Below are 57,671 nucleotides of genomic sequence, written 5' to 3'. Positions count from 1 at the left end.
GATGGCCGAGAGGAAGCCGATCGTGCTCGCCGAGGCGTCGGCAATGGCCGAGCGGATGATCTGCTGGTCGCGGTCATTGGCGAGCCGCATCGCAAAGATGGTCGAGCATTGCGACAGGATCGTGGGATCGAGCTCGCCCGGGCGCTGGGTCACGACGCCGAGATAGGCGCCGTATTTGCGGCCTTCCTTGGCGATGCGGGCGATGGCTTGCCGGGTCGGCGTGAAGCCGAGCGACTGGTCCGCCGGCACATAGCGATGGGCTTCCTCGCAGAGCAGCAGCACCTCGTAGCCGCCATGGCTGAACATGGCGAGGTCGAAGGCGATGCGCGCCAGCACGGATGCGACGGCGTTGACGACATCGGCCGGCAGCCCGGCGAGCTGGAACACGCAGATCGGCCGGCCATGCTGCGGAATCCGGAAGATCTGGCCGATCACCTGGCCCATGCCTTCGACCATGTTCGCGCGTGCGAACATGAACTGGTAGCTCGGGTCGCCATAGAGGGCTTCGAGACGGACCTTCAGCGATCGCAGCGCGGCACGCGGATAACGGATCTCATGGAGCCCCATCAACTCGTCCAGGACGGCGAGCGCGTCGACCATCCTGTAGGGCAGGGGGGCGTCGCCGCTGGAGGCAGCGCCACCGGCCGCCGACCGCCGCGCCGTCGGATCGAGCGGCCGCTTCAGCAGCGAGGCGCCGAGGTCGCGGGCGAAGTCCTGAGCTGCGGGCTTGCGATAGCGGGTGCGGGCCGCGGCGATGACCTCGCGCAGGATGTCGATCTCGTCGAGATCGGGACGGCCGCGAAAGACGACATCGGCAAATTCTTCGAGGCGGAACATCCAGAAGGGCAGGTCGAGGCTCTGCGCATCGGTGACCACGGCCTTGTCGGGAAAGGCGTGGGCGTATTCGTTGTGCGGATCGAGGATCAGCACCCGCAGATGCGGCTTGGCGGCAATCGCCTTGCGCAGCAGCAGCGAGACGGCGCTGGACTTGCCGACGCCGGTCGTGCCGACCAGCGCGAAATGGCGCGACAGCAGATCGTCGATGCAGACCGTCGCCGGAATGGCGGCATCCTGCGTCAGGTGTCCGATGGCGACGCCGGCCCTGGCGCCGAGGTMATGCACCAGAGCAAGATCATGGGCCCGGATACGGTGCGCGATCGCGCCGACTGGCGGATAGGTKGTGATGCCGGTCTGGAAATAAGTGCGTCCGCCCTCGGCTTCCAGCACCTCGCCGAGCAGTTCCACTTCGATATGGACGGGATTGTCGGCCAGTTCGTCCCAGAATTCCCTGACGGCCTTGATCTCATAGACCATGCCGACGATCCGGCTGCGGCCGAGATTGATCGAGATCATCCGCCCGATCGTCCAGGCCTCGGGCGTTGCCGTGCCGGCGCGTGGGATGATGGTGCCGATCGTCGCACGCGCGCCATTGCATGACAGAACGCGGCCGATCGACCGGTCGGCCACCTGGCCGGCGGTGCGACGGTCCGGAATGATATCGTTTTCGAACTGGCCCTGATTGACGGAAATCTGCACGGCCCTGGGTCTCTCGATCTGATCTGGGTCAGGCATGAAAGGAGCGTGCGCGCTTAAGATTGGTTTCCAAGCCGCGGCAGCTTGGCGGCGCGGTTAGCAAATCGCGAAGAAGCCCGGGAAAGCTCTCGCGATATCCATCAGCGAACGTGGTCTTGCCGATCAATTTCCGTGCCTTGAGCCGGACCGGGCCAGGCGGTATGCACGCTGGCAACGGGCGAGGGGACTTGTGATGACAAATGGCCGGTTGCGACTGGGCGTGAACATCGATCACGTTGCTACGGTGCGCAATGCGCGTGGCGGAGCCCTGCCCGATCCGATCCGCGCCGCGCATCTTGCTGTCGAGGCCGGAGCCGACGGCATCACGGCGCATCTGCGCGAAGACCGGCGCCACATCCGCGATGCCGACATCGAGCGGCTGATGGCCGAACTCACCGTGCCCCTGAATTTCGAGATGGCAGCCACGGCGGAGATGATCGCGCTGGCTGAGCGCCTGAAGCCGCATGCGGCCTGCCTCGTGCCCGAGAAACGCGAGGAGCGCACGACCGAAGGCGGGCTCGATGTCGTCGGGCAGGAGCGTGCTTTGGCGMCAGCGATCGCGCAGCTCAACGAGGCGGGCTCCAGGGTGTCGCTCTTCATCGAGCCGGATGCTGCTCCGATCAGGATGGCGGCCAAGCTCGGCGCTCCGGTGGTCGAGCTGCATACCGGAACCTGGTGCCATGCCGTCATCGACGGCAAGCGGGACAAGGCCGATGCCGAGTTCCGCCGTCTTGCCGAAGGGGCTGCGCTTGCGGCCTCGCTTGGACTCGAAGTTCATGCCGGCCATGGGCTCGATTACGACACCGCGCGCGAATTGGCGGTCGTTCCCGATTTCGTCGAGTTCAATATTGGCCACTTCCTGGTCGGCGAGGCGCTCTTCATCGGCTTGGAGCAGGCGATCGTGCAGATGCGTGCAGCCATGGACGAAGGGCGCGCGGCCAAGTAGACCGGCTGCATGATCCTCGGCATCGGCTCCGACCTCTGCGATATCCGCCGCATCGAGCAATCGCTGGAGCGGTTCGGCGAGCGCTTCACCCATCGCATCTTTACCGAGGGCGAGCGGGCCAAGTCGGACCGCCGCGCCACCCGGGCGGCCTCCTATGCCCGCCGCTTCGCCGCCAAGGAGGCCTGCTCCAAGGCGCTTGGCACCGGTCTGAGTCGCGGCGTGTTCTGGCGCGATATGGAGGTGGTGAACCTGCCCGGCGGCCAGCCGACGATGCGGTTGACCGGCGGCGCCGCCGAGCGCCTCGCAGCGATGCTGCCGCCAGGGCATGAAGCCTTCGTCCATGTCTCGCTGACCGATGATCCGCCAATGGCGCAGGCTTTCGTCGTGATCGAGGCGCGACCGCTTCTTCCCTGACAGGGAGTACGGGCATGTCTGGTGGTGTCGGCGACGCGGAACGCGAGGAGCGTGCCCGCGCGAGCTTCAGAGGGCAGGTTGAGGCCTGTCGCAGGCTTGGATCCCCCTTCACGGCCCTGTTCTGCGAGGTGATGGCGGAGCGGCTCGATCAAACCAGTGGTTTTGGCCGGCGCGCGCTTGGCTGGCCGGGCGACCCCGTTGCCGATGCGCTGCCCTTGCGGGCAGCCGGTGCCTTCAACGCCTTGGCGCGCTCCGGAACGATGCCGTCACTGCAGGCGCTCTACCCGCCGGCTGTTGCCCGCGCGGACGCATTGTGGAGCGGCCTTGCCGCAGCCATCGACGCCCATGATGCGGATCTTGCCGCCTATCTCGACAGCGCCCCGCAGACCAATGAGGTGAAGCGCTGCGCCGTGCTGCTCGGGGGCGCCTTGATCGTTGCCCGCGATACCGGCTTGCCGCTTGATCTGATCGAGATCGGCGCGAGCGCCGGGCTCAATCTCGGTTTCGAGCGTTATCGCTACGCATTTGGTGCCGCCAGTTGGGGGCGCGACGATGCGCCGGCCACGATTCGCAGCGAATGGCGCGGCAGGCTGCCTCCGCTCGATGCCGCGCTTCGCGTGGCGGCGCGGCGTGCCTGCGACCTCAATCCGCTCGACCCATCGCAACCGGCCGATCGCGCCCGCGTCCTCTCCTATATCTGGCCGGATCAGGCCGACCGCCTGCACACGACCGAAGCAGCCTTCGATGCGGCGTCTGCTGCCTCGTGGCGCGTTGAGCGAGCCGATGCTGCCGCCTGGGTCGAGGCGCGGCTGGCCGAGGCGGCCGCGCCGGGCAGCGCCCGCATGCTGATGCACACGATCATGTGGCAATATCTGCCCGAGCCGACCAAGCAGCGCATCGTTGCGGCCATGGCTGCGGCGGGCGCTGCCGCGACCGCCGAGCGCCCGCTGGCCTGGCTGCGCATGGAGCCGGACGGCAAGCCTGGCCATGCCGCGGTCGCCCTGACGCAATGGCCGGGGGCAGTGGAGCGTGAACTCGGGCGCGCCGATTATCACGGCCGCTGGGTCGAGTGGCACTGAGGCGGGTTAGGGCATCGGCCCGAAAAGTGGATTGCGGTTTTCGGGACAAAGCCGATGCAAACACAAAGGGTTAGATCATCGGACCGGACGCGGTTTCCTGTCCGATGATCTAGGCCGATAACGCAAAACGGGCCGGAGCTGCGCGCACCCGACCCGTTCGAACCACAGGAAACGAGGCGCCGGACCGAGCCGGCGCCATCTTGACGGCTATTCGGCCGTGTCGGACTTCAGCCAGCGATAGAGCACGCCACCAAGAGCGCCGCCGATCAGCGGAGCGACCCAGAACAGCCAGAGCTGCTGCAGCGCCCAGCCGCCGACGAACAGGGCAGGGCCGGTGCTGCGCGCCGGATTGACCGAAGTATTCGTCACGGGAATGCTGACCAGGTGGATGAGAGCGAGGCCGAGGCCGATGGCGAGCGGTGCGAAGCCTGCCGGCGCCTTGCCATGGGTCGCGCCCATGATGATGAAGATGAACATCATCGTCATGACGACTTCCATCAGGAAGCCTGAGAACAGGCTGTACTGGCCCGGCGAATGTTCGCCATAGCCGTTCGAGGCAAAGCCCTTGGCGAGATCGAAGCCAGGCGCGCCCTTGGCGATCATGTAGAGAATGAAGGCGCCGGCGATCGCACCGATCACCTGYGCGACGATATAGGGGAGGACCTGTCCGGTGGGGAAACGCCCGCCGGCCGCGAGCCCGACGGTGACCGCCGGATTGAGATGGCAACCCGAAATATGGCCGATGGCATAGGCCATGGTGACGACCGTCAGGCCGAACGCAAGTGAGACGCCGAGCAGCCCGATACCGACCTGCGGGAAGCCTGCGGCGATGACCGCACTGCCGCAGCCGGCGAAGGTTAGCCAGAATGTGCCGATGGCTTCAGCCGCATATTTCTTCGAGCTCATACTGATTCCCCCAGAGGTTGTGACCAGCTATCAGTGAACCTGGGCTCGGAATGCGTCAATTACGCTACTGCGGGGCCGCCCTTCACCTGCGGCAGGGGTCGATCTTCGCCGGCTGCTGCTTGGCCTGGGGCAATGTCGGGGCGGCGCGATTGCGTCGCCTCAATTGCGGCAGGTCCGGACCTGCGGGCAGCCGGGTAAATTCGCGATGACAGAACCAATGTTGCGTTGCGATGCCGGGCGGCCCTGTTCGCGCCATCTTGTGCGAGGATATCGCGTTGTCCCCGGCCGTACATTCCGCTATGCCGCGCCTCGGAACTGATGAAGGAGCGCCCCGGGTGGCCAACGACGCCGAAATCAAGAGCAAGACGGCCAAGGACGAGGGCGGCATCCTTGAGACGATCAAGGTCGTCGTCCAGGCGCTTCTCATCGCGCTTGTCATCCGCACGCTGTTGTTCCAGCCCTTCAACATTCCGTCGGGCTCGCTGATCCCGACATTGCTGATCGGCGACTATCTCTTCGTCTCCAAATACACCTACGGCTATTCCAAGCACTCGATCCCGTTCAGCCCGCCGCTGTTCAAGGGCCGGGTCTGGGCTGCCGAGCCGAAGCGTGGCGACATCGCCGTCTTCAAGCTGCCGAGCGACAATTCCACCGATTACATCAAGCGCGTCATCGGCCTGCCGGGCGACCGCATCCAGATGATCGACGGCATCCTCCACATCAACAACCAGCCGGTGAAGCGCGAGCGCATCGCCGACTTCGAAACCACCGACAACTGGGGCCGCAGCACCAAGGTCATCCAGTATCGCGAGACGCTGCCCGAGGGCGTCAGCCACAACATCATCGAGCGCGAGGGCGACACCGGCACCTTCGACAACACGCCGGTCTTCCGCGTGCCCGAAGGCCATTTCTTCATGATGGGCGACAACCGCGACAACTCGCTGGATTCGCGCGACCGGAGCGTCGGCTACGTGCCTTTCGAGAACTTCGTCGGCCGCGCCGAGATCATCTTCTTCTCCATCGACGACGGCGCCTCCGCCTGGCGTGTCTGGGAATGGCCCTGGACCGTGCGCTGGAACCGCCTGTTCAGTACGATCAAGTGACGAAGCCGCAAGTGACGAAGCCGGGGGACAGCGGGCGTAAGACGCCCGACCTCGCTCGGCTCGAGGCGAAGCTTGGCCATGTCTTCGCCAATCGCGCCCTGCTTGAAACCGCCCTGACCCATATGAGCGCCGAGAGCTCGCGGCTCGGCAGCTATCAGCGGCTCGAGTTCCTGGGCGATCGCGTCCTGGGATTGAGCGTCGCCGACATGCTCTTCGAGCGCTATCCGCAGGCCGAGGAGGGCGACATGTCGCGCCGCCTGGCCGATCTCGTGCGCAAGGAGACCTGCGCCGAAGTCGCGCTGGGCTGGGATCTCGGCAGCTACCTGAAGCTCGGCGACGGCGAGATCCTGGGCGGCGCCCGCAAGAACAAGGCGATCCTGGCCGATGCCTGCGAGTCGATCATCGGTGCGGTCTTCATCGATGGCGGTTATGCTGCAGCAAGAGGACTGGTCGAGCGCGCTTTTGGCGAGCGCCTGCTGAAGCCGGTGCGCCCGTTGCGCGATGCGAAGACCGCCTTGCAGGAATGGGCGCAGGGCAAGGGCTACCAGACGCCGACCTATACCGAGCGCKGCCGCTYGGGCCCGGACCATGCCCCGCTCTTCCGGGTTGCGGCCCGGATCGCGGGATTGATCGACGCCGAAGCCGAAGGGCGCTCCAAGCGCCTCGCCGAACAAGCTGCTGCCGAGGCGTTCCTGCGCCGCGAGGGGCTCTGGAACGAAACCATGGGAGATGACAATGGCTGAGGCCGACAAGCCCACACGCTGCGGCTTCGTTGCGCTGATCGGCGCGCCCAATGCCGGCAAGTCGACGCTGCTGAACAAGCTCGTCGGCGCCAAGATCTCGATCGTCTCGCGCAAGGTGCAGACGACGCGGACCCAGGTGCGCGGCATCGCGCTCGCCGGCGCGGCGCAGGTCATCTTCGTCGACACGCCCGGCATCTTCGCACCCAAGCGCCGGCTCGACCGCGCCATGGTGACGAGCGCCTGGGGCGGCGCGACCGATGCCGACCTGATCGGCGTGCTGATCGATGTCGAGCGCTTCGACAATGAGGAGAACACGAGGCTGCTCGAAAAGCTCGCCGAGCTGAAGCAGCCCAAGTTCCTGGTCCTCAACAAGATCGACACGATCGAGAAGGAGAAGCTGCTCGCCATCACGACGCAGCTGAACGAGCGAGGCAAGTTCGAGACCACCTTCATGGTCGCGGCGCTGACCGGCTATGGCGTCAAGGACATTCTCGACTGGCTCGAGACGCGCCTGCCGCTCGGCCCCTGGCTCTACCCGGAGGACCAGATCTCGGATGCGCCGCTGCGCTTCCTCGCCGCCGAGATCACGCGCGAGAAGATCTTCGAGCGCCTGCACGACGAATTGCCCTATCGCTCGACCGTCGAGACCGAACAATGGCAGCAGCGGCCCGATGGCTCGGTGCGCATCGAGCAGACGATCTATGTCGAGCGCGAGGGCCAGCGGAAGATCGTGCTTGGCGAGGGCGGCCAGACCATCAAGGCGATTGGGCAGAAGGCCCGCCTCGAGATCGCCGAGGCGGCCGAGGCCAAGGTCCATCTCTTCCTCTTCGTCAAGGTTCGCGAGAACTGGAGCGACGATCCGGAGCGCTATCGCGAGATGGGCCTGGAATTCCCCAAGGGCTGAGCCGACAAGGGCTGAGCCGGCCCGCGAAACGCCGCCGCCAGCTCCCTGACGAAGGCGTTGGCGCGCGGCGTCGCGACATTGCTGCGCAGCACGACCTCGGATGAGCCGAGCGCCGGCAGGCCCCAGTCCGCGCCGACATCGACGGCGCCGGCAGGCGCGATGCGTGCGGCGAGCGGCGTGACGCCGAGCCCGCCCTGCACGGCGGCCAGCACCGCGGCCATGCCTCCGCCGACAAAAGCCTCCCGCCAGCTGAGCCCGCCCTGGCCCAGCGCCTCGATGGCGTGACGCCTGAGCGCGCATTCCGTCATCAGGCTGACGAGCGGCAGCGGCTGCGATGGATCGCGCGTCAGCGTTGGCGCGGCGAACCAGCCAAAGGCGTCGCGGCGCAGCACCTCGCCCGTTCGCCCCTGTCCGATCCGCAGCATCACGGCGACATCGAGCTCGCCGCGTTCGAAGGCCGTCTCGAGCAGGCTCGAGCGTTCGATCCGCAGGCTGATCACCAGCGTCGGGTCATGGCCGAACAGACGCGCCAGCAAGGCCGGCGCATCGGCGCCGACCGCCTGCTCGCTGATCCCGACTGAGATGCGCTCCGGTGACTCGGTGAAGGCCGCACGCGCCCGTTCATGCGCGGCGAGCAGCTCGCGTGCCGCCGGTACGAAACGCTCGCCTTCGGCGGTGAGCCTGACGAGACGCGGGTGGCGCTGGAGCAGAGCCCGGCCGAGAACCTCCTCGAGCCGCTTGACCCGGGTGCTGACCAGCGACTGGGTCGTGCCCAGCGCCTCTGCGGCCCGCGTGAAGCTGCGCAGATCGGCCGCACAGAGAAAGGCGGCGACCGCATCGATATCGAGGGTGGCGACGATCATAAATCAAGAATCCATATGATTGATATCTACAATAATACACTACAACGATGGCTTGGAGAGCGCTAGCTTGCCCTGGACAGCGAGGCGAACGCCCTCGCGCGAACCGGAGATCCACCATGCCCCTGATCCGCATTTCCATGAGGCGCGGCCGTCCCGCCTCCGAGCCTGCCGCCATCGTCGACGGCGTCTATCGGGCGATGCGCGAGACCTTCGAGGTGCCGGAGGACGATCTGTTCGCGGTGATCCACCAGCACGATCCCGACGAGTTCATCTTCAACGCCCGCTATTTCGGCTTCGAGCGCACGGCCGGTCTCRTCATCATCCAGATCACCTGCAACAACAGCCGCGGCGTCACCCAGAAGAAGGCGCTGTTTGCCAAGATCGCCGAGAACCTGCGCCGGGAGCCCGGACTGAGGCCCGACGACGTCTTCATCAACCTGATCGAGACCGCGCGCGAGAACTGGTCCTTCGGCGGCGGCATCGCGCAGTATGTCTGAGGTTGGCTGCCTGCCAGTCCGGACCGGCGCCGCTGACGCGCGCTGTCGGGAGGGGAGGCCTGCGGAAATTGACCCGGCCGGGTGCGCCGCCTAACTCCTTGTCATGGAGTGGAGCGACGACGGCACCATCATCGGCGTCCGGCAGCACGGCGAGAATGCCGTGATCCTGGAGGTGCTGACGCGTCTGCATGGCCGCCATCTCGGGCTCGTGCGCGGAGGGCGCTCGGCCCGGGCGCAGCCGGTGCTGCAGCCCGGCAATGCGGTCTCGCTGACCTGGCGGGCTCGGCTCGACGAGCATCTCGGCGAATACAAGGTCGAGCTCATCACCTCGCATGCGGCGCGGCTGATGGCGGCGCCCGTCGCCCTCTATGGGCTGGGGGTGATCTCGGCCCTGCTGCGGCTGCTGCCGGAGCGTGATCCGCATCCGGCCCTGCATGAGGGGCTGGCGGTGCTGATCGAACATCTCGACGAGCTGACCCTGGCGCCGGCCCTTGTCGTGCGGTTCGAGGTCGCCATGCTGGCCGAACTCGGCTTCGGGCTGGATCTGACGCGCTGCGCCGTCACCGGCTCGCCCGATGACCTCACCCATGTCTCGCCGAAATCGGGCAAGGCGGTCAGCCGCAAGGTGGCCGAGCCCTATCAGGATCGTCTGCTGGCGCTGCCGCGCTTCCTCAGCGAAGGGCAGGGTGGGCGGCAACCCTCGGCCGCCGATATCGCGGCGGGCTTCGCCCTGACCGGCTTCTTCCTGCGCCGCCATCTGCTTGAGCCGCGCGGATTGCTCGAGTCGCCGGAGCGCGCGCGGCTGCTGGAGCTGGTCGCACGAATTCACTGATTTCTGGCGCGTTTGCGGGTATGACGCTTTGCGCGGCTTGCATCGGGCCGGCATCGTCATAGGAAGTGATTCGCGGCCGGCGTTTCCCGGCGGCTGCAACGTAGATCGAGGTTGAGTGACACATGGGAAAGCCGGTCGAGCCGCCACCGGAGGACGAGACCGAGCGCATCGATCTGAAATCGGCGCTCGAAGAGCGCTATCTCGCCTATGCGCTGTCCACCATCATGCACCGTGCCCTGCCGGATGCGCGTGACGGCCTGAAGCCCGTCCACCGCCGTATCCTGCATGCGATGCGGCTGCTGCGCCTCGACCCCGGCCAGGTGCACAAGAAATGCGCCCGCATCGTMGGCGACGTCATCGGTAAGTTCCACCCGCATGGCGACCAGTCGGTCTATGACGCGCTGGTGCGCCTCGCCCAGGATTTCGCCCAGCGTTACCCGCTCGTCGACGGCCAGGGCAACTTTGGCAATATCGACGGCGATAACGCCGCCGCCTACCGCTATACCGAAGCGCGCATGACCGAGGTCGCGCGCCTCCTGCTMGACGGGATCGAGGAGGACGCGGTCGATTTCCGCGAGACCTATAATGGCGAGGACGAGGAGCCGATCGTCCTGCCGGCGGCGTTCCCCAACCTGCTGGCCAATGGCTCGCAGGGCATCGCGGTCGGCATGGCGACCTCGATCCCGCCCCATAACGCCGCCGAACTCTGCGATGCCGCGCTCTATCTGATCCAGCATCCGGAGACCTCCTCCGAGCAGCTCATGACCTTCGTGCCGGGGCCGGATTTCCCGACCGGCGGCATCATCGTCGAGACCCGGGCCTCGATGGCCGAAACCTATCGCACCGGGCGCGGCGCCTTCCGCACCCGGGCGCGCTGGCATGTCGAGGACCAGGGCCGTGGCACCTGGCTCGCTGTCGTCACCGAGATTCCCTACATGGTCTCGAAGGGTCGGCTGATCGAGAAGATCGCCGAGCTGCTGAACGACCGGAAGCTGCCGCTCGTCGGGGATCTGCGCGACGAGTCGGCCGAGGACATCCGCGTCGTCATCGAGCCGCGCAGCCGCGCCGTCGACGCCAATCTGATGATGGAATCGCTGTTCAAGCTCACTGAGCTCGAATCGCGCATTTCGATGAACATGAACGTGCTGACCGGCGGGCTGGTGCCGCGGGTGCTCGGCCTCAACGAGGCCCTGCGCGCCTGGCTCGACCATCGCCGCGAGGTGCTGCTGCGCCGCTCGCGCTTCCGCCTCGGCCAGATCGAGAAGCGGCTCGAGATCCTGCGCGGCCTGCTGATCGTCTATCTCGACCTCGACCGTGTCATCAAGATCATCCGCGAGGAGGACGAGCCGAAGATCGAGCTGATGCGCTATTTCGAGCTCAGCGAGGTCCAGGCCAATGCGATCCTCGACACGCGCCTGCGCGCCCTGCGCAAGCTCGAGGAGATGCAGCTCAAGACCGAACTCGACGAGTTGACCACCGAGAAGGGCCAGATCGAGGGGCTGCTCGCCTCCGAGGCGACGCAGTGGAAGACCATCTCCTGGGACATCCGCGAGGTGAAGAAGCTCTTCGGCCCGGAAACCGCGATCGGCAAGCGCCGCACCGACTTCGCCGATATGCCGGAGACGACCGATATCGACCTGACCCAGGCCATGGTCGAGCGCGAGCCRATCACGGTCGTCGTCTCCAAGAAGGGCTGGATCAGGGCGTTGAAGGGCCATGTCCAGGACCTCTCGACGCTGTCCTTCAAGGGCGATGACGCGCTGCAGCTCGGCTTCCACACCGAGACCACGGCGAAGCTCCTGGTGCTGGCCTCGAACGGCAAGGTCTTCACGCTGGAGGCTTCCAAGCTGCCCGGCGGCCGCGGTTTCGGCGATCCCATCCGCCTGATGATCGAGCTGGAGGAGACGGCCGACATCGTCTCCGCCTTCCCCTACCGGCCGGGGCTGAAGCTCCTGATGGTGACGACGGATGGGCGCGGCTTCGTCGCCCCCAGCGATGATGTCGTGGCCAATACCCGCAAGGGCCGCCAGGTGCTCAACGTCACCGAACCGGTCAAGGCGCTGCTCGCCGTTCCGGCCGAGGGCGACCATGTCGCGATCATCGGCGAGAACCGCAAGCTGCTCTGCTTCCCGCTCTCCGAGGTCGCGGAGATGGGGCGTGGCAAGGGCGTGCGCCTGCAGCGCTACAAGGATGGCGGCGTCTCCGATGCCAAGACCTTCAAGCTGGCCGAGGGCCTGACCTGGCTCGACACCTCGAACCGGACCTGGACGGTCGGGGCGGCCGAACTGATCGAGTGGCTCGGCCACCGTGCGGAATCGGGCCGCCTGCCGCCCAAGGGCTTTCCGAAGAACAACAAGTTCGGCGGCTGAAGCTGTGCCTTGCCCGGGCTTGATGCCCGGGCATCTGCCCGTTTGGCTGCGGCGGCAAATGCAGACGAGGCCATGCAAAGGCGAGCGTTCGCCTGCGCTCTTGTCCGTGTTTCACGGCTGTAAAAAGTAACGTTTTATCAACCTGTTGACCAGGCGCCTTGAATCAACGCGGCAGGGCGTTGAATCAGTTTCTCAGGTCTGTGAATCAATCTCTCAGCCAGGCGGGCAGTCCCGGCCAGGGCGCCGGGAGGAGGGACCTATCTGATCGCCTGGCCGACCACGCCGACCTCGAGGCCGAGCGTMAGGTTGTTGGTCACCGCCCATTCGACTCCGGCACGGGCCTCCGGCCTGACCGCGATCTCGCTGCGGTTGAACGGCGAACTGAAGGGCGTCGCGCCATAGCGCCAGGTCTCGTTGCCGGCAGCGAGCCCGACCTTGGTGTAGAGCAGCACGTTCTCGGTTGCGAACACGCCGGCCTTGAGCTGGAAGGCGCCGACGACATCGCGCGTCCAAGCCGCCGTGTTGAAGCTCGGCGTGCCGTAGCCGCCGATCGCAGGGGCGTATTCGAGTGCGCCGATGACGCCGTAGAGGAAGTCGCCATCGCGCCACATCTTGCCGCCTTCGAGCCCGATCGTCGGGCCGGCCGACGTGCCCAGTCCCTTGGCGCTGGTCACCTGGAAGCCCGTGGAGATGCGGGCATAGGAGCCTTCCCACTTGACACCGCCGGGCGCCAGCGTCGGCTCCGACCAGGCGAAGGACGGCACGGCGGCAAAGCCCGTGAAGGGCAGATAGGCCTGCGCCTGCGAGGTCCCAGCGCTGAGCGCAAGCGCGCAGAGCGCGCCGGAAAGGATCGGTAGTCTCACGTCGAAGGCATCCTCTCGGCAAACCCCTATGCGTAAGCCTAGCAGAAGGTCGCGTGAATGTCGCGGATTTGTGGCGGAAGCGGCCCCCAGGCCGCCCGCCCCTGGATCGGCGGGCCGGATATCGTATCCCAACCGATGATCCAGCCTTCTATCTTTGCATCGGCTTTACCCCGAAAACCGCAATCCACTTTTCGGGCCGATGCTTCAGCCGATCTTCGTCTTCAGCTTGAGGAAACGCAGCGTCCGCTCGGCGGTGGCGATGTCGAGGCCGGCATAGTTCTTCAGGTCGCCCTCGGCATCGCGCGCGCCGAAGAGCAGCCGCCGCGAGCGCAGTTCCAGAACGGATTTGAAGGCCGCAATGCCGAGATTCAGCGAGCGGCAGGTCACGGCGATGCCGCTGACATCGCGCTGCAGCAGGACGCGAAGCGCCTGCTCGTTGGTGATGCCCGAGGCCTGCGCGATCACCTCGGCAAGGTGATAGGCCCGGTCCTCCTCGGCCAGCATGCTCACGATCTCGTCGAGCTCGCGCTTGCCTGCGCCGAGATCGGCGAGCAGGAGCTTCACCTCCAGCCGCTGCTGGCGTGCACGGCGGGCAAGCGTCGCGGCCTCGTCGGCGGGCTTGGACCACAGCCCGGAGCCGCCGCTGAGCCCCTCGACGATCTCCAGGACGCGGCTGGCCCGGTTCGGTGTCAGGTCGGAACGCCTGGCCAGCGCGCCACCGATCTCAGCATCCTTGCCGCCGCGTTCCAGCAGCGTGTCAAAACCCTTGTCGGAGAAATGCGCGCCTTCATTGGCGCTGACCGTGTGCAGCACAGTGCGGTCGCCGCGCTGGACGAGAATGTCGGTAACGCTTTCCGAGAGGCGGGCGCGTTCGGCAATCGCCGCGAGATGGTGCTGCGACTGGCTCACCGCGATTGCAGCGAGGTCGGTGTCGGTCAGCACCGGGGAGAGCTTCAGCACGAGGCGTGCGACCTCGGAATCGGCGTCGCCGGCAAGCGTGACCGCCACCTCATGCGGCAGGCTCGGCACCGCCGCGACATGGCCGGCATAGGCCTTGCGGGCCTCGTCCTCGAGATGCGGCAGCGAGCGCAGTGCGATCTCGCCGTAATGCGCCTTGGAGGGCTCGGTCGGATCCTGGTCGAGCAGAAAAAGGTCCGTGACGGCATTGAGCAGCTGCCGGCGTGCCTCCGAGGACATCTCGGAGGGCATCCGTGTCAAAGAACTCAGCATTGGCCCCCCAGATACGCGTCAGGCAAGTATCCGCAACCTGCGCCGGTTCGGTTTGATTTAGTCTTAAATCCGTCGCGGATTTTCGCGGGAAGCGAGGATTTTCTTCTGCGTGTTCAACGGGCCGGCACGCCGCGAATGCATGCCGGCCCGCGATGCCGCTATCGCGCGGTCCTCGGCCAGAGGCAGCGGTCGACCACCAGCATGACGATCAGCGATGCGCCGACGAGCGGAAAGACCAGCCCGCCGACCGCCAGGATGGCAAAGACACCGTAGAGCGTCCGGCGCTCGGGCGGGAGGGGCGGCACGCCGAGCGACCCGGCCGGACGTCGCTTCCACCACATCACCCCGGCCGAGACCGAAAGCAGGATGATCGCGAGGCAGACGGCCAGCATGAAGAGCTGGTTCGCCAGGCCGAATTCCTGACCCATATGGACGTTGATGCCCCATTCCAGCCATTTCCCGAGCGGGCCGTAATCCGCGAAGGACATGTCGAGCAGGGGCGCGCCGCTATACTGGTCGAGATGGATGACGCGCTGCTGCGACAGGTCGTTTGGGTAGACAGAACCGGTGAAGACGCCGTTGAGACCGGCCGGCAGGTTGATGGCGTAGCCGCGCGCCAGGCCGAGCGCGTCGAACCTCGCCACGGCCGTGTCGAGGCTGATCGGCGCTGCCGCCGTCGCGATCGATTCCGGCACGCGCGCCTGTTCCAGCGACCATGAGGTCGGCCCGGCATGGTGCAGATGCTCGTCCGACATGGGCAGGTTGACGCGGATGCCGGCCGGATAGCCGAAATTATGCCCGTTCGCCCAGCGATTGACCTGGTCGCCCCAGAGCACGGACCAGGGCATGCCGGTGATCGCCAGGAAGACGATGAAGACGCCGGCGAAGGCGCCGGTGACGGCATGCAGGTCGCGCCAGAAGACGCGCTTGCCGGCATCGCCACGCAGCGAGACCACGCCGCCCTTGCGCCCGCGCGGCCACCATAGATAGAGCCCGGTCCCGACCAGCAGGATCGACCAGCCGCCGGCGATCTCGATCACGCCATTCGCGACGGGCCCGAAATAGGCGAGGCTGTGGATCTGCCGCACGACCCACATCACCGTGCCCTTGTCGGGGATCTCTCCAAGCACACGCCCGTCATAGGGGTCGACATGCACGACCTTGCGCGCACCAGTGGCATCCCGGACGGTGACTTCCGCGGCCGATGACGCTGTTGCCGCGGGCACGAATTTCACGGCCTTGCCGGGAAAGGCTGCAAGCGCGTTGGCGACCAGTGTTGTCGCAGGGGCCGGGGCGGTCGATCGGGTCTCCACCCGCTTGAGATCGCGATGAACCAGCCCGTCGATCTCGGTCCGGAAGAGATAGAGCCCGCCGGTGACCGCGAGCAGGATGAGGAAGGGCAGCGTCAACAGCCCGGCATAGAAATGCCAGCGCCAGACGGCGCGGTAGAGGGAGGCGGCGCGTGTATCCGCGCGCGCAGGCGCTGCCTGCGTCGATGAAACGATGGTCATGAGAGTGTCCTGTCCTGAAGGGGAAGTCTGGTTTCAGGCCAGGGCAGGCGGGGCGCGCGCTCCAAGCGGGTAGAGGCTGCGGCCGCTCGCGACGCGCGGTGCGGGCGGACAGGTGAAGCCTCTCGCGACACTGATGCTGCGGCGGAGCGGCAGCGCCGCGGCAGCGACAGGAGGGGCGCCGCTGCTACCTGCAAGGCAACCGAGCGCGCAGCAGGTCTTGGATTGCTCCGGGCTCGCCGGTTCCGTCGGTTCGGACGATCCGCCGGGAGCACAAAGGACATGTCGCGGAAAGGGCGAGGGAGCGGCCGAGAACCCCGCGCCGATCGACATCAGGACCGCGTTGAGGATCAGCGCATAGGCGCAGAGCACGGCAACGATGCCGCGCCCCCATCTCGCCCCTGTCGCCGTCGCGCCCATGCCTGCAGCGCTACGGCGCGGCAGGCCGGCGGTCAATAACCCAAGGGAATGAAGCGCCTGCGCCCCGTGGTCACGCCGCCGGCAGGCAGGCGGGGCCGAGCGGTTCGAAGCGTTTGGCGGAGCAATGCGCGCCTTCATGGGCGCTGTTCGTGTGCAGCACCGTGCGGTCGCCGCGCTGGACGAGAATGTCGGTGACGCTTTCCGAGAGACGGGCGTGCTCGGCAATCGCCGCGAGATGATGATGCGACGGGCTCACCGCGATCGCAGCGAGGTCGGTATCGGTCAGCCCCGGGGGAGCTTCAATCCGAGGCCCGCGACCTCGGAATCGGCATCGCCGGCAAGCGTGACCGCGACCTCATGCAGCAGGCTCGGCACTGCGGCGGCATGGCCGGCATAGGCCTTGCGCGCCCCGTCCTCGAGATGCGGCAGCGAACGCAGCGCGATCTCGCCTAATGCGCCTTCAAGGGCTCAAGTCTTAGGTCCGTCGCGGATTTTTCCGGATAACGAAGAATTTTCTTCGGTGCGACCGACGGTGCGGCATGCTGCGGATGCATGCCGGCCCGGGACCCCGCTATCCAGCGGCCGTTGGCCAGAGACAGCTGTCGACGATCAGTATGCGCGCTGGCTCGCTCAATGGTTCAGTCGGGAAGCGCTTGCCTACCGATCAATGTCATCCAGKATGCCRGCGCAATYCCTRCCGGAGAGGGCAAATGTACAAACACATTCTGATCGCYACAGACGACTCCGAACTYGCYCGCAAGGGTCTYGAACATGGCTTGGCGCTCGCCAAACCGCTCGGGGCKAAAGTCACGTGCTGACCGTTTCRGARCCYCTGCGSCCGGAGATSKCGCRYGCAGCCCGCCWGCAGATTGATGCKTTMATGAAGGARCGCATTACCTCCATTGAGCAACGCGCGTCCGAACACGGCGTCTCGGTAGATCTGGAACAGGAGATCGATGTTTCCCCAGCCGCGGCAATCGTTCGATTTGCCAAGCTCAAGGGCTGTGATCTCATCGTGATGTCCTCTCACGGCCGGCGTGGCGTACAGAAGGTCGTGCTCGGGAGCCAAACTTCAGCGGTGTTGGCAAGTACGACTATTCCTGTACTGGTGATCCGGTAGTGGATCCTCCCTGCCATAGCTCCGATCCGCAGTGCCTCCTCTGCGTCTCTGATCCCGCGAGCCAGCAGCGTTGAGCTCGCTGTTTCAGTAGGCGGGTACAACGTGCTCAGAGGCGTTGTCACGTTAACTTCGGCGGGGCGGTAAGCGGTGTAGAGCGCGGGCATGAGTCCGCCCTGCAGCTACAAGCGCCATCGGTTTCCACCAGCGATCATTGTCCGTGCGGTGTGGCTGTATTTTTGCTTTCCCCTGAGTCTTCGCCTGGCGGAAGAGATGTCGTTGGAGCGTGGCATTGTCGTCTCCTATGAGACGGTGCGGCGCTGGGCGTTATACTCGCGATCGAGGCGCAGTCGCGACGTGAGTGGCAGTCAATGGGTGAGATCGTTTTCACAGCGAATGGTAATTTCATCGTCATAAGGAACGGCGATGGATCCTTGGCGGTGAAAGGCTTGTATCGAGGTGCCCCAATTAAGTCGGCGATACCCATCGGCCTCGAACGATGCATCATTCTGATAGAGCCCGATTCCAGCAAGGCGAATCTCTTCGAGAACTTGCTCTGTATAGGTAAAACCGGCCGAGCGTTGTGGCGGGCAGCTTTACCGAGCATGCCTGATACGTTTGTCGAGACCAGCCTAAGTGAGGCCGGAATTCTGGCGCTCAGCCTGAGCGGCTATTGCCTGGTGATTGATCCCGCGACGGGCGGCGAGATCCGAAGAGACTTCGTGAAGTAAGCGGTGAGGAGCCCGAAGTTAGGCCGGGAGCTCATGCACGGTGACCTCGGAACACGTCCGGTGGGCGATATCAATCAAGTGACGGTGATGGGTCGCGACGATGACCTGGCCGGTACCCGCCATGGCGAAGAAGCCCATAAGCCTGAAGAATCGTCGCGAAGCTGCGCCAGGTCGATGTGCTGGTCTCGCAGGGCCAGTCCGTCGCCGACGCGATCCGTTCGATCGGCGTGACGGAGGTGAGTTACTATCGCTCGCGCCGTGAATTCGGCGGCCTGAAGAGGGATCAGGTGAAGCGGATGGACGAACTCGAGGCGGAGAGCGCCCGGCTGCGCCGCGCCGTCGCCGACCTGACGTTCGACAAACGCGCTCGATACCGGGGAGCAAGCTCTATAAGTGCCAACATCACGCCTTCAAGCGTGAGGTACAAGGTCTTCGCCCATTGCGTATCGGGCAGCACGGGAACACTGCAGACGCTGCGCGGGACATAGGCGAGGATCAGGTCGTGGGTGGCGTCAACAGCCGGATCCCAGTCCGCAGGTTATCGCATTTCTGATGGATGCGATTTTCCGGGCCGAAACTCGCGGGCGGCAGATGCGCCCCTTCTGGTTGCCACACAAGGGGGATCGGCTCGGGCAGCGTGAGCCAGAGCAAAGTTGATCACGTTCCCGGCGCTTAAGTGATCTCCGTCGAGGTTTCGAGGACAAATCTGTAAAATGAGAGCGGCAAGTCACCGTCATATTTGGCGTTCACCTCGGCCGCGCCCGAGCGTTCTCGGCTGGTGGAAGTCGCTCATATGTATCCGGCCTACTCTTCGGCTTGCGGGCCGTCGGCGAATACAACACTCTTAAACTCGGCTTGGTGCCGGTCCCGGGCCGGCCGACTCTCATCGGTGGACACATAGTGCGCGTGGTCACGATTTCGCACTGTGCGACTGCTTCACCCTGCAGACATCTGCAACTGCGAGCACTAAATGGTAGAGTACGCGTACCGGGATCGGCTCGGCCACCCTCCAGCCTTGGCGATCGATCTGATTGCTCCACAGTCCGGTATCCGCGTCGACGAAGCGTTCGAACATCAGGCGCAAATGGCCGTTGAGCCGATTTGTCGCGTCGTTGTCATCCTCGAATTCGAGCCGTGCCGCCAGCGCCTTGAGATACTCAGTCTGCGGCCAGAGCAGGGCCCCGCCGTTGAGCACCGCGCCTTTTTGATCGACCTCGTTGATCACCGGCTTGCCGGCGGCTTCAGCGCCGAACATCTCACCGAAGGCGAAGAGTTGCCGTGCGCTCATCCGGGCAGTGCCCGAACCGGTCAGGCGCTCGTGGTGATAGAGCAGCCAGGTCCATTCGAAATGATGACCGGGCTCGCGAATCCGACMCTGCTCGCCGGCAAAGGGCTTCCACTCGTCGTCGAAGAACTCGCCGAGCGTTCCGTCCGCGGCGAAGCGCCCTTGCATCAGGCACACGATCCTCTCGGCGCGCTCAAGCCAGCGCTTTTCGCCGGACGATTGCGCCATGGCGTGGCAGGCTTCGAGCAGGTGCATATGCGGGTTTTGGCGGCGCGGCAGGGTTCCGAGCGTATCCTCGCGAAAGCCGCCGGAAGGTGAGACTAGGGCTGTCTCGATAAAACGCATCACCGCTTCCCCTTGGTCGAGCGGTTCGGATTCTCCGATTGCACGAGCGCACCAGGCGAGCGCGAAGATGACGAAGGCGAGATCGTACAAATCGGATTTGCCGTCAATGATCTCACCTTGGGTCGTGCAGGCATGTATGAACCGGCCATCGCTGTCCCGGCAGGCACTAAGCAGGAAGGACAGGCCATGGCGCGCCGCTTCGAGCGCCCCGGGTACGCCGAGAAGATGGGCATGGCTGAAGACGTATAGCGTTCGCGCCGTAACCAGCGTCGTGCGCCGCTCACTTTCAATGATGCTTCCATTAGGCTGAACCCATTCGGCATAGCCTCGGCGCTCCGGATCATAGGCCCGCGCGAGCCAAGCCGGCAGTAGGCTCCCAGTAAGCCAGGCCGAAAGCTCTTCTGCCGATACCCCGACCATATGTTTGCCCCACCTTTAAATCAGATTGTCTGCCAACCGGTATGGTGTAACGTTCTACCAGCGCCTTTGATGGCCTTAGCGACGCAACACAGCGGGAGCAAGCGATCAGAGACTTCCCTATTCGCAGCTCCGTTGTCGCGCCAGTTCAAGACAGGCCAATCCGACATCATCGACCTGATGCGGCCCACCGCTTCAGCAGGTATTGTTGCCAGAAGTGAGGGCTTAAGCCCCGGTCCAAGGAGTCTAATCTTCGTGCCCGGTCTCGTGGTGCGGGAACCTACACTCGAGTTGATCGAGTGAAGTTGTGGCAATGCCAGGGAGGGGAACCAATGACAGACCAGACCAACAAAACCGGCCCATCGCGCCGACAATTTGTCGAGGGTAGCGTGGCTTCGCTGACGCTGGGCGCTACCGGTGCCACGGGCGCGTTGGCGCAGAGCCTGCCGCTGCCGAAGTCGCCGGTGGCGCTGAACATCATCGATGTCGGCGGCGCCCTCGCCCTGCTACAGAAGCCGCTGGAGAACTATCGCGCGGCCAAGCCCAACCTCGTCTCGCGCATGACCTTCGTCAAAGCACCGKCGCCGGAACTGCCCGGCAAGATCAAGGCGATGCAGGAGGCCAATCGCGTCGATATAGACCTTGTCATCGGCGGCCTCGACGCACTCGCCGCGGGTATTGAGCAGAAACTTTGGGTGACGTTGCTGCCCGAGCATGCCGCCTCACTCCCCGACCCAGCCAAAGTTCTGATGAAGCCGGCGCTCGACATGCACAACCTCGGTTCCGGCCAGGGCATGTGCATGGTCTACTATCCCTCCGGTCCGCTGCTTGAGTACATGCCGGCACGMGTTAAGGCCGTGCCGACCACGGCGGACGAACTGCTTGCCTACACCAAGCAGAACCCGAACCGTTTTCTCTATGCTCGACCGGCCAATTCTGGCCCGGGCCGCACCTTTATCATGGGCCTGCCCTATCTGCTCGGCGACAAGGACCCGAAGGATCCGGCCAATGGCTGGGACAAAACCTGGACCTATCTGAAGGAGCTCGGCAACGGCATTGAGTACTATCCGACGGGCACTGCCGCGACCATGAAAGAGTTCGGCGACGGCTCGCGCGACATTATCATCTCCACCACCGGATGGGACATCAACCCGCGCGTCCTCGGTATCGTGCCGAAGGAAGCGAAGATCCAGGCGCTCAAGGGCTTCCATTGGGTCTCGGATGCCCAGTATATGTACATCCCGAAAGGCGTCTCGAGCGAGAAGCTCGCCGTCTTGCTCGACCTGATCAGCTTCGCACTGACGCCGCAGCAGCAGGCGTTCACCTATGATGAAGGCTACTTCTATCCGGGGCCGGCCGTGAAGGATGTGCCGCTCTCGATGGCGCCGCCAGAGAGCCAGAAGGCGATCGAGGAATTCGGGCGCCCCGAATACGCCGACCTGATCGCCAACAACCCGATCGAGGTGCCGCTGACGCCGGACAAGATGGTCCTCGCGTTTCGGCGTTGGGACGAGGAAATCGGCGCCAAACGGACGAAATAGGCAGGGAGGACGGTGGCGCGCCCTTCCTCCGCGCCACCAGGCCGCCGTTCTGCTTGCTGCTTGCGGCCTAACCCAGAGCACTGCGACCTGGGGTCGTCCGCCGACCGTAATTGCGTCGCCGAAGGTCAGCTACCCGGCTCCCGCGGTCAGGAGCGGAGTAGCYGGCCGCCGGCTTGAGATGCTATTTCTGTTCGGGGCCGCCGATTTGCAGCCAATCATGCCAAGTGAGCTCGGCAAGTCGTTGGCAAGGAGCTAAGCCGCGGCCCCGTTCTTAATGAGTTCCTTGGCGATAATAGTTCGTTGAATCTGGTTAGTACCTTCGTATATCTGGGTAATTTTGGCGTCGCGATAGAGCCGCTCAACTTCAAACCCGCGGATATACCCGGCGCCCCCGAAAATCTGGACGGCATTGGCCGTCTGCGCCACTGCCATATCGCTTGCAAAGCACTTCGCGATTGACGCGGCAGCGGTCGCGGGTCTGGCGTGGTCTATCAGCAATGCGGCTCTCTCTGTCAGGGCACGGGCGGCTGCTATGTCTTTGGCCATGTCCGCCAGCATCCATTGCAGTCCCTGATTGTCGAGGATCGGCTTGCCGAACTGACGGCGGTCTCGCGCGTAGCCCAGAGCCGCTTCCAGCCCGGCCTGCGCAATGCCGGTCGCGAGCGCAGCGATGCCGACGCGGCCCTTCTCCAGTACACTCATCATGATGTGGAAGCCGCGCCCCGTCGGGCCGAGCAGCGCCTTGCGCGGCACCACGACGCCGTCGAAGTTGAGTGCGCCGACCTGGCTGGCGCGCTGGCCCATCTTGTGCTCCTTCGGCCCGCGCGAGACACCCGATGCATGGAGRTCGACTAAGAAGATGCTCATGCCGCGATGGCCCGCGGCAGGGTCGGTCGAGGCTAGGACGAAGCCGAGATCTGCGACCGGCGCGTTGTGGATCCATAGCTTGTTGCCATCGATGACGTAGCCGGCGGCGGTCTCGCGTGCGGTGGTGCGGACATTAGAGAGGTCGGAGCCGGCCTCCGCCTCGGTCAGGCAGTAAGCGATGCGGGTCTTCGCGGAAATGATGTCCGGCAGGAGCTTCACCTGCTCGGGCGTGCCGTAGCGGGTGAGCAGAGTGCCGATCAGCTCGACGACGCCGCACTGGTCAGCGATCGAGGCATAACCGCGCGACAACTCCTCCATCACTATTGTATAGGCGAACGTGTCGAGGCCGGAGCCGCCATGCTCTTCCGACACGGTGATACCGAACAGGCCGATCTCGCCCATCAGGCGGTAGATCTCGGCCGGAAAGGTTTCGTCACGGTCAAGATCGGCAGCGGCGGGCCTGACGACATCTTCCGCGAAGCGCCGGGCGGTTTCGCGAATTTGTTCGTAGATCTCGGTGTCAAGCAATGGAGCGTGCATGGTACGGCCCTTTCCTCAGGCGACGCCGTTAAGGGCGCACAGATGCTCCATGCGGCGTGCGGCAAGCTCCGGCTCGACGAAGAGCCCGGACTGGTCGGCGAGGCGGAAGAGATCCGCATAGTGCAGGATGCCGCGGGCGGATTCGGCGCCGCCGACCATCCGAAAATGTTTCTGGAAGCCATTCAGCCAGGCGAGGAAAACCACCCCGCATTTGTAATGCTGTGTCGGGGCCTCGAAGAGCCGGCGAGAGAGCGCGACTGTCGGGTCGAGGATAGCGTGGAAGCCGGCTCTGTCACCAGCTTCCAACCTGGCGAAGGCGGCTGCCGCAGCCGGCGCAATCGGATCGAAGATGCCAAGCAGCCCGTGCGAGAAGCCCTGCTCATCGCCGGCGATCAGCTCGGCATAATTGAAGTCGTCGCCGGTATACATGACGACGCCTTCGGGCAGGAGGCGCCGCATCTCGATCTCCTTGCCGGCGTCGAGCAGCGAGACCTTGATGCCGTCGATCTTGGCCGCGTGCTCGCGGATCAAGGTTAGCACCGTCTCCATGGATTGCCGGAAGTCGCGGCTGCCCCAGTAGCCTTCGAGCGCGGGGTCGAACATCTCGCCGAGCCAGTGCAGGATCACCTTGCCGCGGCACTGGCCGATCAGACGGCTGTAGACCGCGTGGTAATCGTCTGGGCTTTTCGCGACGCGGCAGAGCGCGCGGCTCGCCATCAGGATGATCTTGCCACCGTGCTTCTCGACATGGCCGATCTGTTCCTCATAGGCGCGTAACACGTCGTCGAGGCTGCGCGCCGCGTGCGGATCCAGTTGGTCGGTGCCGGCGCCGCAGGCGAGATCGGCGCCGGGCGTCGCCTTGGCTTCAGCGAGAACGCAGGTGATCAGCTCAGCCGCATTCGGCCAATCCAGCCCCATGCCGCGCTGGGATGTGTCCATCGCCYCCGCAACCTTGAAGCCGAGGCCCCAAAGATGGTGGCGGAAAGCCAGAGTGGCGTCCCAGTCCACCGCCGCGACGCGCCAGGGCTCCTGCAGCTTCAGCGGGTCGGCCACGACATGGGCTGCCGCATAGACGGTGCGAACCCCGTTTGCGGAAGCGGTGCGGGGATAAGGGGAGGGTGCCGCCAACGGGTAGCGCTCGCTGCTGCCGTCCGCACGGGGCAGGGAAATTTCAGCCATCGCTTCCTCCGGAAGTGCAGTTTAGTGGAACGTTCTATTTCATGAACGCCTCAATAACCTTATATAGGTGCATAAAATCATTTGAAAGAGGGTGATTGCCTCACTCGCGCAAGTATGATAATGGAACGTTCCATAATAAGAAGTGACGCAGACGGTTCAGGGATGAAACGATGCCGAAGTCGAAAAGCGGCAAGCGAAAGGTGACGATCATCGAGATCGCGGACGCCGCCGGCGTCTCGAAATCGACGGTCTCGCTCGTCCTGACCGGGCGCGGCACCGTCAAGCGCGAGACTCGGCAGCAGGTTCTGCAGACGATGGACCAGCTGGGCTATGTCTACAACCGCGGCGCTGCCAACCTCCGAAATGCGCAATCCCGCATCGTGGGCCTGGTCCTCAACGACCTCTCGAACCCATTCTTCGCCGAATTTGCGATTGGCGTCGAAAAGGTCCTGCAGATGGCAGGTTATGTCGCCTTCATGGCCAACACAGCCGAAAGCGTGGTGCGTCAGGACCAGGTGATGCGGATGATGCGCGAGCATGGTGCTGGCGGCATCATCCTTTGTCCGGCGCTGGACACGCGGTCTGAGCATCTCGATTGGGTCAAAGCAGCCGATACTGCGCTCGTGGTGGCGATCCGGCGCCTTCCGGGCGCCGAGGTAAGCCACGTCGTGCCGGAAAACGTCGCCGGGGCCAGCCGGATCACCCGCCATCTCATCAATCTTGACCATGAGCGCATCGCCTATCTCGGCGGCATGCATTCGATGGTCGTCCGACAGGAGCGGCACGGCGGCTTTCTCGCGGCTATGGAGGCGGCCGGCCGCAAAGTTGATCCAACCCTCAACCTTGAAAGTATGCCGACACGCGACGGGGGCTTCGGTGCAATGAGCGCTGTACTATCGCTAAATGATCGGCCTACAGCGGTGGTCTGCTACAACGATGTCGTCGCAATCGGCGCGATGCTCGCCGCGGCGCGGCACGGTCTCGTTGTCGGGCGCGACATCGCGATCGTCGGTTTCGACGACACCAGCGAGGCGCGTCATGTCTCGCCAGCACTGACCACCGTCGCTGTTGATCCCGTCGGGCTCGGCGAGCGCGCCGCCGCGCTGCTGCTGAAGCAGATCGCCGATTCAGCCGCGGAATCGGAGAGCTACATAGGCCCCGCCAACCTCGTCATCCGAGAATCCTGTGGCGCCTATCAGCGCGCACTGGCCGCCGCCGGCTGACAATTCACATCCAGAGACAAAACCATGGCCTTTCCTCGCATTCTCTCCGCTGACGAAGCCGCGGCCCTAATCCCGGACGAGGCGATTGTCACTGTCTCCTCGTCGTCCGGTCTGGGTTGTCCCGACGCCGTGCTGGCGGCAATCGGCCGACGCTTCGACGCCTGCGGCCATCCGCGCAATCTCACGACCCTGCATCCGATCGCAGCCGGCGACATGTGGGGCATCAAGGGCATCGACCATCTGGCGAAGTCGGGCCTACTGGCGCGGATTATGGGTGGCTCCTATCCGTCCGGCCCGTCCTCGGCCGAGCCACCGGAAATCTGGAAGATGGTCACAGGCGACCAGATACCGGCCTACAACATCCCGAGCGGCATACTGTTCGACATGCATCGCGAGGCCGCCGCCAAGCGGCCGGGCGTGCTGACCAAGATCGGCATGGACACTTTCGTCGATCCCAGGCATCAGGGCTGTGCCATGAATGCGCGCGCCGCGGCTGAGCCGATCGTCAGCCGCGTCGATTTCGATGGCGACGACTGGCTTTATTTCCGGAGCATCGTACCTCAGGTCGCGATCATCCGCGCCACAACCGCCGACGAACGCGGCAACCTCTCCTACGAGCATGAGGGAGGCCTGCTCGGCCCGCTCGATCAAGCGCTGGCGGTTCGCAACAATGGCGGCATTGTCATTGCACAAGTGAAGCGCGTGGTCGCCGCCGGCAGCCTTAAGACGCAAGCCGTCTTCGTGCCCGGCATTTTGGTCGACGCAATCGTTGTCGCGCCCGAGCAGATGCAGACGACGCAGACGGCCTATGATCCGGCGATCTCGGGCGAGGTGTCGCGGCCCCTGTCGAGCTTCGAGACGCCGGCCTTCGACGTCGCCAAGGTCATCGCGCGGCGCGTGGCGCAGGAACTGCGCCACGGCGATGCGGTCAATATCGGCTTCGGCATCTCAGCAAACGTCCCGCGCATCCTGATCGAGGAGGGGCAGCACGGCGCGGTGACTTGGGTGATCGAGCAGGGCGCCGTCGGCGGCGTGCCGTTGCTCGAGTTCCAGTTTGGCTGCGCTTCCAATGCGGAGGCGATCGTGCCGTCGCCCTACCAGTTCACCTACTTCCAGGGCGCGGGCTTCGACATGTCGCTGCTCTCCTTCCTGCAGATCGACCGGCAGGGCTGTGTCAACGTCTCCAAGCTCGGGGTCAGGCCGCATGTCACGGCCGGCGCAGGCGGCTTCATCGACATTACCGCCCGGGCCAAGCGCATCGTCTTCTCCGGCTATTTTAGCGCCGCGGCCAAGCTCGCGATCGCCGATGGCAAGCTGGTTATCGAGAAGGAGGGGAGGGTGAAGAAGCTCGTCGAGGCCGTCGAACACATCTCCTTCTCAGGGCCGCGCGCAGTCGCACAGGGGCAGGAGGTGACCTACATCACGGAACGCTGTGTGATGAGGCTGACGCCGGAGGGGATCGTCATCACGGAGATCGCGCCCGGCGTGGATCTGGAGCGTGACATCCTCGCCCAGAGCGAGTTTCCGCTTCTGGTGCCGCGGCCGCCAAAGCTGATGGATGCGGCCTTGTTCGACGAGGCGTTGATCGGCCTTGAAGTTCCAATGAGGGCAGCATGAGCGACTCCGTCCGCCTCGACATCGCCTCCGGCATCGCGACGATCACGCTCGCCAGGCCAGAAAAGCTCAATGCGCTCGACGACGTCATGGTTGGGCTKCTGGGCAGCTTCGCCGATAGGATCGATGCCAATCGAACGGTGCGCGCGGTGATCCTTACGGGTGAAGGCAAGGCCTTCTGCGCCGGCGGCGACATTGTCGCCTGGGGCGAGCTTTCGGCACTGGAGATGGGGCAGGGCTGGGTGCGTTCTGGCCACCGTGTCTTCGACAAGCTCGCGCGGATGAAACCGCCGGTTATCGCCGCCATGAACGGCCACGCGCTCGGCGGCGGGCTGGAGCTCGCCGTTACCGCTGATATCCGAATCTGTGAAGCTCAGGMCAAGATTGGCCTGCCCGAGAGCGGCCTCGGTATGATTCCGGGCTGGTCAGGCACCCAACGCCTGGTCAAGCGCCTGGGCGGGCGTGTCGCGCGTCGCCTTGCCCTGACGGGCGAGGTCGTCACCGCCGAGACAGCGCTTGCTCTCGGCATCGTCGATCAGGTCGTGGAGAAGGGTGGGGCGCTCGCGGCCGCGACAGCGATGGCCGAGCGCGTCGCCGCCCGTGGTCCGGTCGCGAACATCATCGTCAAGCAGTTGATCAACGCCGCGGAAGACGAGGACCGGGCAGCGATCATGGAGACGCTGGCGAGCTCGCTCGTCTCCTATACTGATGACGTCAGGGAAGGTGTCGCCGCCTTCCAGGAAAAGCGCACACCGCTCTACCGAGGGGAATAAGATGACCCGCCCCGTCGCACTAATTACCGGCGCAAGGCGCGGCATCGGCTGCGCGATCGGTGTCGCGCTCGCCAGGGTAGGCCATGACATCGCCTTCACCGACGTTGTCGAGGACGAGGCGGTCGCCGTGGCGCTGAAGCTCTTCGAGGAGGCCGGCGCCGCGGCGCGGTTCTTCAAGCATGACGTCGCCGCAGTCGAAAGCCATGCTGCCCTAAACGCGGATGTGAAGCGGGCTTTCGGCCGGCTCGATCTCTTTGTCTCGAATGCCGGGATCGGCGCGCCGGTTCGCGGTGACATGCTGGAGATTACGCCGGAAAGCTTCGACGTCGTCATGGATGTCAACCTGCGCGGCGCCGCCTTCTTGAGCCAGGAAGTCGCCAAGGCGATGCTCGCGGACAAGGCAGAGCGGCCGGTGATCGTCTTCATCACGTCGGCCAGCACGGAGATGGTTTCGATCGACCGGGCGCAATATTGCGTCTCGAAGCTCGGTCTCTCGATGTGGGCGAAGGCGCTCGCGGTCAGGCTCGCGCCCGAAGGCATCCCGGTCTTCGAGGTCCGACCGGGCGTGATCCGCACCGACATGACCGCGAAGGTCGCGGCCAAATACGATGCCCGTATCGCGGACGGCATGATACCAGCCGGGCGCTGGGGCGAGGGCGAGGACGTGGCGCGTTGCGTGGTCGGTCTGGCGAGCGGCAATTTCGCCTACGCGACGGGCACAGTGATCAATGCTGATGGTGGATTGATGATCCCGCGTCTGTAATTGGCGCAATGGTTGTAAGACAAAGAGCCGATATCGAACCGGCCGGTGAGGGCATAGGAGGAGACGGATGGCTGGACGCTTGGTCACCCGCCGCATCGGGTGTTTTGCATGAGCTATGAATTCGATTTCGCCGACGTCTTCGCGGCGTGGCCAGAGTTACTGCAGGGACTGATCAACACGCTCGTGCTCTCGGCACTTGCAATGGCGATCGGCATGGTCGTTTCGGTCGCGKGGGCGCTCGGCAAGACTTCGGGTCCGCGATGGCTACGCTGGCTCATCGACGAATATATCGAGCTGATCCGGAATACGCCGTTCCTGATTCAGATCTTCATGATCTATTTCGGTCTGCCTACGCTCGGMATCAAACTCTCATCGAACGAGGCGGCGCTCATCGCGCTCGTCGTCAATGTCGGCGCCTACGGCATCGAGATTATCCGCGCTGGCATCGAGAGCATTCACAAGGGCCAGGTCGAGGCCGGCAAGTCGCTCGGCATGCGGCCGCTGCAAATCTTTCGCTACATCGTCCTCAAGCCGGCGATCCAGGCGGTCTATCCCTCGCTGACCAGCCAGTTCATCCTGCTGATGCTAAATTCGAGCGTCTGCTCCGCGATCGCGGCGAGCGAGCTCACGGCGGTCGCGGGCGATATCCAGTCGCGCACCTTCCGCAGCTTCGAGGTCTATTTCGTTGTGACCTGCATCTATTTCGGCCTGTCGCTGTTCTTCTGGAGCGCCTTCGCCGGAATCGAGCGCACCCTCCTGCGCAAGCCAACCCGGTAGGTTTCAGACGATGCGCACACTCGGACCTAACGAGATCCTCTACATCATCGCCGCGGTGCGCTGGACGCTGCTGCTCTCGGTCGTTGCCTTTGTCGGCGGCGCGATTGGCGGCGCCCTTGTCGCGCTCGCTCGAACTAGTGAGTTCAAATGGCTCAGGCTGGTCGCGAACGGCTATATCAAGGTCTTCCAGGGCACGCCGCTGTTGATGCAGCTCTTCCTCGCGTTCTTCGTGCCCGGTCTGTTTGGCTGGTCAGTCGATCCCTGGACCGCAGCCGCGATCGGCTTGTCGCTGCATGCCAGCGCCTTCCTGGGCGAGATTTGGCGCGGCGCTATTGAGGTCGTGCCGCGCGGGCAATGGGAGGCGGCGACCTCGCTCGGTCTGCGCTACTGGCCGAAGATGGCGCTGGTCGTCGTGCCACAAGCGGTCAGAATCTCCATTCCGCCAACGATTGGCTTCCTCGTTCAGCTGATTAAGGGCACTTCGCTCGCCTCGATCATCGGCTTCGTCGAACTGACGCGGGCGGCGCAGGTGATTAACAACGCCACCTTCCGGCCCTTTACCATCTTCGCGCTCGTCGCGTTGATCTACTACCTGATCTGCCGGCCGCTATCGGCCTACAGCAAGCGAATGGAGCAAAAGCTCCTGGTCGCCGCGCGCTAAGCGCGGCGACGCAAGGCCTACCAAGTCCACCCGAGGAGAAACGTCCCATGTCACTGTTCAAGTCCATCCTGCGCCGCAGCCTCGGCGCGCTGCTTCTCGCCGGCGTCGCCGCCGCAACTCTCGGCGCCGCCCCGGCGAGCGCAGCCACGCCCGAGKAGATCAAGGCGCGCGGCAAGCTGCTGGTTGGCGTACTGACCGACTATCCGCCTTTCGGCGGCACCGACGCCCAGCAGCAGCCGGCCGGATACGACGCCGACGTCGCCAAGCTGATGGCCAAGGCGCTTGGCGTGCAGCTCGAACTCGTCCCGGTCACCGGGCCAAACCGCATACCCTATCTGCTGACCAACAAAATTGACGTGCTGATTGCCACGTTCGGCATCACCGCCGAGCGCTCAAAGCAGGTGCTATTCTCCAATCCCTACAGCACGCTCACCATTTACGTGCTGGGTCCCAAGAGCCTGAACATCAAGACTCCGGAGGACCTGAAGCCGGTGACGATCAGTGTCGCGCGCGCCTCGACGCAGGACACGGCCATCAGCGCGATCGCGCCGCAGGGCACGCCACTCAAGCGCTTCGACGACGATGCCACGGCGCTGCAGGCCCTGATCTCGGGTCAGGTCCAGGCCATGGGCGCGAGTAACACCATCCTCGCGCAACTCAACAAGGACTATCCACAGCTCAACATGGAGCCGAAGCTGACCCTGCGCGAGCAGGCCAATGGCATGGCCTTTCGCAAGGCCGACACTGCGCTCGCCGAGTTCGCCAACAAATTCATCGCCGATATCGAGAAGAACGGCGAACTCAGCGCCATCAACCAGCGCTGGTTCGGCATTCCGTTGAACAAGCTTCCGCCGATGCCGACATTCTGAGAACCTGCCCAAACGCGTGACATGGCGCGTCCGGTCTCGGGTCGGGCGCGCCAAATTCTCTGGTCAAAACGAGATGAAGCTCATGACGATGCCCGCAACAGAGAAGACCGGCGCGTCCCGCACCGCGGGCGACGTTATGATCGAGATGCGCAAGGTCGACAAATTCTATGGCGACTTCCAGGTTCTGCGGAACATCGACCTGACGGTCAACCGCGGCGAGCGCATCGTCATTTGTGGACCCTCGGGCTCTGGCAAGTCGACCCTGATCCGCTGTCTCAACCAGCTCGAGGAACACCAGAGCGGCGAGATTATCATTGATGGCACGAGCGTACACGCGCATCTGCGCGGCATCGAGAACATCCGCCGCGAGATCGGCATGGTGTTCCAGAGCTTCAACCTGTTCGGGCATCTGACGGTGTTGGAAAATTGCACGCTAGCGCCAATGAAGGTGCGCGGGATCAGGAGGCCGGRGGCCGAGGCGAACGCTCGCATCATCTTGGAGCGCGTCCATATCCCCGAGCAGGCCGCGAAATACCCGATCCAGCTCTCGGGTGGCCAGCAACAACGCGTTGCAATCGCGCGGTCGTTATGCATGAACCCGAGGATCATGTTGTTCGACGAGCCTACTTCGGCGCTCGATCCGGAGATGGTCAGCGAGGTCCTCGACGTCATGGTAGAACTCGCCGAAAGCGGCATGACCATGATCTGCGTCACTCATGAGATGGGTTTCGCCCGCAAGGTTGCTGACCGGATAATCTTCATGGATGCAGGCGAGATCGTCGAGGTCGCGCCGCCTGCAGAATTTTTCTCAACACCTCGAAATGAACGCACGCGACAATTTCTCGGCCAGATTCTTCATTCTAATCAGCACTGACTTCCGCTGAGGGCGATCTCTCGCCTGGCAGCTTCACCTCGGGAGAGGCTCGGTGCTTGAGGGGGAGGCAACTAATGGGGAACGTGCTGGAGCCCCAATTGCTAGATTGGGCTGGCCCGCGCTTTAAGTGGGCGATGATTATCCGTCGACAGCGCGCTTGCACTTGTAGTCTCTTGGCGTTCCAGTTCGACTACCCGTCAGCTCCGGCCACAACACGGTGCTCACATGTCCCGGACCGTCCCGCCGGGGCAGCGGCGCATCGTCCCGGAGTTGCTCATCGCTCAGCGAGCGCAGGATCTTCTTGGTTCGAGCGCGCCGTGCATATCGGTGTGCCAAGCTAGACTGGAACACCGCCTTGCTGGTCAATGGCTCGACCAGTTCGCCCGTGAAACCGTTCATTTGAGGCAAGGTGGAGAGCCTTTCCGACATCGCTCGCCTCCCAAGAATTTTTGGCGGGGGAGCGAGGCTAGGTGAACTACTGATGCCGCGGCGTGATCGGAACCGATGATACGGGCACCAATTGTTTGGGTGACAATCGGTCGAAGGTTCAGTGTCCATCCTGGATCGCTATCGGGGACCATGATCCGTCCGCTCTGAGATCCCCGAGTCGAGGGTTCGCGCGTTTGAGACGAAGATCGTCAACTCATCTTACGAATATCTGGCGGCTTTGGCCGAAGGAACAGCCGCCTATCGTTGCCTAGGACGTCCACCAGCGCGAGCCGACAACTGGCACTAATTATGTCAAATACGGCTCCTCCGTCTAAACGCCTGCTCGGTGCTGCGGTGCCGCTGATCGTAAAGCCGGCGTTGAAGCGGGCTCTTGTCCCCCGCGTGTGCGAAGACAGCCACGACAAACAGGGCCGTAAGCCCGATAAGGGCATAAAGCATGGCGATGACGCTCGTTTCCCCAGACCCAAAGCAACATAAGCCGCGGAGCAATGATCTCGCGAATCAAACCCACTGCCAAGCGGAAATGACCGCATCGATAGAGCGCGATGGAAAATAAACTGAAGTTTGGAGCCGGCAAGTATACTTATACGGCTTCGATCACAAGGCGCCAATCGGGGACTGATAAGGCCTCGTGAAGCACTGCTCTGAGCACCGTGTTACGATAACAGCGGCATCGGAAGCTGAAGCCCTTCGATCAAGGCATTGCGGAACACTTCAATCGGCCGCGCGAGCCTGCCTGCCGGGGGGCGGTGCAGCAACCAAGCGCGCACTTGCGGCTTGAAGTTTGGGCAGTCGATGACCTCAACTCCCTCGCGCCAGCGGCCGTCGGCGAAGGCGGCCGGGGTGACTATGCCGATGCCGTGGCCGCGCGCCACCAGCGACATTCTGAGATCGACACTGAGAGCCTCCACCCCAACTTGGAAAGGCAGCCGCGCCGCCTCGAAGCTCTGGCGGATATAGGCACGAAAGCCACAGCCATTTTCGTTCATCACCCAGGGAAATTGCGACAGCGTGGCAAGGTCGGCTTCCCGCGGTACACCAAGGTCGGATGACGCAACCAGCAGCACTGTTTGCGCGCCGAGATCGTCGCAGATCAGTTCCTGCGGCGGCGCCAAACCCTCCGCGAGACACACCGCCACTGCGTCGAGCTCGCTGCGCGCCACCTGCTCGACCAGCCTTGGCGACCAGCCGGAGGTGATGCGTAAAGTCAGTTGCGGGAACGCGGCGCGCAGGCCATCGAGCGGCATCGCCAGCGCGGCATCGGAGAGATAGGGCATAATGCCCAGCCGGAACTCGCCCCTGACCTCGCCCTCTGGCGACACGCCGGCCTTCAAATCCTCAAGCGAACGTAGCACGCGCCGGCCATGTTCATAGGCTTCACGGCCGGAGGCTGTCGGCTTCAGCGGCTTCGACTGGCGGTCGAGCAACGCCGTTGCCAGCGCGTCCTCAAGGTTCTGGATGCGGCGGGTTACACCCGGCTGGGTAAGATTAAGTCTCGCTGACGCACCGACGATCGAACCGGTTTCCACCACGGCGATAAAGGCTTCGAGGTCATGAATGTTCATAAYAGACCCGCATAATCATTATCGAATTTATTGAATTGTAGCATGGTGACGGTTTCGCATAAAAGCAAAAAACGATATGCGGAATGTTGAGGATCGACCATGCGAGGAACGAAAGACGGACAAATGACGCATTTGCCGGCCGCCACAATTACCGGCCCGCAGACTGTGCTATTTGCCACCGCTGTCGGCATCATCGTCACCAATCTGTTCGCGCCGCAGACATTAGTTGGCCTAATCGGGTCATCGTTCGGCGCCGATGCCGCAGGCTTCGGCCTCGTCGCCATGGCCACCCTGCTTGGCTATGCCGCCGGCCTATTCTTCCTCGTGCCGCTCGCCGATCTCGCCGAGAATCGCGCCCTAATCCTGCGTATGTTGATCGCGGCAGCAATGGCCGCTGGTATTGCCACACTCGCGCCTACGGCAAGCGCGCTGCTGATAGTGCTGTTCGTCCTGGGCGCCGCCTGTTCCGCGATTCAGATCMTTGTGCCGATCGCCGCATCCATGGCCCCACCTGGACAGGATGGTCGCGTTATCGGCGACGTCATGAGCGGGTTGATGGTCGGCATCCTGCTGGCGCGTCCGCTGGCCAGCCTGGTCGCCGATGCTTGGGGCTGGCGAGCCTTCTATGGCCTCAGCGCGGCTTCTCTGATTCTGCTCGCCTGCGTCCTCGCTTTCAGCTTGCCGCGACGGCTCCCGGTAGCGAGAACATCCTATGGCGCGCTGATCGCCTCGCTGCTCGGCCTTTTGCGCGACGAACCGATGCTTCGACGGCGCGCCCTGACAGCGKCGCTGGTAATGGCGGCGTTCAGCTTGTTCTGGACGGCGGTGGCATTGCGCCTTGCACAGTCGCCCTTCGACCTCGGCCAGCGCGGCATTGCGCTGTTTGCGTTGGCGGGCGCCGGAGGTGCTGCAGTCACGCCGCTGTTCGGCCGCGCTGGAGATCGTGGTTTGACGCGCTCCGCCACTCTCGCCTGCCACCTCGTGCTGATCGGCGCGATGGCGCTGTCGGCGTGGGCAGGCTCCGCCGCAGCCGCGACCGCAACCGGATGGGTTCCGTTGGGGCTAATGGTCGTCAGCGCCGTGCTGCTCGACATCGGCGTAATCGGCGACCAAACGCTCGGCCGCCGCGCCATCAACCTACTACAGCCCAAGGCGCGCGGACGCTTAAATGGGCTGTTCGTGGGCATTTTCTTCATCGGTGGCGCCACCGGATCGATGCTGGCCGGCATCGCTTGGGCCTGGAATGGCTGGCCAGCTGTCTGCTCCGCCGGCGCTGCATTCGGCCTCGCAGCTCTGCTGGTCGACTGGATCGGCGGCCCGGAGTAAGGACTGGTCCGCTGGCCCTGCTGTCGGCCCTGGCTGCGCCGAATTGCCTGGTCACCGCACACTATGCTGGCTCGCCCCCTGATGATCCGTTATCATCCACGAGCATGCCACTCCCTGGGGGCAGGCCTTCGCCAGAGTCCTTTCCCGGACCACGCTGCTTTCGGCGCCCAAGGCAGTTTTCTGAATAGCGCGCTCGGCTGGCGCAGCGCATTCCGGCGCAGCGTGGAGACCACCAGGCAATCCCTTCAGAGAGCGACATGCCTCAGACTCGAAGCCGCGCAGAGCAGGAGGTTATCATGCTCGTTCGTGACGCTATGACCGCACATGCAGAATGGATCTCTCCGGACATCTCGCTGACCGAGGTCGCGCGCAAGATGCGCGACGCGAAAATCGGGTGCCTTCCGGTGGGAGAAAATGATCGCCTTATCGGAATGATCACGGACAGAGACCTTCCTGCCGTGGCTGCGCCGAAGGGGCCGATCCCAACACTACAAAGGCGAGAAAGGTCATGACGGCGGGCATCACCTGGTGCTTCGAGGACGATGACGTCAGGGATGCGACGCGCCGCATGGCGGAGGAGCAAATCCATCATGTTCCGGTGATGAACAGAGAGAAACGGATGATCGGTATCCTCTCCCTGTCGGATTTGGCGCTGAGAGCGCCGATGGACCTGTTCGCTGAGGTATCGCAGCTTGTTGCACGCGACGCATCGCGTCACGCCTCGGCGCCTTGGCCCACTAGCTTCCATGGGGCCTGATCGCGACGACAGTCAGGGTGAGCAGCGCGAGATCGCGCAAGCGGGCTTTCTCGCGCGAAGGCGAATTGGCGCCTGCKCTCATCCTGATGATGGGGGGCGGCATCCGACTCTGCCGATCGTCGACACAGCCCGGAACGGCCTGTCGGCGCGCTCACGATGCTGCTTCTGTTAATGCTCGTGACGCCCGATATGTGCGAGGAGTTGTTTACTGCGCCGATAAACAGCATGCGCGGAAGCGGCACTTGAGGCTGACTTCACTGCACGGGACGGCGACCACAAGTTGGATGACGACGAGGAAGACGACGACGACTATTGTCGTTGACTAGCGTCGCGCCTTGAACCGCCAATCGCCATGGGTCGCTGGGCGATGGCATGACCAGTGGGGCAATTCCGAAGGAATCCGGCATTGTCATCTACCTCTCGACTTGAGGACATCCGACCATGGCCCATTGGAACGGGAATATGCCGGAGACTCCGAAGAAGGTGGCCTGGTACGAGACCAGCGTCGATGGCGTCAGCCTTTGGCACACCGACCCGAATGATCAGCCGGACAAGGCTTGGTTTGTAATCAGGCCGAGCCGGTTTTCCGCGGGGAGCTTTATCGGCACCGATCAGGAAAACCGTCGGGCGGTCTGCGCCGAGGACAGCGTCGAGGAGGCCAAGGCCGCCGCGCTGCTCTGGCTTGAGCGGCTATTGAACAAAGACGACATCCCGGACGAGGACGAGGAAGACCCGGCCGAGCGCTACGCCCACCGTCACGAACACGGGCACGACGCCGACGACTGAGCGCCCGTGCCATCTACAGAACCCGTGCTTGCACTGGTAGGCGAGCGGCTGGCGCAGTCTAGGTCAATCACCATGCAGCATCGCGGCGTCGCTGGTCGCGGCCCACTGCACGTACGCCGCCCCGGGGGCCTGCCGTCCGCGTTATCTGCGCACTATAGGTCGAGATCCTGGCGATCCGCAGCATAGCGGCTATGGTTTTCCTATGCTTCGACCGCTTGCTCAGCTGCTTCCGCGGCGAGACCTTGCTTACGCAAATCACGGGCGCCGGTAGCTGGCATCATTCGCACGATGATCGCATAGGTTGCTCGCTGCCCGGATGCAGGACGTTCAGTTCCGTTGGCAGAAATCAGCAAATATTTGGCGCGATATCGCATTCTATATCAGATCGTATCCGCTAATTCTGGCAAGTTGACCGAATGACTTGTTGAGTATAGCCCGAAACGTTTTTGCTGCATCACCTCTGGTAATCGGCGCTAGATACGCACTGAGGAATGAGCCAATGCCTGATAATGTGTCCAAGCAGAATCTTGATAACCAGATTGCGGTCGTCCGAAGAAATATAGCCGATCTGATGGAACGAGCCACCGCAACCACTGGATCTGCTGCGGAAGAAGCAATCGCGAACAGGATCAACCATCAACAAGAGCTGCTGAACCAGCTGCTGAAACAGCGCGAGGCGATGGAATAAGGCGTTCCTTGCGCTGGGGCGAATAGGCCGCCGAAGCCGAAAAATACCGTCTGACCGAAGTCTTCAGGAGAAATCGGCGCTTGCACGGAGGCGGACGAAGAGTTCGTCGGCGCGGGAGAACATTGCCTTTGGCAGGCCCGAGGCATCGGGCCCAGAGATCGAACAAGCGGCTCGCGAAGCGGTCGCCGACGAATTCATCGCCAGACTCGAGTAGGGGCTCGAGGCACAGCTAGGCGAGCGCGGCGTTATGCTGTCCGGCGGCCAGCCGTGGGGCCAGGAATAAAGCCTTTCAGGCTCAGTTACGTCGGATGATGGCTTGGTTCGTATGACGACGAGTTGCCGGCCGATCGCGTAAATCGCGCTGCCCGAAAGCCACCGCAATCCATGGTGATCGTGAAGTCTGATTCGCAAGTTGGTCTGGGTTTCAGATCGCGAGTTCGTGCAGGAGGGGCAGCTTTGCAAGGTGAGAAAGGTTTCGAGATCACGAATGACGAGGATCGCAGCCTTGCAGTAAAGCGGGCCGCGGCGCTGCTTCGCTATGAGCCGGGCGGCGACGGAGAGCGAGAGCTCCTTGTCCTTACGGACGCAATCGCAGAGTATGACATGAGGGATTTTGAGAAGGCCCCGCGCTCGCGTCCTAGCGATGACCCCGCCTTTTCTCCTGGCTGACCTCAACCCAACTCGACCATCTCTACCCAATCCGGGCTGTTCCCCACCATGGCTCGGTYGGTAACACTGAGCCCGCCGCTCTCGTCGATCACATAAACTGTAGCGTGGTTGGTCGACTGTCCTAATGCCACCAGGTAGCGCCCGGTGGGGTCGATGCCGAAGCCGCGCGGCTGCGTCTCGGTAGGGATGTGCTGCAACAATCGCAATTTGCCATCTACCTCGACCGCGAAGCTCGCCAATATCGAGCTGTTCCGCTCAGAGGCATAGAGAAAGCGGCCGTCCGGCGTAATCTGGATATCAGCGCCCCAGGGCTTTGCTCTGAAGCCGACAGGCAGCATGTTGACGACCTGCTTGGTGTTGAGTGCGCCGTGTTCCGGATCGTAGTCGAAGACCGTGACCGAAGCATCGAGCTCGCCAAGTAGGTACACGGTCTTGCCGGCGGGACCGAAGATGAAATGGCGCGGCCCGGTGCCTTTCGGTAGGGCGGTCGTCCGTGGTTGCGCCAGCGTCCCGGCAACCTGGTCGAAATCGAAGCTGTAGACCACGTCGCCGCCCAGACTTGTCGCCAAAACATGCCGGTCGGATCGGTCGCCCATGATGCCATGGGCGTTCGGCGCAGTTGGAATACGCTGCGCTACCGGCTGCGCGACGCCGTCGGTCGCGATCGGACTTACCGTGACGACATTTCCGTCATAGGAAGCGCCGAACAGGAAGCGTCCGCTGAGATCGGTGCGAATATAGGCGACGCTCTCCGCCATCGCGGCAAAGCCAAGTTCAGACAGCGCACCGGTGGCCCGGTCGATTCGGAAGGTTGCGACGCCGCGTGGCGCCCCACGCATGGCGGCGTAGAGGAACTCTCGACCCGGCGACAGTGCTAACGGCAGCGAGCGGCCGGGTTCGGTCACGCCTGGGAAGGGCATGCGCTGGATCGGGCTCAGCGTACCGCTTTTGCCAGAGAGCCGCAGCACACTGATATCACCGCCCAATCCATTGCCAATATAAACGGCGAGATCGGCCTGTTCTCTGGCATGATGAGGCGACATGCACGGCTCCTATTGCTTCCCGGGGGCCCGACCAAATCAGGACTTACTTGATGATTATGGGGCTGCTCTAACCCTCAGGGCATCCCAGCCCGAGGCAGATCCGACCTTGATCAACTTAGAGCAGGGGACGTCTAGCTGCGAGGCCTCGCAGGAGCGGCCAGCGCCTGCGCCACGGCCGCGAATGGCGCCGTGCTCGGCAAAGACCATCCTCTTATAGGCATGGACATCGCCGAGCCCGACTAGATGCCGGCGGGGGACGGCGTATTCGCCGAGATAGCTGCCGGAATCCGACATTGCCATTAGGCATAAGCCGTCGAGCCATCCGGGCGGCACGGGACCTTCCGCTCCCAATGAACGTAGTCCTCCTTGGCCAGGACATTCATGTCCATCTCGACCCCCCAGCCCGGGCGATCGGGCCGCAATTGCAGATAGCCATCCCTTGGCAGATAGGGGTCCTTGACGTACCAGGCCCCCTGCGAGCGATCGGGCTGGGCAATGGCGTCGCCGCTGCCGTCGCCAAAGGCATAGTTGGGGCCGTGCGGCAGCCGGTATTCCAGAATCCGGAAATTGGGCTGCGCAGCCGAGAAATGCAGGTTCACGGCGGTGGCCAGCGGCCCCATCGGGTTGTGGGGCGCGATGGTCACGTAGTGTGCCTCGGCAATCGCGGCGATCTTGCGCATCTCCAGCAGACCGCCAACGACGCAAATATCGGGTTGGATGATGTCGCAGCCCTTGACCGAGAGCAGCCGCAGGAACTCGAAACGGCTGTACAAAGACTCGCCCGTCGCCAGCGTGCAGGCGAGGCCGCGCTTCAGCTCGCCCCAGGCTTCGAAGTTTTCGGGCCGGAGCGGTTCCTCAAAGAAGAGCGGATCGTAGGGGGCAAGCGCGTTACCGAGCTGCATCGCCTGCCCGACTTCGAAGATCTTGGCATGAGCGTCAAAGGCGATCTCATAGTCCGAACGCACGGTCTCGCGCAGATTGCGAAAATACTCGGCGCTGGTTCGCACGACCTCGCCCCAGCGATGCGCGTGCATGTCGATCCGATAGGGACTGAGCTTGAACGCCGTCAGCCCCCACTGCTCGTTCAGCGCGTTGAGTTCGTCGCGCGCAATGGCCGGGTCTGGGGCGGTGTAGACACCGGCATAGACACGCACCTTGTCGCGCACATTGCCGCCAAGCAGCATGTAGACCGGCACGCCAAGAGCCTTGGCCGAGATGTCCCAAAGGCAATGGTCGATGGCCGATATCGCCGCCAGCCCGAGTGCGCCTGGCGGAAAGCGGCTCTGCTGGAGCAGGTAGAGGATCAGGTACTCGATCCGTCGCGGGTCTTGCCCGCGGATAAACTCGAACAGGTAGTCGAGCAGAGGCAATAGCGCCCGGTCAGGCCCGTGATTGTAGCACTCGCCCCAGCCGGTCAATCCGTCATCGGTGTCGATGGCGACAACTACACGGGGACGATCCTTGTCGCGCGACATATAAGCCCGCAAGCGCTCGATCTTCATAGGCTCAGTCCTTGAAATAGACGCCGCGCTTCCAGCGCGACTGCACGTAGACATGCTCGCGGAAAGTTCCCTCGGCATAGGAGCCGGCCCCCTCCGTCACGGGGATCGAGACATTCATCTCGCTGGGCCATTGCGCGACGAAATCCTCGTCGATCTCGACACCGAGACCGGGGCGGTCGGGGACGTCGAGATAGCCGTCGCGCGAGACTGGGTGCGGGATCACCGTCTTGGCGCGGCCGTCCCAGTCATCCTCGATGCGCTCGAGGATGAGGCCATTCGGGCAGCTTGCGAGGAGATGCAGGGCAGCATATTCCGCGACCGGCCCGAGCGAGCCGGAATGTGGCGCAAGCATGATGTGATGCGCCTCTGCCATTGCCGCGATCTTCTTCATCTGGGTTATCCCGCCGGCTCGGCCGGTGTCCGGCTGGACCACGTCGATCAGGTCGCGCTCGATCAGCTCGCGTTCACCGAAGATGGTCGCCATCCGCTCACCGGCCGCCAGCGTCACCGAGGAATGGTTGCGTATKCGGGCGTAGCCGTCGAGATTATCGGGCGCGATCGGGTCCTCGACCCACATCATCTTGTAGGGCTCAAGCGCCCGGCACACCTGCGTCGCATCGGCCGGTGTGAGCCATGGTGGGCCATGCAGGTCGATGGCGATGTCCATCTCCGCGCCGACCGCCTCACGCAGCGCCGCGACCTTCCTGACGGGATCGGAGACGCCGCCGCATTTCAACGCGGTAACGCCGCGCTGCTTCAGCGACAACGCCGCCTCCGGAGTGTTGGCATGGCCGTAGATACGGATCCTGTCGCGTAGTTTGCCGCCGAGTAGGTTCCAGACCGGCGTATCCAGCGCCTTGCCCTTGATGTCCCACAACGCCATGTCGATACCGGTCATGGCGCCTGCGCCGACCACGCCGGTCATGCCGTGGCCCATGATCGCGATCTGCATCTTCTGCMAGAGCCGCTCGATATGGGTCGGATCCTCGCCGACGAGCAGCGCTTTCAGGTCCTCGACCGCCGTCCTGATGACGCGCGGCCAGCCGGAGCATTCGCCGATGCCGGTGATGCCTTCGTCGGTGACGACCTTGACGAAGAGCCAGTTGCGGCTGCCGGTGAGGTTCTTCGAGAATTGCTGGGATCCGAACGAGCCGTCCGCGGCCCAGTTCTTCAGGCTGGGGGCGCCCGCATGCATCAGGAAGGTCTTGATGTCGACGATCTTCATGGGGCTGATCCGTAGGCTCGTTAACCGGAGTAGCGGTGGCGGCGGTGGATGCTGCGCGCCCGAGGGTCGGGTCGCGGAATGGCGGAGAGCAAGGCCTGGGTATAGGCGTGCGTGGGCGTATTGCAGACTTGCTCGGCCCCACCGGTCTCGACCACCTTGCCGCGGTACATCACAGCCACCCGGTCGCACATGTAGCGGATGACGCCGATGTCGTGGCTGATGAAGACGTAGGATAAGCCGAGCTTGTCCTGCAGGTTCATCATCAGGTCGAGCATTTGCGAGCGCAGCGAGACGTCGAGCGCCGAGGTCGCCTCATCGGCGACGATGACGCGTGGGTTAAGGGAGATGGCACGCGCGATGCCGATGCGCTGGCGCTGGCCGCCGGAGAAGGCATGCGGATAGCGCTCCCGCCAGGAGGGCTCCAGGCCGACCTGGCGCAACAGTTCAGCAACCCGGTCGTCGAGCTCTTTGCCGGAGGCGATCTTGTTGACGAGCAGGGGCTCGCCGATGATCTGGGCCACCGTCATGCGCGGGTTGAGCGAACCCACCGGATCCTGGAAGATCATGCGGATCTCGCGCCGGCAGGCCCTCAGCGTCTCCTTGTCAGCCTTGAGCAGGTCGACGACCTCGCCATCGGCGCGTCGATAGTCGATCGCTCCGGCGTTGGGTTCGTAGACCCGCAGCAGGCAGCGCCCCATCGTGGTTTTGCCCGAACCGGACTCGCCGACAATGCCGAGCGTCTCCCCCGGTCTGACCTCCAGCGAGACGTCGTCGACGGCCCTGAGCGGAGCCTTGGGCGAGCCAAAATGCATTTCCAGATTGCGGACCTGCAGGACGGGCGGAGCCTCTTGCGCGATCGGCGCGCGCCTCAGCCTGATCTCGGCCTTCTGCTCGAGCTTTAGCACGGAGCTGATCAGCATGCGGGTGTAGTCGTCCTGCGGCGCGTGGAATATGGCGTCGACCGGGCCGCTCTCCATCACCTTGCCGTGGTGCATCACCAGCACCTCATCGGCAACCTCGGCGACCACGCCCATATCGTGCGTAATGAACATCACGGCCATGCCGTGCTGCCGCTGCAGCCTCCTGATCAGATCAAGGATCTCGGCCTGCGTTGTGACGTCCAGCGCGGTCGTCGGCTCGTCGGCGATGAGCAGGGAGGGATTGCAGGCGAGCGCCATCGCGATCATTACGCGCTGGCGCATGCCGCCTGAAAACTCGAACGTATAGCGGTCGACGGCGGCTTCGGGTTTGGGAATCTCGACCTGCGCCAGGAGCTCGACGCAGCGCGCGCGAGCCTCCTTCTTGCCCATGTTCAGGTGGAGCTGCAGCACCTCCATGATCTGGTCGCCTACGGTATGGACCGGCGACAGCGACGACATCGGCTCCTGGAAGATCATCGCGATCTCGCGGCCGCGGACCGCGCGGATCTCACGCCCGCGCGGGTTGAGCTTCGCGAGATCGACGGAGGTTCCATCGGGCCGGCGCAAGACCATCGCGCCCGAGACGATACGCCCAGGTGCATCGACGATTTGCAGGATCGAGCGCGCGGTCACGCTCTTGCCCGAGCCGCTCTCGCCGACGATGCAGAGCGTCCTGCCACGCTGGAGCGTGAACGAGACTCCGTCGACAGCTTTGACGACGCCGTTGCGCACCGGGAAGTGCGTCACGAGATCCCTGACTTCGAGGATCGTCGGCGCCGGCGCGGCGGGGCGCAGCTCCTGGCCGATGGCGAGATCGATGACGCTCATTTGTTGTACGGATCGGCGGCATCGCGCAATCCGTCTCCAAGGAAGTTGAGGGCGATCACGGCGATCACCACGGCGACGCCGGGCGCGAACAGCCAGGGCGCGGTCGCGATCGAGCGGATGTTCTGTGCCTCGCGCAGCAATACGCCCCAGGAGATGGTCGGCGGCTGCAGCCCCAGGCCGAGAAAGCTGAGCGCGGTCTCTGCGAGGATCATGGCCGGGATCGCCAGCGAGATCGACGCGATGATGTGGCTGGCGAAGCTCGGCAGCATGTGGCGGAAGATGACCCGTCCTTCAGAGGCACCGTCGAGCCGCGCCGCGGTGACGAATTCTTCGGTACGCAGGCTCAGGAAGCGGCCCCGCACGACCCTGGCGAGCTGGGCCCAGCCGGTCAGCGACAGGATCAGCGTGATCATGAAATAGTTGAGGGTCGCGGGCCAATCCTGCGGCAGGGCTGCCGACAGCGCGAGCCAGATCGGGATGCTAGGTAGCGACAGCACGAACTCGATGACGCGCTGTACCGCAAAGTCGATGCGACCGCCGTAATATCCGGAGATGCCGCCGAGCAGGATGCCGATAGTCAGCGAAAGCAGGACGCCGACCAGGCCGACCGACAGGGAAATCTGGGCGCCCTGGATGATACGGCTGTAAACGCAGCGGCCGAGCCGATCCGTCCCGAGCAGAAAGATCGGCTGGGCCTTGTTTTCCGAGGCGATCAGGTGGGTCGTAGTGCTGAACAGCCCGAACAGCCTGTACTCGAAACCTTGGCCGAAGAACGTAAGATAGGTTTTGCGGGCCTTGTCTTCGCTATAGACCGCTGAGAGCGTCTGCGGATCGCGCTTAAACACCGAAGGATGGATAAAGGGCCGGAAAGACCAGCTCCCATCCGCCCCCCTGTCGATGAAATGGATAGCCTGCGGTGGATGGAATGCCGCCCGTGCGTTCTGCTGCGACGGATCATTGATGGCGAAGAAACCCGGGGCAATGGCGATGATGTAAAGAAACACCGTGACGATCAGCCCCGCCATGGCAAGATGGTGGCGCTTGAACGCCCACCAGACGAGCTGCCATTGCGAGGCAACGGCCAGCCGGGTGCTGTCGACGGATGAAAGGGCGGTGTCGGTCATTACCYATTCCAGCCTGATGCGGGGGTCGACGAGGGCGAGCAGGATATCGCTGATGAGAGAGCCGATGAGCGTGAGCGTGCAGATCAGCAGCACGAACGCGCCGGCCAGATACATGTCCTGGCTCATCAGCGACTGGAGCAGGAGAGGCCCCGCCGTCGGCAGGCTAAGCACGATGGCGACGATGATCGAACCGGAGACGAGGTTCGGCAACAGCCAGGAAATCGTCGAGATGAACGGATTGAGGGCCAGGCGAACCGGGTACTTCACCAGCAGATGGAATTCCGAGAGGCCCTTGGCGCGCGCCGTCGTGACATAGGGCTTGTGCAGCTCGTCCAGCATGTTGGCGCGCATGACGCGGATCAGGCTGGCGGTGCCGGAGACAGCGAGAATGATGACGGGAATCCAGAGATGGTGCAGCAGGTCGATGACCTTGCCGATGCTCCAGGGGGCCGTGAGATACTGCTCGGAGAAGAGCCCGCCGACCTCCTGCCCGAATTCGACGGCTGCGACATACATCAGCACGAGCGCGAGCAGGAAGCTCGGAATGGCGAGGCCGAGGAAGCTGAAGAAGGTGACGATATAGTCGCCGATCGAATACTTCTTGACGGCCGAGAACACGCCGATCGGCAGTGCGATGCCCCAGGTCGCGAGTAGCGTCGAGAAAGTCAGCACCAGGGTCAGCGCCATCCGCTCCCAGATCAGGTCACTGACCGGCTGTTGCCATTCGAAGCTGAGGCCAAAATCACCTCTGAGCACGATGCCGCTGATCCATTTGAAATATTGGACGATCATCGGCTGATCGAGCCCGAAGCGGATTCTCAGATCGGCCGCCGTGTTCTGATCGACCACTTCGTTCGAGGCTGCGAGCGTCGCGATATAGGTCGTGACGAAGTCGCCCGGAGGAAGCTGGATCAGCACGAAGGACAGAAAACTGACGACGATCAGCGAGGGCACCATCCAGAGGAGGCGCTTGGCGATGAAGCGGAGCATGGCACTGCCTGTTGGGTGAGACGGCCCGGCCACGCTCGCGGCGCGGCCGGGCTGTCGTCGCTCACGTCGCGAAGAAGAACTGCTGAGGCAGGGCCGGGCCGGGATTGGGCCAGGTCCAGGCGTTGGGATATTTCGCCGGCACGTTCTGTAGGTTGTTCTTGCAGATGCCGAAGGCGTTCACCGCGAGGCAGATGCCGATGGTCTCAAAGGCGTCGGCGGTGATGTCGAAGACCTGCTTCATCAGCGCGGTGCGCTTCTCCAGGTCGGCCGTGGCGCGCGCCTGGTCGAACAGCTTCATGCGCTGCTTCTGGCCCTCCGGCGGTTCCTGGCCGTCCTTGCCGCCCGAGACGTACCATTGCGCCCACGGAATCGCGTAGCGCGAGCCCTGAGTGTGCTGGGCGAAGTAGTCACGCGGGTCGAGCATCGGGTCGAGTCCGCCGGGGCCCGGCCAGACGGCGGCATCATGGTCGTTGTTGTCGCCGCGCGTGTAGTAAAGGGCGCGCTCGATCGTGTTGACCTTGATGTCGACGCCGATTTCGGCCCAGTGGCGCTTCACCAGTTCGAGCGCATCGACCTCATCGGGATACAGCGTTGGAATCACGTCGATGGCGAAGAAGACCCTCTGCCCGTCCGGTCGCAGCCTGATGCCGTTGGCATCCTTCTTGGCGTAGCCGAGCTTGTCGAGAATGGCGTTGGCCTGGGCTGGGTCGTGGCTGGTGAACTGCTCGGACAAGCCGGCGTGATACCAGGGATGGCCGGGGCGGGGCCCAGTCTGATGCGGCTGCGACTGGCCGAGATAGACGAGGTCGATGATCTCCTTGCGGTCCATGCCCAACGAGAGCGCCTTGCGGAACTCCTTGTTGGCGAACATCTCGCGCATCTTGGCGTCCTTGTGCGTCATGTTCAGATAGATCTGAACCTGCTGCGACGAGGAGCTGATCAACTCGATCAGGCGGTAGCCGCCCTTCTGCATGTTCTGCGACAGGGTCGGCTTGTTCTGGAGCGTGTCGAGATGGCGCTCCTGGATGTCGAGGCGCCCGGAAATCGCATCCAGCATCAGCGACTCGACGTCCTGCGAGATGCTGAAGCTGAGCCTGTCGATATAGGGCAGCTGGTTACCGGCAGTGTCGACCTGCCAGAAATAGGGATTGCGTTCCATCACGACGCGCGTGGCGCCGCCGGTATAGGGCTCCTTGATGACCCAGGGGTCGAGCGTCGGCTTGTCGGCATTGCCCCAGCGCGATGGAATCTCGATATCGCCGCACTTGTTGCGGAACAGCGTTCCCCAGTCGGACAGGTTCGCCGCCTTGACCAACTCCGCCACGCCGGAATTGTATTTCGGGTGGAACTGGCTGCAGTAATGCTTGGCGAACAGCGTCGGGTGTTGTCCTAGCGGGGTCGCCATCATCTCGAGAAACAGCGCGTAGGGGCTGGCGAAGGTGAACTTGACCGTCGTCTCGTCGACCTTGGTCGCCGTGCCCGGCTTGTTGTCGATGACGATCGGCGAGGGGGCGGACTTATAGAGTTCGGTGTTCTTGGCGCAGTCCTCGATCGAGAAGACGATGTCATCTGCGGTGAAGGGCTTGCCGTCAGACCATTTCATGCCCTTGCGCAGGTAGAAGGTGAACTCGGTCGAGTCCGCGTTGACCTCCCATTTGTCGGCGACGTTCGGCAGGACCTCGGTGAAAGCAAGGTTCCAGCGCACCAAGCCCTGGTTGCCGACCATGCGCAGAATTCCGTTATGGTCGGAGGAGCCGCGCAGGCCGCGCCGGAGCGAGCCGCCGTAGCGGCCGACCTTGTCGACCTTGATTACCAGCGGGTTGGCAGAGACGCGCTCGGCCAGCGGCGGCAGCTTGCCCTCCGAGGCCAGCTTTGCGAGGGCCGGCGCCTCCTTGGCGGTTTGGGCGAAGGCGGCGTGGGGCAGCGTCGAGAGCGCGGTGGCGCCGGCAAGCCCTTTCAGCATATCGCGGCGGTCGAGTCCGCGGCGCCGGTGTGGTCCTCTTTGCGTATCCCTGCTCATGCCATCCTCCCGGATTGAGATATTGCCGGCCTGTTGGCCGTGTAGCTGAGGGTCGAGGCGTGGTGGCGCGGCCACCTGTTCACGTCATGCCAGTCCGATCCGCACTTTCGCCGAGATGGTTGCGCCGGGGTCGAGCACGCGCATCCCAGTTCCAGAATGTCCCGCTGCCGCGAGATTGAAGGCATCAGCGACATGGCTGACCGGCTCCAGGCAGAGATAGCTGCCGCCGGCCGGGACATGGAAGACGAGGTGGTCGAGAGGAGCGCTGGCCTGGATGAGGATCCGTGTGCCGTCCCGGCGATGTATTGAGGCGCCCCCGTCCCAGCCAGAATAATAGGCCGTGGTTGCCTCGCCGCCATGAGGCGAATCGTAGTGCCGGTCGCGGCCAGTGAGCGAGTGGAGCTGCTGGCCGCAGCCATCGGCGTCCTGATCCCAAAGGGCTTCGCAGTTGAACGTGATGCGGTCGCCCTGGGACACGGCGAAATAGGGGTGAATGCCCAAGCCGACCGGCATCGGCGAGACCGCATGGCTCTCGACGTAGATCTCGTGGGTCAGGCCCGAGGGATCGAGCGCCATGCGCTGGACGGCCTCGAACGCCCAGGGCCATCCCGCCAGATCATCTTGAGGCTCGAAGCGATAGTGCAGCTCGATCTCCGCGCTCGCGTGCCGCATCACGGTCCAGGGCCGCGWCTGGCTGAAGCCGTGCAGTGCGTGCGGAGCCGCGGCCGGGTGCGGCACGAGCGCGACCCGGGTTTCGCCGAAGCGGAAGGCGGCATCGCGGACGCGATTGGAAAAGGGCACGAGCGGGTAGCTGCCCGCCTTCGGCCAATATGCGCGATCGAATCCGGCAGCGGRCATTGGCACCAGAACGTCGCTGCGCAGGCCGTTGGGTCCCTCGCGCCAGAGGGACGCTATGCGCCCACCGTCCAACGGCCGCACCGCCGCTCTCATCGGTCCCGCCGCGAGAGGGTAGACAGACGGCGAGGTCTCCGCAGAACGGAACTGTGCCGCCGTTGCGTCCGCCATTGTCACGTTTCGTCCCCAATACCTGTCGGGATGTCCCCGATCTTAAAGGGAAGGCTAGGATTGGTGCGACGCACTGTCAACGAGCATTCTTACTATGTATAAAAGTATCGACCATTTCGCAGCTGCAGCATGGAAGTTTCTTACATCGTGATACTGAGCCATTGCAGGCGCTTGTACGTCTGCGTAAGCTGAGGCCCGCCGCATCAGCCCGGTTCGACAGGCCCGCCCCCGTTTCATGCGCAATCATGCCACCAGCCTCGAGCAGGATATCGTGCCGGACGAAGAGGGGCGGCGCGGCGAATCTCTCATCGAGGTGCGAGGCACCAGGCTCGTCGGCAAGGCGCTGAACCTGCTCGACCTGATCGCCTCTGCGCCTGGCGAGCACCGCGCGCAGACCCTGGCCGATGAGTTGGGCCTTCCACGCAGCACTGTCTATCGCATCATCAATACGCTGCAGCAGCGTGGGCTGGTGCGCGTCGACGCCAGCGGGCAGGGATATTTCCCGGGCTTCAAGTTTCTCGAATACGCTCAGGCTGTCTGGCCGATCCCGGATCTGCCGATGCTCGCCATGACGGAACTCCGCTGGCTTCACGAGCTCAGCGGTGAAACCGTCTATTTCGCCGCGCCCGGCGGCGCAGACATGATCATCATCCAGAAGATCCTAAGCCTTTATCCGATCAGCACGGGCGCGCCATTGGGGAGCCTGCGGCCGCTTTACTGCTCGGGAATGGGCAAGGCGCACCTGGCGGCGCTGGCGCCGGACGAGCGGGAGGCCCTGATTGGCCGCATGAGCTTCGAGCGCGTCACGGATCGGACGATCACGGACCCGGCCCAGCTTCGCTCGCAGCTCGATGTGTTCCAACTGCGCGGCTATGCCATCGACGACGAAGAGTTCATGGAGGGTATTCGCTGCGTCAGCGCCTCCGTGCCCGGCGAGAGCGGCGTGCCGCTCGGTGCATTCACCGTGTCGGGCCCCTGTTATCGGATGACGCTGGAGCGGGTTAATCAGCTCGGACCTGAGGTCGCGGCCGCGGCCAGGCGCCTTGGCGAGGTCGTGAAGCGGCACGGAGGTATGCGCCCACGAGCCCGGCCCGATATTGCGCAGGTGCCACTGGCCTACAATGGGCGCTCATTCCTGGGAAAGTCGCCGAGTTGGGACGGGGCGACGAACTCGCTGCTTTGGTTGGACGCACTGGCGCCCGCCATCATGCGCTCTCGCGTCGAGGAACCTGCGGCGCCACCCCGGTCCGAGGTGATGGCCCAATTCACCTCGCCGGTGCTGGCCCTGAGCTCGATCGGCGAGGGGCGTTGGTTCGTGGCGACGGAAAAGGGCGCGATGACCGTCGACCGGGCCGCGCGCCTGACCGATCTGAGCCCGGCGCTTTCGCTGGAATTGCTTCCCCGCATCACCTGCGCTTGCCACGGGCCGGACGGACAAATCTGGCTCGGGGTTGGGGAAACGCCGAGTCCGCAAAGCCGCCCCGGGCTCTATCGCCTGATTGACGGGACCCCCGTACTTGAAGTGGAACTGCCGGCCACACCCACAGACATGCTGATCGACGCGCCTGGGCGCCATCTCTACGTCGCGCTCAGGGAGGCCGGCGATATCATCCGCTTCCCGATCAGGACGGGCAACAGACTCGGGAGCCTGGGGCTGGTCGCACGCGTCGATGCCCTGCACGGGCGCCCCATGGCCCTGACCCTGGAAGAGCCGGATTACCTGTGGGTCGCGCTATGGGACGGCTGGAGCCTGGCACGCCTGCAGCGCGACGGTTCCGACATGCGGCTTTTATCCTTGCCTGTGCCGCGTCCGACCGGGCTGACCTTCGGTGGGAGGCGCGGGGACTTGCTTTACGTTACAAGCGGCCGGATCGGATTGACACCGCAGCAGATTGCCGAGGCTCCGGCATCCGGGAGCGTCTTTGCCCTCGACGGGCGGCTTCGAGCCGCCTTGCTGCGCTGAGCCGGAGAAGCATCGGAGCACCCACCTCGTTTCAAAAAAAGAGCCGGGAGAAGACGCATGGAACTGCAAGAGCCGACCGTCGTTCGTAACCTGCTGATCACGGGCGGCGCCGGCAATATTGGGCGAAAACTGCGCCAGGAACTCGGCAGCCGCTTCGCCCGCATCCGCATTCTAGACACTGTCGCCCCGGCGAGCCTCGCGACCAACGAGGAAACCGTGCAGGTCGATATCGCCGACATCGGCGCCGTCGAGCGGGCGATGATGGGCATGGACGGGGTGATCCACATGGCGGGCGTCGTGCGCGAAGCGCCGTTCGAGTCCATTCTGCAGACAAATGTCGTCGGCACCTGGAACGTCTATGAAGCGGCACGACGTCAAGGCGTAGGCCGCGTCGTATTTGGCTCGAGCAACCACGCCGTCGGCTTCTATCCCAGGCATCAGCGCATCGACGAGACGGTCCTGCCGCGACCAGACGGACGCTACGGGCTCAGCAAGTGCTGGGGGGAGGCAGTGGGCGCGCTCTATGCCGACAAGTACGGTATCCGCAGCATGCATGTGCGGATCGGCAATGCCGCCGACATTCCCGCCAGCGCCCGTACGCTCAAGATCTGGATCAGTGGGCGCGATCTTGCCCAGCTCTGCCTGATCGGGCTGGAGCATCCCGACATCCACAACACTATTGTCTACGGTGTCTCCGACAATGCCGGCGGATGGTACGACAATGCGGTCGCATATGGGCTGGGCTACCGGCCCAAGGACCGTGCCGACGACTATGCCGAGGAGGCCATGGCTGGGGAAGCCGAGCTGACCCATGAGCCGCCTGCGCTGTATTTTCAAGGTGGCGGCTTCTGCTCGCTTGAATATGCCGGTGCACCGGTTCCTCCACCCGCAGCGGGTGTCTGAGACGCCGCGCCCGTTTGACCGCGATCATTCCAACTCCCCCCGTGCAGCCGAGGCCCCCGRTGCGCATCACCGATGTCCGTGTCACTCCGATCGCCTTCCGCGACCCGCCGCTCCTCAACGTCAACGGCGTGCACGAACCCTGGGCCCTGCGCAGCATCATCGAGGTCGAAACCTCGGAGGGCCATGTCGGGCTCGGGGAGAGCTATGGCGATCTGGAGACGCTGGCCAATCTCGACAAGGCGAAGGCGGGGCTAATCGGTCTCGACCCGTTCGACCTGAATGGCTTGACGCAGGTCGTCTATGCTGCGGTGGGCGATAACCCCGACCCCGGCCAAACCTTTGCACCCGCAGGCGACAAGGCCCGCGCCTCGGCGCTCTCCGCCTTCGAGGTCGCCTTCCTCGATCTGCAGGGCCAACTCACCGGCCGGCCGCTCTACGACCTGCTCGGCGGCAAGCTGCGTGACCGCGTGCCCTACAGCGCCTATCTGTTCTACAAGTTCGAACGGCACAAGGATGATCCCGGCTATCCTGCCGATGATTGGGGCGAGGCGCTCAGCCATGAACAAATKGTCGAGCAGGCGCGCCGGATGGTGGCGGAATTCGGCTTCGGCTCAATCAAGCTCAAGGCCGGCGTGTTCGAACCCGATTTCGAGATCGAGACGCTCCGGCACCTGCGCAAGGCGTTTCCGGACCACCCGCTGCGGATCGACCCCAATGGCGGCTGGTCGGTCGAGACGACGCGGCGGGTGATGCCGCAGTTGGTCGGGCTGCTCGAATATCTCGAAGACCCGACAAGGACGCTCACCGAGATGGGGCAGGTCGCGACGTTCGCGCCGATGCCGCTCGCCACCAACATGGTCACGATCGCCTTCGGGCATATTCCCGAAACGATACGCCTGAATGCCGTTCAGGTCGTTCTGTCCGACCACCATTATTGGGGTGGCCTGCGCGCCACCCAGCATCTGGCCCATCTCGGCCGTGTCTTCGGCTTCGGGATCTCGATGCACTCGAATTCTCATATGGGCATCAGCCTGGCAGCGATGACTCATGTCGGCGCTACGATCCCCAACCTCGCCTATGCTTGCGACACACACTACCCGTGGCAGGTCGAGGAGGTGATTGAGGGCGGCAAGCTCCAGATCGAGAACGGCTCGCTTGCGCCGCCGGATGGACCCGGGCTCGGCGTGCGGCTGGACCGTACGGCGTTGAAGCGCCTACACCAGCAGTATCTCGATTGCGGCATTCGAGTGCGCGACGACACCAAGGAGATGCGCAAATACCAGCTGGACTTCAATTCGGCGCGCCCGCGTTTTTGAAGTGGCTCTCGGGTTCCCACGGGCGCTGAAGCCCGCAAGAGGCTTTGAATTACTGCGAGGCTTGGAGTGATCAGAGGAGTTGGAGCGAGCCTGCGGCTGTTTTACCGCGCTCGGTCTTCAAATCGAACGCTACCTTCTGCCCTTCTATCAGAGTCATCATGCCAGCCTCTTTCACGGCCGCGATATGTACAAACACGTCCTTGCCGCCATCCGAAGGCTGAATGAACCCGAAACCCTTCTCAGTATTGAACCATTTCACGTTTCCGGTCGCCATAGTCGCATCCCCCGACGATTGCATCTTTTGAGCCGCCGGATGCGCGTATCCGAAGACCCGCCGGGAAGGAATTGCCCGAAAACCAAGGTTGTCGAGGCCAAACATGAAGCATGACGGCTGGCGATTACCGTCGGTCCAACAACTCAACTGTGAGTTGCTGTCGAATGACGATGTAACGCCAATATAAATCTCCGCCAATCGCGTATCGATAACACGCTGCCTCGCTGCGACCTTTCGCAAAGGCAATTGACATGCCGGAGCCCGAGAAAGTGTTGAGGCCGAGCTTGTCGTGCTGCGCGGCGTCGCGCACGGCATCGGCGATCTTCTGCGCCCCGCGATACGAACGGTGTAGGCAGCGCCGCAACCAACCGCTGGCCTGCCATTGACTCAGATTCAGTTTCGCCAATCTGCAACCGATCACTGGCAGAGAACTCGGCAAGGTGGTTGGCATGGAGATGAGCCGCGACACCGATGCGAGTCGCTGAAGCGCGCCCGGCGTCAGCTCAGCCGGGCCAAGCTGCCCGCGCGACCGAGACAAGCTATCCGCGTAGACAGCAGAGAATCGGCCTTAGGAAACCATTTGGAGGGATGGCTCGRCATTGTTCAACATGTAGCCGCGTCCCCAAACCGTCTCGATGTAGTTCGCTCCGCCCGATGCATCTGCGATTTTCCGTCTCACCTTGCAGATGAAGACGTCCACGATCTTGAGCTCGGGCTCGTCCATCCCACCGTAAAGGTGATTGAGGATCATTTCCTTTGACAGGGTGAACCCACGGCGGCTCGCCAAGAACGCAACGATCTCATATTCCTTGCCAGTCAAACGAACGGGCTTCCCGGCGACGTCAACCGTTTTTGAATCCAGATCGATGCAGAGGTCTCCGACCCGGACCGTGCGGTTTTCGGTCCCGTTGCAGCGACGCTCCAAAGTCCGCAGGCGTGCAAGAAATTCGTCTCGGTGGAATGGCTTTGTCAGGTAGTCGTCCGCCCCTGCAATCAGCGAACGGACCTTCTGTTGAACCTCATTGATACCCGAGAGGATCATCAGAGGAGTGTTGATGGATGATGCTCGGAGTTTCGTGAGCACCTGAATTCCTGGCATGTCTGGTAAACCAAGATCCAGAATTATCAGGTCAAACGGCGCCGCCTGAGCGAGGGCGAAGCCATCGGCTCCATAGGCTGTCTTGGTGACTTCGATGTTCTCCAGCTTGAGAAACATCTCGATGCTCTGCGCGATCGATGCGTCGTCCTCAATTAATAAAACGCGCATGGTAAACTCCGATTCGCAGCGGATAATTTGGCGAGGATGGCCGAAGTATGGTTAATAATTCAAGATTTTTTCGAGGGTATTTTCAAAATCCGTGGCGTATTCGCGAAAATCTGCAGGTATTCGTGGAGGGCTTGGATCAGTTGGCGCGCTGAGGGCACGCTTTGAAATCGGCGATTAGCTCCGCCAGCTCCGTCAAGCGACGCAGTTCCAGGCCGTTATCTGAAGCCTCGGCGCGGATTGCAAAAATCGCTTCGCCAGTAGCCCGAACCAACGGAGCGAATTCGGGCATCATAAAACTTATTAGCATCGTCTTGAGCGTCTCTTCTGTGTCGCCGTAGCGACTGAGATACAGCTGAACACCCTCAGTGGTCTCTTCTATTGAGGCGCCGAGCAGTTGCCCATAGGCATCCGCAGCTGCCCAAATAGCAGCGTGGAATGCCAATTTGTTCTCGACCATGCGGTCAKCGCCGCCACCAAGTTTGGCGCTAATCGAAGCTGCCGTGGTGATCATGTCGAGGAAGTCTTCCAGGCGAGTAGCGACCATGCCTGGCTTCGAAGTTCGCAGCTTTCGGGAGAACATGTTGAACACAGGTACTTCTGTCGCAGACGGCTACGAAACGCATAGATTCTGCAGCTTCGCTAACACACCGCCGCGAATTGCCGCTTGTTCTTTGTAGTCATTGATTTGTTATTGCGAGCCAATTGCTACAAAAAGGCGATAATGGCACACCAAAACCCGCTGAGCGAAGCAGTAATTCAGAGGTCAAACTCAAGGTTAAAGCAACCTGAGAGGTGTCGGCTAAATCCGCTCCCAACGCTTAGATAACCGTCAGAAAAAGTGATTGATGCTGACGCTTTGCAAAAGGTGAGGGGTGCTTTACGCTTTGTTGGGTTGTCACAATAAAGCGATAGGAACAAAAATGGCGAATGGAACGGTCAAGTGGTACAACGAAACCAAAGGTTATGGATTCATCGCTCCAGACACAGGTGGTAAAGACGTCTTCGTCCATGCGACTGCCTTGGAGCGCGCTGGTCTTCGGGGTTTAGCTGAAGGTCAGAAGGTCACCTATGATTTGGAGGCCGACCGTCGCAGTGGCAAAGAGTCTGCGGCTAACCTTAAAGTTTGAAAATTAAAAGCCGCCCGATGTTTTCCGCCGAGCGGCTTTTGATTGATGGCACATTCCGATTTCGACTGCTGTCAGGCAGCCCGTGAGCGCTTCCGCCTTTGCTGACCAAGCCCCATCTTCTTGGCAAGTTGCGATCGAGCCTCGGCGTACCTGCGAAGCATCTGGACCGGCGACAGGGATAACCGTAGACAACGGTAATCCCTGCAAGCCCAATTCGGGCAATGAAAGTATCGAGCGACATCTAAAGCAATGAAGCCGCCCAAGAAGCCTTTCATCGTTGAATTTAAACAAACACGCCGCGTCCAAAGAAAGCCGCACCCATCTATTTGGGGTACCCTAGATCTGAAGGTCTCCGCGAACGAACAAGAGCCCGGATCGCAGCAGATCGATCCGCAGCGATTACCCAAGCCGGCCACCCCGGACTCGCTTGAACCTGCGAAGGCTCAGCGGATCCTGCCCGCGCTCGCAAAAGCTCCCGCCCCGGAACTGATGGAAATGCCGTCGATCGAGAGATCGACACCGAAGCGTGACGATCCAGAAGATTTCGTTCAGGCACCTGCGGCATCGAACGCGCTCACCGCGGACCCGGGGGGAGTATCGTCCGAAGTTCCAAAGGTGCGCCGGCGCTACGGGAATAGCKGGGCTCTGCCTGCGGGGGAGCGTTGGAAGCGGCGGCTACCGCCTATCTTGCGACAGACTAAGTCTGTCACTTGAATGGATCTTGGTCAGCGTCACGAGCAACTCCGGGGCATCCCAGGCAGTTCACAGCCAACGTCGCCGTTTTCTTACAGGCAAATTCCAACTCAACGATCTTATCGTGGGCGTCCGCCACCGCCGCCGAGCGGCCAAGGAGACGCGAAGTGGCAGGCCACCAGATGCCCTTCGCCGACCGGTCGCGCCTCTGGCACCTCCGTCCTGCAGCGGGGTTCGGCAATCGGGCAGCGCGGATGGAAGCGACATCCCTTGGGGATCGCGGCGGGACTCGGTGGATCGCCCGGCAGCAGGATCCGGTCCCGGACTTTTGCCGGGTGCGAAATCGGCACGGCCGAGAGGAGGGCGTGGCTATAGGGGTGCTGGGGGGCCGAGAAGAAGGTGCTCTTMGGCGCGATCTCGACGATCTGCCCTAGATACATCACGGCTACGCGGCTCGCCATGTGCTTTACGCTCGCCATGTCATGCGAGATGAAGAGATAGGCGGTGCCTTGCTCGTCCTGGAGATCCTGCAGCAGGTTGATGACCTGCGAACGCACGGAGACGTCGAGAGCGGAGACCGGTTCATCGGCGACGATGAGCTTCGGCCGCATCGCGAAGGCGCGGATGATGCCCAGGCGCTGGCGTTGCCCGCCGGAAAACTGGCGGGGCCATTGGCCGATATGGCGGGCACTGAGGCCGACGGCTTCAAGCAATCGCACCGCAGCGCTGGTTCGCTCGCCCCGCTGCGAAACGAGGCCATGCACTGCCAGCGGCTCCGTCACGATCGATCCCGCCCGCATGCGCGGGTCCAGTGACGAGAACGGATCCTGGAAGATGAATTGCAAATCGCGGCGGATGGCCTTCATGCGGGGCTGCGACAAGCCGGCGATGTCCTGCCCCTCGAACAGGATGCGCCCGCCGGTAGGATCGGTCAGGCGTAGGACAAGCCGCGCCAGCGTGGATTTTCCGCAGCCGGATTCGCCCACAAGGGCCAGCGTCTCGCCGGGATGGAGATCAAGGGACACCCCGTCGACGGCCCGAATGCCGCCAGGAGCCCGGCCGAAGGTCTTCTGCAAGTCCTCGAGCCGCAGGAGAGGTTCGCTCATGGTGCCGCGCCCGCGCTCATCGCTGCCGCTTGTGGCGTCTCCTGCGGCTGGTTCTGCCGCGCCCAGCACGCGGCGAGGTGACCATCCTCGATTTGCTCCAGMGGCGGCACCAATCTGGCACAGGGGGCGAAACATTCGGGACAGCGCGGGTGAAAGGCGCAACCCAACGGCATMTCGGTCAGATGTGGCACAGCTCCGCCAACCGTAGGCAGCCGCCGCATGGACTGCGTCTCCAGCGAAGGCGTCGCGGCCAGCAGACCGATGGAGTAGGGGTGGCT

The 57,671-nt window shown here is 63.5% G+C and carries 53 protein-coding genes and 4 pseudogenes (1 of these 57 running past the window's edge); 31 read left to right on the top strand and 26 right to left on the bottom strand.

Annotated features, from left to right (window positions below; genetic code table 11):
- Positions 1-1,572, bottom strand: partial view of an ATP-binding protein gene (locus AC1DJT_RS01685; protein ID WP_476833402.1) — the 5' portion only. It extends 180 nt beyond the left edge of the window; only the first 1,572 of its 1,752 coding nucleotides appear in the window; the start codon lies at positions 1,570-1,572; its stop codon lies beyond the left edge, outside the window.
- Positions 1,573-1,765: 193 nt separating this feature from the next.
- Here AC1DJT_RS01685 and AC1DJT_RS01680 point away from each other — a divergent pair, with 193 nt between their 5' ends.
- Genes AC1DJT_RS01680 through AC1DJT_RS01670 form a run of 3 tightly spaced genes read left to right on the top strand, consistent with a single transcriptional unit; the run spans position 1,766 to position 4,011 of the window.
- Entirely contained in the window at positions 1,766-2,518 is a 753-nt protein-coding gene (locus tag AC1DJT_RS01680; RefSeq protein WP_476833401.1) for a pyridoxine 5'-phosphate synthase, read from the top strand.
- Positions 2,519-2,527: 9 nt separating this feature from the next.
- Positions 2,528-2,932, top strand: a complete 405-nt coding sequence (gene acpS / locus AC1DJT_RS01675) for a holo-ACP synthase (protein ID WP_113518170.1) — start codon at positions 2,528-2,530, stop codon at positions 2,930-2,932.
- A 14-nt stretch (positions 2,933-2,946) separates the two neighbouring features.
- Positions 2,947-4,011, top strand: coding sequence for a DUF2332 domain-containing protein (locus tag AC1DJT_RS01670; protein WP_441504769.1), 1,065 nt, complete (start codon positions 2,947-2,949; stop codon positions 4,009-4,011).
- 207 nt (positions 4,012-4,218) lie between these two features.
- Here the strand turns inward: AC1DJT_RS01670 and aqpZ are convergent, their stop codons facing one another.
- A complete protein-coding gene (gene aqpZ / locus AC1DJT_RS01665; RefSeq protein WP_441488723.1) occupies positions 4,219-4,917 on the bottom strand; it encodes an aquaporin Z in 699 nt (232 codons plus the stop codon).
- 335 nt (positions 4,918-5,252) lie between these two features.
- On the opposite strand from aqpZ, the gene lepB reads away from it, so the two are divergent.
- From lepB to era, 3 genes are read left to right on the top strand one after another with little or no spacing between them, the layout of a single operon-like run.
- Positions 5,253-6,020 (top strand): signal peptidase I, encoded by a 768-nt coding sequence (gene lepB / locus AC1DJT_RS01660; protein WP_441504768.1) that lies wholly within the window; start codon positions 5,253-5,255, stop codon positions 6,018-6,020.
- Between the two features lie 11 nt (positions 6,021-6,031).
- Entirely contained in the window at positions 6,032-6,763 is a 732-nt protein-coding gene (gene rnc / locus AC1DJT_RS01655) for a ribonuclease III (protein ID WP_476833400.1), read from the top strand.
- Entirely contained in the window at positions 6,756-7,667 is a 912-nt protein-coding gene (gene era / locus AC1DJT_RS01650) for a GTPase Era (RefSeq protein ID WP_441504767.1), read from the top strand. Before rnc ends, era begins: the two co-directional genes overlap by 8 nt.
- Here the strand turns inward: era and AC1DJT_RS01645 are convergent.
- Complete coding sequence (locus AC1DJT_RS01645) at positions 7,631-8,530, bottom strand: LysR family transcriptional regulator (protein WP_441504766.1); 900 nt, start codon at positions 8,528-8,530, stop codon at positions 7,631-7,633. The genes era and AC1DJT_RS01645 overlap by 37 nt on opposite strands.
- 116 nt (positions 8,531-8,646) lie before the next feature.
- Between AC1DJT_RS01645 and AC1DJT_RS01640 the strand changes: the two genes are divergently transcribed.
- From AC1DJT_RS01640 to parC, 3 genes are all read left to right on the top strand, one after another.
- Complete coding sequence (locus AC1DJT_RS01640; RefSeq protein WP_476833399.1) at positions 8,647-9,027, top strand: tautomerase family protein; 381 nt, start codon at positions 8,647-8,649, stop codon at positions 9,025-9,027.
- Positions 9,028-9,130: 103 nt separating this feature from the next.
- A complete protein-coding gene (gene recO / locus AC1DJT_RS01635) occupies positions 9,131-9,859 on the top strand; it encodes a DNA repair protein RecO (RefSeq protein WP_441488718.1) in 729 nt (242 codons plus the stop codon).
- Between the two features lie 122 nt (positions 9,860-9,981).
- Positions 9,982-12,228: a DNA topoisomerase IV subunit A gene (parC, locus tag AC1DJT_RS01630; RefSeq protein ID WP_441504764.1), complete on the top strand. Its 2,247-nt coding sequence runs from the start codon at positions 9,982-9,984 to the stop codon at positions 12,226-12,228.
- A gap of 257 nt (positions 12,229-12,485) precedes the next feature.
- Here parC and AC1DJT_RS01625 read toward each other — a convergent pair whose 3' ends face one another.
- The 5 genes from AC1DJT_RS01625 to AC1DJT_RS01605 all read right to left on the bottom strand — a co-directional run bounded on the left by AC1DJT_RS01625 (position 12,486) and on the right by AC1DJT_RS01605 (position 16,553).
- The gene (locus AC1DJT_RS01625; RefSeq protein ID WP_441504763.1) at positions 12,486-13,091 is read right to left on the bottom strand and encodes an outer membrane protein; all 606 of its coding nucleotides are present in this window, start codon (positions 13,089-13,091) and stop codon (positions 12,486-12,488) included.
- A 204-nt stretch (positions 13,092-13,295) separates the two neighbouring features.
- On the bottom strand, positions 13,296-14,288 hold the full coding sequence (locus AC1DJT_RS01620; RefSeq protein ID WP_441488715.1) for a DUF2336 domain-containing protein: 993 nt from the start codon (positions 14,286-14,288) through the stop codon (positions 13,296-13,298).
- 191 nt (positions 14,289-14,479) lie between these two features.
- Complete coding sequence (locus AC1DJT_RS01615; protein ID WP_441504762.1) at positions 14,480-15,832, bottom strand: PepSY-associated TM helix domain-containing protein; 1,353 nt, start codon at positions 15,830-15,832, stop codon at positions 14,480-14,482.
- A 33-nt stretch (positions 15,833-15,865) separates the two neighbouring features.
- Complete coding sequence (locus tag AC1DJT_RS01610) at positions 15,866-16,249, bottom strand: hypothetical protein (RefSeq protein WP_441504761.1); 384 nt, start codon at positions 16,247-16,249, stop codon at positions 15,866-15,868.
- 70 nt (positions 16,250-16,319) lie between these two features.
- Positions 16,320-16,553: a DUF2336 domain-containing protein gene (locus AC1DJT_RS01605; RefSeq protein WP_441504858.1), complete on the bottom strand. Its 234-nt coding sequence runs from the start codon at positions 16,551-16,553 to the stop codon at positions 16,320-16,322.
- Positions 16,554-16,959: 406 nt separating this feature from the next.
- Between AC1DJT_RS01605 and AC1DJT_RS01600 the strand changes: the two are divergent.
- The 4 genes and pseudogenes from AC1DJT_RS01600 to AC1DJT_RS01585 all read left to right on the top strand — a co-directional run.
- Positions 16,960-17,369: pseudogene (locus AC1DJT_RS01600) on the top strand (universal stress protein).
- Between the two features lie 162 nt (positions 17,370-17,531).
- Positions 17,532-17,690 (top strand): annotated as a pseudogene (locus tag AC1DJT_RS01595) (IS6 family transposase); the annotation flags it as partial.
- Positions 17,691-17,737: 47 nt separating this feature from the next.
- Positions 17,738-18,097, top strand: coding sequence for a DUF7957 family protein (locus AC1DJT_RS01590; protein ID WP_441492603.1), 360 nt, complete (start codon positions 17,738-17,740; stop codon positions 18,095-18,097).
- Between the two features lie 87 nt (positions 18,098-18,184).
- Positions 18,185-18,459, top strand: a pseudogene (locus AC1DJT_RS01585) (transposase); the annotation flags it as partial.
- A gap of 548 nt (positions 18,460-19,007) precedes the next feature.
- On the opposite strand, the gene AC1DJT_RS01580 reads toward AC1DJT_RS01585, so the two are convergent.
- A complete protein-coding gene (locus tag AC1DJT_RS01580) occupies positions 19,008-20,147 on the bottom strand; it encodes an AGE family epimerase/isomerase (RefSeq protein ID WP_476833398.1) in 1,140 nt (379 codons plus the stop codon).
- Positions 20,148-20,476: 329 nt separating this feature from the next.
- On the opposite strand from AC1DJT_RS01580, the gene AC1DJT_RS01575 reads away from it, so the two are divergent.
- Complete coding sequence (locus AC1DJT_RS01575) at positions 20,477-21,685, top strand: extracellular solute-binding protein (protein WP_476833397.1); 1,209 nt, start codon at positions 20,477-20,479, stop codon at positions 21,683-21,685.
- Between the two features lie 252 nt (positions 21,686-21,937).
- Here AC1DJT_RS01575 and AC1DJT_RS01570 read toward each other — a convergent pair whose 3' ends face one another.
- Both AC1DJT_RS01570 and AC1DJT_RS01565 read right to left on the bottom strand, forming a co-directional pair.
- Entirely contained in the window at positions 21,938-23,092 is a 1,155-nt protein-coding gene (locus tag AC1DJT_RS01570) for an acyl-CoA dehydrogenase family protein (RefSeq protein WP_476769199.1), read from the bottom strand.
- Between the two features lie 15 nt (positions 23,093-23,107).
- On the bottom strand, positions 23,108-24,271 hold the full coding sequence (locus tag AC1DJT_RS01565) for a dihydrodipicolinate synthase family protein (RefSeq protein ID WP_476833396.1): 1,164 nt from the start codon (positions 24,269-24,271) through the stop codon (positions 23,108-23,110).
- Between the two features lie 170 nt (positions 24,272-24,441).
- Here AC1DJT_RS01565 and AC1DJT_RS01560 point away from each other — a divergent pair, with 170 nt between their 5' ends.
- The 8 genes from AC1DJT_RS01560 (at position 24,442) to AC1DJT_RS01525 (ending at position 31,825) form a co-directional block, all read left to right on the top strand.
- A complete protein-coding gene (locus tag AC1DJT_RS01560; RefSeq protein ID WP_441508103.1) occupies positions 24,442-25,494 on the top strand; it encodes a LacI family DNA-binding transcriptional regulator in 1,053 nt (350 codons plus the stop codon).
- A gap of 24 nt (positions 25,495-25,518) precedes the next feature.
- Positions 25,519-27,111: an acyl CoA:acetate/3-ketoacid CoA transferase gene (locus tag AC1DJT_RS01555; RefSeq protein ID WP_441492609.1), complete on the top strand. Its 1,593-nt coding sequence runs from the start codon at positions 25,519-25,521 to the stop codon at positions 27,109-27,111.
- Positions 27,108-27,881 carry an enoyl-CoA hydratase/isomerase family protein gene (locus AC1DJT_RS01550; RefSeq protein ID WP_476833395.1) on the top strand — a complete coding sequence of 258 codons (774 nt, stop codon included), beginning with the start codon at positions 27,108-27,110 and terminating at the stop codon, positions 27,879-27,881. The genes AC1DJT_RS01555 and AC1DJT_RS01550 overlap by 4 nt, the downstream gene beginning before the upstream one ends.
- Before the next feature lies 1 nt (position 27,882).
- Positions 27,883-28,644: a 3-ketoacyl-ACP reductase gene (locus AC1DJT_RS01545; RefSeq protein ID WP_476833394.1), complete on the top strand. Its 762-nt coding sequence runs from the start codon at positions 27,883-27,885 to the stop codon at positions 28,642-28,644.
- A gap of 108 nt (positions 28,645-28,752) precedes the next feature.
- Positions 28,753-29,421, top strand: coding sequence for an amino acid ABC transporter permease (locus AC1DJT_RS01540; RefSeq protein ID WP_476833393.1), 669 nt, complete (start codon positions 28,753-28,755; stop codon positions 29,419-29,421).
- A gap of 10 nt (positions 29,422-29,431) precedes the next feature.
- Positions 29,432-30,082, top strand: coding sequence for an amino acid ABC transporter permease (locus tag AC1DJT_RS01535; protein WP_441492613.1), 651 nt, complete (start codon positions 29,432-29,434; stop codon positions 30,080-30,082).
- 47 nt (positions 30,083-30,129) lie between these two features.
- A complete protein-coding gene (locus tag AC1DJT_RS01530) occupies positions 30,130-30,951 on the top strand; it encodes a transporter substrate-binding domain-containing protein (protein WP_476833392.1) in 822 nt (273 codons plus the stop codon).
- Between the two features lie 82 nt (positions 30,952-31,033).
- A complete protein-coding gene (locus tag AC1DJT_RS01525) occupies positions 31,034-31,825 on the top strand; it encodes an amino acid ABC transporter ATP-binding protein (RefSeq protein WP_476833391.1) in 792 nt (263 codons plus the stop codon).
- Positions 31,826-32,931: 1,106 nt separating this feature from the next.
- Here AC1DJT_RS01525 and AC1DJT_RS01520 read toward each other — a convergent pair.
- Positions 32,932-33,840, bottom strand: coding sequence for a LysR family transcriptional regulator (locus AC1DJT_RS01520; protein WP_441509163.1), 909 nt, complete (start codon positions 33,838-33,840; stop codon positions 32,932-32,934).
- A 99-nt stretch (positions 33,841-33,939) separates the two neighbouring features.
- Here AC1DJT_RS01520 and AC1DJT_RS01515 point away from each other — a divergent pair, with 99 nt between their 5' ends.
- The 5 genes from AC1DJT_RS01515 (at position 33,940) to AC1DJT_RS01495 (ending at position 37,397) form a co-directional block, all read left to right on the top strand.
- Positions 33,940-35,166: an MFS transporter gene (locus AC1DJT_RS01515; protein WP_476833390.1), complete on the top strand. Its 1,227-nt coding sequence runs from the start codon at positions 33,940-33,942 to the stop codon at positions 35,164-35,166.
- 296 nt (positions 35,167-35,462) lie between these two features.
- The gene (locus tag AC1DJT_RS01510) at positions 35,463-35,678 is read left to right on the top strand and encodes a CBS domain-containing protein (protein ID WP_476769206.1); all 216 of its coding nucleotides are present in this window, start codon (positions 35,463-35,465) and stop codon (positions 35,676-35,678) included.
- Positions 35,675-35,923: a CBS domain-containing protein gene (locus AC1DJT_RS01505; RefSeq protein ID WP_476769207.1), complete on the top strand. Its 249-nt coding sequence runs from the start codon at positions 35,675-35,677 to the stop codon at positions 35,921-35,923. The genes AC1DJT_RS01510 and AC1DJT_RS01505 overlap by 4 nt, the downstream gene beginning before the upstream one ends.
- Positions 35,924-36,364: 441 nt before the next feature.
- Positions 36,365-36,709, top strand: coding sequence for a hypothetical protein (locus AC1DJT_RS01500; RefSeq protein WP_476769208.1), 345 nt, complete (start codon positions 36,365-36,367; stop codon positions 36,707-36,709).
- Positions 36,710-37,208: 499 nt separating this feature from the next.
- A complete protein-coding gene (locus tag AC1DJT_RS01495) occupies positions 37,209-37,397 on the top strand; it encodes a hypothetical protein (RefSeq protein WP_476769209.1) in 189 nt (62 codons plus the stop codon).
- A gap of 671 nt (positions 37,398-38,068) precedes the next feature.
- Here the strand turns inward: AC1DJT_RS01495 and AC1DJT_RS01490 are convergent.
- The 8 genes and pseudogenes from AC1DJT_RS01490 to AC1DJT_RS01455 form a co-directional block, all read right to left on the bottom strand.
- Positions 38,069-39,109, bottom strand: coding sequence for a lactonase family protein (locus tag AC1DJT_RS01490; protein WP_476833389.1), 1,041 nt, complete (start codon positions 39,107-39,109; stop codon positions 38,069-38,071).
- Between the two features lie 299 nt (positions 39,110-39,408).
- A complete protein-coding gene (locus tag AC1DJT_RS01485) occupies positions 39,409-40,611 on the bottom strand; it encodes a mandelate racemase/muconate lactonizing enzyme family protein (protein WP_476769211.1) in 1,203 nt (400 codons plus the stop codon).
- Positions 40,612-40,615: 4 nt separating this feature from the next.
- Positions 40,616-41,836: a mandelate racemase/muconate lactonizing enzyme family protein gene (locus AC1DJT_RS01480; protein WP_476833388.1), complete on the bottom strand. Its 1,221-nt coding sequence runs from the start codon at positions 41,834-41,836 to the stop codon at positions 40,616-40,618.
- Between the two features lie 20 nt (positions 41,837-41,856).
- Positions 41,857-43,584 (bottom strand): ABC transporter ATP-binding protein, encoded by a 1,728-nt coding sequence (locus tag AC1DJT_RS01475; RefSeq protein ID WP_476769213.1) that lies wholly within the window; start codon positions 43,582-43,584, stop codon positions 41,857-41,859.
- Positions 43,581-44,708: an ABC transporter permease gene (locus AC1DJT_RS01470; RefSeq protein WP_476769214.1), complete on the bottom strand. Its 1,128-nt coding sequence runs from the start codon at positions 44,706-44,708 to the stop codon at positions 43,581-43,583. The genes AC1DJT_RS01475 and AC1DJT_RS01470 overlap by 4 nt, the downstream gene beginning before the upstream one ends.
- Positions 44,709-44,714: 6 nt before the next feature.
- A pseudogene (locus AC1DJT_RS01465) lies at positions 44,715-45,698 on the bottom strand (ABC transporter permease); the annotation flags it as partial.
- Between the two features lie 61 nt (positions 45,699-45,759).
- Positions 45,760-47,718, bottom strand: a complete 1,959-nt coding sequence (locus AC1DJT_RS01460; protein WP_441508532.1) for an ABC transporter substrate-binding protein — start codon at positions 47,716-47,718, stop codon at positions 45,760-45,762.
- A gap of 84 nt (positions 47,719-47,802) precedes the next feature.
- Complete coding sequence (locus AC1DJT_RS01455) at positions 47,803-48,657, bottom strand: aldose 1-epimerase (protein WP_476833387.1); 855 nt, start codon at positions 48,655-48,657, stop codon at positions 47,803-47,805.
- A gap of 322 nt (positions 48,658-48,979) precedes the next feature.
- Here AC1DJT_RS01455 and AC1DJT_RS01450 point away from each other — a divergent pair, with 322 nt between their 5' ends.
- From AC1DJT_RS01450 to AC1DJT_RS01440, 3 genes are read left to right on the top strand one after another with little or no spacing between them, the layout of a single operon-like run.
- Positions 48,980-50,707 (top strand): IclR family transcriptional regulator domain-containing protein, encoded by a 1,728-nt coding sequence (locus tag AC1DJT_RS01450; protein WP_476770173.1) that lies wholly within the window; start codon positions 48,980-48,982, stop codon positions 50,705-50,707.
- Between the two features lie 57 nt (positions 50,708-50,764).
- Positions 50,765-51,610, top strand: coding sequence for an NAD-dependent epimerase/dehydratase family protein (locus AC1DJT_RS01445; protein WP_476770174.1), 846 nt, complete (start codon positions 50,765-50,767; stop codon positions 51,608-51,610).
- Between the two features lie 41 nt (positions 51,611-51,651).
- Entirely contained in the window at positions 51,652-52,926 is a 1,275-nt protein-coding gene (locus AC1DJT_RS01440) for a glucarate dehydratase family protein (RefSeq protein ID WP_476833386.1), read from the top strand.
- A 70-nt stretch (positions 52,927-52,996) separates the two neighbouring features.
- On the opposite strand, the gene AC1DJT_RS01435 is transcribed toward AC1DJT_RS01440, so the two are convergent.
- The 4 genes from AC1DJT_RS01435 to AC1DJT_RS01420 all read right to left on the bottom strand — a co-directional run bounded on the left by AC1DJT_RS01435 (position 52,997) and on the right by AC1DJT_RS01420 (position 55,011).
- Positions 52,997-53,200 (bottom strand): cold-shock protein, encoded by a 204-nt coding sequence (locus AC1DJT_RS01435; RefSeq protein WP_476833408.1) that lies wholly within the window; start codon positions 53,198-53,200, stop codon positions 52,997-52,999.
- 124 nt (positions 53,201-53,324) lie between these two features.
- Positions 53,325-53,651: a hypothetical protein gene (locus AC1DJT_RS01430; protein WP_476770176.1), complete on the bottom strand. Its 327-nt coding sequence runs from the start codon at positions 53,649-53,651 to the stop codon at positions 53,325-53,327.
- Between the two features lie 117 nt (positions 53,652-53,768).
- The gene (locus AC1DJT_RS01425; RefSeq protein ID WP_476833385.1) at positions 53,769-54,467 is read right to left on the bottom strand and encodes a response regulator transcription factor; all 699 of its coding nucleotides are present in this window, start codon (positions 54,465-54,467) and stop codon (positions 53,769-53,771) included.
- 136 nt (positions 54,468-54,603) lie between these two features.
- Positions 54,604-55,011: a hypothetical protein gene (locus AC1DJT_RS01420; protein ID WP_476833384.1), complete on the bottom strand. Its 408-nt coding sequence runs from the start codon at positions 55,009-55,011 to the stop codon at positions 54,604-54,606.
- 376 nt (positions 55,012-55,387) lie between these two features.
- On the opposite strand from AC1DJT_RS01420, the gene AC1DJT_RS01415 reads away from it, so the two are divergent.
- The gene (locus AC1DJT_RS01415) at positions 55,388-55,594 is read left to right on the top strand and encodes a cold-shock protein (RefSeq protein WP_441480550.1); all 207 of its coding nucleotides are present in this window, start codon (positions 55,388-55,390) and stop codon (positions 55,592-55,594) included.
- Positions 55,595-56,406: 812 nt separating this feature from the next.
- Here AC1DJT_RS01415 and AC1DJT_RS01410 read toward each other — a convergent pair.
- Both AC1DJT_RS01410 and AC1DJT_RS01405 read right to left on the bottom strand, forming a co-directional pair.
- Positions 56,407-57,393 (bottom strand): ABC transporter ATP-binding protein, encoded by a 987-nt coding sequence (locus AC1DJT_RS01410; RefSeq protein WP_441480551.1) that lies wholly within the window; start codon positions 57,391-57,393, stop codon positions 56,407-56,409.
- The coding region (locus AC1DJT_RS01405; protein ID WP_476833383.1) for an oligopeptide/dipeptide ABC transporter ATP-binding protein at positions 57,390-57,671 on the bottom strand (282 nt) is incomplete at its 5' end. The genes AC1DJT_RS01410 and AC1DJT_RS01405, both read right to left, overlap by 4 nt.

The sequence above is a fragment of the Allobosea sp. 05T422_2 genome, assembly GCF_056396265.1.
The sequence above is the reverse complement of the archived record's forward strand: the minus strand, read 5'-3'. Positions and strand labels throughout refer to the sequence as shown.

Excerpts from the sequence above, each read along its gene's own strand:
- AC1DJT_RS01450 (WP_476770173.1), top strand. The coding sequence starts at position 48,980 with ATGCGCAATCATGCCACCAGCCTCGAGCAGGATATCGTGCCGGACGAA.
- AC1DJT_RS01560 (WP_441508103.1), top strand. The coding sequence starts at position 24,442 with ATGCCGAAGTCGAAAAGCGGCAAGCGAAAGGTGACGATCATCGAGATC.
- AC1DJT_RS01505 (WP_476769207.1), top strand. The coding sequence starts at position 35,675 with ATGACGGCGGGCATCACCTGGTGCTTCGAGGACGATGACGTCAGGGAT.
- AC1DJT_RS01520 (WP_441509163.1), bottom strand. The coding sequence starts at position 33,840 with ATGAACATTCATGACCTCGAAGCCTTTATCGCCGTGGTGGAAACCGGT.
- AC1DJT_RS01610 (WP_441504761.1), bottom strand. The coding sequence starts at position 16,249 with ATGGGCGCGACGGCGACAGGGGCGAGATGGGGGCGCGGCATCGTTGCC.
- recO (WP_441488718.1), top strand. The coding sequence starts at position 9,131 with ATGGAGTGGAGCGACGACGGCACCATCATCGGCGTCCGGCAGCACGGC.
- AC1DJT_RS01445 (WP_476770174.1), top strand. The coding sequence starts at position 50,765 with ATGGAACTGCAAGAGCCGACCGTCGTTCGTAACCTGCTGATCACGGGC.
- AC1DJT_RS01500 (WP_476769208.1), top strand. The coding sequence starts at position 36,365 with ATGGCCCATTGGAACGGGAATATGCCGGAGACTCCGAAGAAGGTGGCC.
- era (WP_441504767.1), top strand. The coding sequence starts at position 6,756 with ATGGCTGAGGCCGACAAGCCCACACGCTGCGGCTTCGTTGCGCTGATC.
- AC1DJT_RS01645 (WP_441504766.1), bottom strand. The coding sequence starts at position 8,530 with ATGATCGTCGCCACCCTCGATATCGATGCGGTCGCCGCCTTTCTCTGT.
- AC1DJT_RS01535 (WP_441492613.1), top strand. The coding sequence starts at position 29,432 with ATGCGCACACTCGGACCTAACGAGATCCTCTACATCATCGCCGCGGTG.
- AC1DJT_RS01470 (WP_476769214.1), bottom strand. The coding sequence starts at position 44,708 with ATGACCGACACCGCCCTTTCATCCGTCGACAGCACCCGGCTGGCCGTT.
- AC1DJT_RS01430 (WP_476770176.1), bottom strand. The coding sequence starts at position 53,651 with ATGCCAACCACCTTGCCGAGTTCTCTGCCAGTGATCGGTTGCAGATTG.
- AC1DJT_RS01485 (WP_476769211.1), bottom strand. The coding sequence starts at position 40,611 with ATGAAGATCGAGCGCTTGCGGGCTTATATGTCGCGCGACAAGGATCGT.
- AC1DJT_RS01510 (WP_476769206.1), top strand. The coding sequence starts at position 35,463 with ATGCTCGTTCGTGACGCTATGACCGCACATGCAGAATGGATCTCTCCG.
- AC1DJT_RS01545 (WP_476833394.1), top strand. The coding sequence starts at position 27,883 with ATGACCCGCCCCGTCGCACTAATTACCGGCGCAAGGCGCGGCATCGGC.
- AC1DJT_RS01615 (WP_441504762.1), bottom strand. The coding sequence starts at position 15,832 with ATGACCATCGTTTCATCGACGCAGGCAGCGCCTGCGCGCGCGGATACA.
- AC1DJT_RS01460 (WP_441508532.1), bottom strand. The coding sequence starts at position 47,718 with ATGAGCAGGGATACGCAAAGAGGACCACACCGGCGCCGCGGACTCGAC.
- AC1DJT_RS01495 (WP_476769209.1), top strand. The coding sequence starts at position 37,209 with ATGCCTGATAATGTGTCCAAGCAGAATCTTGATAACCAGATTGCGGTC.
- AC1DJT_RS01620 (WP_441488715.1), bottom strand. The coding sequence starts at position 14,288 with ATGTCCTCGGAGGCACGCCGGCAGCTGCTCAATGCCGTCACGGACCTT.
- AC1DJT_RS01555 (WP_441492609.1), top strand. The coding sequence starts at position 25,519 with ATGGCCTTTCCTCGCATTCTCTCCGCTGACGAAGCCGCGGCCCTAATC.
- AC1DJT_RS01475 (WP_476769213.1), bottom strand. The coding sequence starts at position 43,584 with ATGAGCGTCATCGATCTCGCCATCGGCCAGGAGCTGCGCCCCGCCGCG.
- AC1DJT_RS01415 (WP_441480550.1), top strand. The coding sequence starts at position 55,388 with ATGGCGAATGGAACGGTCAAGTGGTACAACGAAACCAAAGGTTATGGA.
- AC1DJT_RS01670 (WP_441504769.1), top strand. The coding sequence starts at position 2,947 with ATGTCTGGTGGTGTCGGCGACGCGGAACGCGAGGAGCGTGCCCGCGCG.
- acpS (WP_113518170.1), top strand. The coding sequence starts at position 2,528 with ATGATCCTCGGCATCGGCTCCGACCTCTGCGATATCCGCCGCATCGAG.
- AC1DJT_RS01435 (WP_476833408.1), bottom strand. The coding sequence starts at position 53,200 with ATGGCGACCGGAAACGTGAAATGGTTCAATACTGAGAAGGGTTTCGGG.
- AC1DJT_RS01590 (WP_441492603.1), top strand. The coding sequence starts at position 17,738 with ATGGGTGAGATCGTTTTCACAGCGAATGGTAATTTCATCGTCATAAGG.